The sequence below is a fragment of the Pseudomonas sp. ANT_J12 genome (assembly GCF_008370045.1).
Lineage (GTDB): Bacteria > Pseudomonadota > Gammaproteobacteria > Pseudomonadales > Pseudomonadaceae > Aquipseudomonas.
Genome location: NZ_VOBN01000019.1, coordinates 1 through 57,671 on the forward strand (window position 1 = coordinate 1; position 57,671 = coordinate 57,671).

41 protein-coding genes and 1 pseudogene (1 of these 42 running past the window's edge) are annotated in these 57,671 nt (G+C 61.7%); 28 read left to right on the plus strand and 14 right to left on the minus strand.

What is annotated here, in order from left to right; all coding sequences use genetic code 11:
• Positions 1-197: 197 nt before the first annotated feature.
• Positions 198-1,121 (minus strand): TIGR03571 family LLM class oxidoreductase, encoded by a 924-nt coding sequence (locus FQ192_RS27060; RefSeq protein WP_149661258.1) that lies wholly within the window; start codon positions 1,119-1,121, stop codon positions 198-200.
• A 277-nt stretch (positions 1,122-1,398) separates the two neighbouring features.
• On the opposite strand from FQ192_RS27060, the gene mrdA reads away from it, so the two are divergent.
• Positions 1,399-3,291 carry a penicillin-binding protein 2 gene (gene mrdA / locus FQ192_RS27065; protein ID WP_149661259.1) on the plus strand — a complete coding sequence of 631 codons (1,893 nt, stop codon included), beginning with the start codon at positions 1,399-1,401 and terminating at the stop codon, positions 3,289-3,291.
• Positions 3,292-3,302: 11 nt separating this feature from the next.
• Here the strand turns inward: mrdA and FQ192_RS27070 are convergent, their stop codons facing one another.
• A complete protein-coding gene (locus tag FQ192_RS27070) occupies positions 3,303-4,262 on the minus strand; it encodes a LysR family transcriptional regulator (protein WP_054053480.1) in 960 nt (319 codons plus the stop codon).
• Between the two features lie 156 nt (positions 4,263-4,418).
• Between FQ192_RS27070 and FQ192_RS27075 the strand changes: the two genes are divergently transcribed.
• From FQ192_RS27075 to FQ192_RS27100, 6 genes and pseudogenes are all read left to right on the plus strand, one after another.
• Positions 4,419-5,720, plus strand: coding sequence for an MFS transporter (locus FQ192_RS27075; RefSeq protein ID WP_123409845.1), 1,302 nt, complete (start codon positions 4,419-4,421; stop codon positions 5,718-5,720).
• Positions 5,717-6,472, plus strand: a complete 756-nt coding sequence (locus tag FQ192_RS27080; protein ID WP_123409846.1) for a class II aldolase/adducin family protein — start codon at positions 5,717-5,719, stop codon at positions 6,470-6,472. Before FQ192_RS27075 ends, FQ192_RS27080 begins: the two co-directional genes overlap by 4 nt.
• The gene (locus tag FQ192_RS27085) at positions 6,469-7,398 is read left to right on the plus strand and encodes a glyoxylate/hydroxypyruvate reductase A (protein WP_149661260.1); all 930 of its coding nucleotides are present in this window, start codon (positions 6,469-6,471) and stop codon (positions 7,396-7,398) included. The genes FQ192_RS27080 and FQ192_RS27085 overlap by 4 nt, the downstream gene beginning before the upstream one ends.
• A 105-nt stretch (positions 7,399-7,503) precedes the next feature.
• Positions 7,504-8,867 (plus strand): annotated as a pseudogene (locus tag FQ192_RS27090) (MFS transporter).
• Between the two features lie 18 nt (positions 8,868-8,885).
• Complete coding sequence (locus FQ192_RS27095; protein ID WP_149661261.1) at positions 8,886-9,278, plus strand: RidA family protein; 393 nt, start codon at positions 8,886-8,888, stop codon at positions 9,276-9,278.
• Positions 9,271-9,882, plus strand: a complete 612-nt coding sequence (locus FQ192_RS27100) for an RraA family protein (RefSeq protein WP_149661262.1) — start codon at positions 9,271-9,273, stop codon at positions 9,880-9,882. Before FQ192_RS27095 ends, FQ192_RS27100 begins: the two co-directional genes overlap by 8 nt.
• Here FQ192_RS27100 and FQ192_RS27105 read toward each other — a convergent pair.
• Positions 9,879-10,811: a LysR family transcriptional regulator gene (locus tag FQ192_RS27105; protein ID WP_123516118.1), complete on the minus strand. Its 933-nt coding sequence runs from the start codon at positions 10,809-10,811 to the stop codon at positions 9,879-9,881. The two genes, FQ192_RS27100 and FQ192_RS27105, sit on opposite strands and share 4 nt — an antisense overlap.
• 162 nt (positions 10,812-10,973) lie before the next feature.
• On the opposite strand from FQ192_RS27105, the gene FQ192_RS27110 reads away from it, so the two are divergent.
• The 7 genes from FQ192_RS27110 to FQ192_RS27140 all read left to right on the plus strand — a co-directional run bounded on the left by FQ192_RS27110 (position 10,974) and on the right by FQ192_RS27140 (position 20,502).
• Positions 10,974-12,284, plus strand: a complete 1,311-nt coding sequence (locus tag FQ192_RS27110; RefSeq protein WP_149661263.1) for an MFS transporter — start codon at positions 10,974-10,976, stop codon at positions 12,282-12,284.
• Positions 12,285-12,307: 23 nt separating this feature from the next.
• The gene (locus tag FQ192_RS27115; protein WP_149661264.1) at positions 12,308-13,537 is read left to right on the plus strand and encodes a Zn-dependent hydrolase; all 1,230 of its coding nucleotides are present in this window, start codon (positions 12,308-12,310) and stop codon (positions 13,535-13,537) included.
• Positions 13,538-13,677: 140 nt separating this feature from the next.
• Positions 13,678-14,703 carry a histone deacetylase family protein gene (locus FQ192_RS27120; protein WP_149661265.1) on the plus strand — a complete coding sequence of 342 codons (1,026 nt, stop codon included), beginning with the start codon at positions 13,678-13,680 and terminating at the stop codon, positions 14,701-14,703.
• Between the two features lie 223 nt (positions 14,704-14,926).
• The gene (locus FQ192_RS27125; protein ID WP_149661266.1) at positions 14,927-16,831 is read left to right on the plus strand and encodes a sigma-54-dependent Fis family transcriptional regulator; all 1,905 of its coding nucleotides are present in this window, start codon (positions 14,927-14,929) and stop codon (positions 16,829-16,831) included.
• Positions 16,831-18,549: an ABC transporter ATP-binding protein gene (locus tag FQ192_RS27130; RefSeq protein ID WP_149661267.1), complete on the plus strand. Its 1,719-nt coding sequence runs from the start codon at positions 16,831-16,833 to the stop codon at positions 18,547-18,549. Before FQ192_RS27125 ends, FQ192_RS27130 begins: the two co-directional genes overlap by 1 nt.
• Entirely contained in the window at positions 18,539-19,216 is a 678-nt protein-coding gene (locus FQ192_RS27135; protein ID WP_149661268.1) for a S8 family serine peptidase, read from the plus strand. Before FQ192_RS27130 ends, FQ192_RS27135 begins: the two co-directional genes overlap by 11 nt.
• The gene (locus FQ192_RS27140; RefSeq protein WP_149661269.1) at positions 19,213-20,502 is read left to right on the plus strand and encodes a tryptophan 7-halogenase; all 1,290 of its coding nucleotides are present in this window, start codon (positions 19,213-19,215) and stop codon (positions 20,500-20,502) included. Before FQ192_RS27135 ends, FQ192_RS27140 begins: the two co-directional genes overlap by 4 nt.
• 122 nt (positions 20,503-20,624) lie before the next feature.
• Here FQ192_RS27140 and FQ192_RS27145 read toward each other — a convergent pair whose 3' ends face one another.
• Positions 20,625-22,115: an aldehyde dehydrogenase gene (locus FQ192_RS27145; protein WP_149661270.1), complete on the minus strand. Its 1,491-nt coding sequence runs from the start codon at positions 22,113-22,115 to the stop codon at positions 20,625-20,627.
• A 274-nt stretch (positions 22,116-22,389) separates the two neighbouring features.
• Here FQ192_RS27145 and FQ192_RS27150 point away from each other — a divergent pair, with 274 nt between their 5' ends.
• On the plus strand, positions 22,390-22,644 hold the full coding sequence (locus FQ192_RS27150) for a DUF1652 domain-containing protein (protein ID WP_054053445.1): 255 nt from the start codon (positions 22,390-22,392) through the stop codon (positions 22,642-22,644).
• A 49-nt stretch (positions 22,645-22,693) separates the two neighbouring features.
• Here the strand turns inward: FQ192_RS27150 and FQ192_RS27155 are convergent, their stop codons facing one another.
• On the minus strand, positions 22,694-23,050 hold the full coding sequence (locus FQ192_RS27155) for a hypothetical protein (RefSeq protein WP_149661271.1): 357 nt from the start codon (positions 23,048-23,050) through the stop codon (positions 22,694-22,696).
• A gap of 345 nt (positions 23,051-23,395) precedes the next feature.
• Here FQ192_RS27155 and peaA point away from each other — a divergent pair, with 345 nt between their 5' ends.
• The 4 genes from peaA (at position 23,396) to peaD (ending at position 27,957) form a co-directional block, all read left to right on the plus strand.
• Positions 23,396-24,976 (plus strand): quinohemoprotein amine dehydrogenase subunit alpha, encoded by a 1,581-nt coding sequence (gene peaA / locus FQ192_RS27160; protein ID WP_149661272.1) that lies wholly within the window; start codon positions 23,396-23,398, stop codon positions 24,974-24,976.
• A gap of 82 nt (positions 24,977-25,058) precedes the next feature.
• Entirely contained in the window at positions 25,059-26,489 is a 1,431-nt protein-coding gene (gene peaB / locus FQ192_RS27165) for a quinohemoprotein amine dehydrogenase maturation protein (RefSeq protein WP_149661273.1), read from the plus strand.
• A gap of 1 nt (position 26,490) precedes the next feature.
• A complete protein-coding gene (qhpC, locus tag FQ192_RS27170; protein ID WP_105339546.1) occupies positions 26,491-26,814 on the plus strand; it encodes a quinohemoprotein amine dehydrogenase subunit gamma in 324 nt (107 codons plus the stop codon).
• Positions 26,815-26,838: 24 nt separating this feature from the next.
• Positions 26,839-27,957: a quinohemoprotein amine dehydrogenase subunit beta gene (peaD, locus tag FQ192_RS27175; protein ID WP_149661274.1), complete on the plus strand. Its 1,119-nt coding sequence runs from the start codon at positions 26,839-26,841 to the stop codon at positions 27,955-27,957.
• Between the two features lie 112 nt (positions 27,958-28,069).
• On the opposite strand, the gene FQ192_RS27180 is transcribed toward peaD, so the two are convergent.
• Positions 28,070-28,468, minus strand: coding sequence for a lysozyme inhibitor LprI family protein (locus FQ192_RS27180; protein ID WP_149661275.1), 399 nt, complete (start codon positions 28,466-28,468; stop codon positions 28,070-28,072).
• Positions 28,469-28,530: 62 nt separating this feature from the next.
• Positions 28,531-28,935, minus strand: a complete 405-nt coding sequence (locus FQ192_RS27185) for a GFA family protein (protein WP_149661276.1) — start codon at positions 28,933-28,935, stop codon at positions 28,531-28,533.
• A 168-nt stretch (positions 28,936-29,103) separates the two neighbouring features.
• Here FQ192_RS27185 and FQ192_RS27190 point away from each other — a divergent pair, with 168 nt between their 5' ends.
• Together FQ192_RS27190 and FQ192_RS27195 are read left to right on the plus strand one after the other, a co-directional pair.
• Complete coding sequence (locus tag FQ192_RS27190; protein WP_149661277.1) at positions 29,104-29,604, plus strand: SRPBCC family protein; 501 nt, start codon at positions 29,104-29,106, stop codon at positions 29,602-29,604.
• Entirely contained in the window at positions 29,605-30,405 is an 801-nt protein-coding gene (locus tag FQ192_RS27195; RefSeq protein ID WP_149661278.1) for an aminoglycoside phosphotransferase family protein, read from the plus strand. It abuts the gene before it with no gap.
• A gap of 494 nt (positions 30,406-30,899) precedes the next feature.
• On the opposite strand, the gene FQ192_RS27205 is transcribed toward FQ192_RS27195, so the two are convergent.
• Complete coding sequence (locus FQ192_RS27205) at positions 30,900-31,319, minus strand: hypothetical protein (RefSeq protein ID WP_149661280.1); 420 nt, start codon at positions 31,317-31,319, stop codon at positions 30,900-30,902.
• 33 nt (positions 31,320-31,352) lie between these two features.
• Positions 31,353-32,036 carry an isonitrile hydratase gene (inhA, locus tag FQ192_RS27210; protein ID WP_149661281.1) on the minus strand — a complete coding sequence of 228 codons (684 nt, stop codon included), beginning with the start codon at positions 32,034-32,036 and terminating at the stop codon, positions 31,353-31,355.
• Between the two features lie 92 nt (positions 32,037-32,128).
• On the opposite strand from inhA, the gene FQ192_RS27215 reads away from it, so the two are divergent.
• Positions 32,129-33,112: a GlxA family transcriptional regulator gene (locus FQ192_RS27215; RefSeq protein ID WP_149661282.1), complete on the plus strand. Its 984-nt coding sequence runs from the start codon at positions 32,129-32,131 to the stop codon at positions 33,110-33,112.
• Here the strand turns inward: FQ192_RS27215 and FQ192_RS27220 are convergent.
• The 5 genes from FQ192_RS27220 to FQ192_RS27240 all read right to left on the minus strand — a co-directional run bounded on the left by FQ192_RS27220 (position 33,081) and on the right by FQ192_RS27240 (position 38,504).
• A complete protein-coding gene (locus tag FQ192_RS27220) occupies positions 33,081-33,983 on the minus strand; it encodes an alpha/beta fold hydrolase (RefSeq protein WP_149661283.1) in 903 nt (300 codons plus the stop codon). The genes FQ192_RS27215 and FQ192_RS27220 overlap by 32 nt on opposite strands.
• A gap of 165 nt (positions 33,984-34,148) precedes the next feature.
• A complete protein-coding gene (locus tag FQ192_RS27225; RefSeq protein WP_149661284.1) occupies positions 34,149-34,538 on the minus strand; it encodes a hypothetical protein in 390 nt (129 codons plus the stop codon).
• 248 nt (positions 34,539-34,786) lie between these two features.
• Entirely contained in the window at positions 34,787-35,668 is an 882-nt protein-coding gene (locus FQ192_RS27230; RefSeq protein ID WP_149661285.1) for a phospholipase, read from the minus strand.
• 216 nt (positions 35,669-35,884) lie between these two features.
• Positions 35,885-37,711, minus strand: coding sequence for a glycoside hydrolase family 15 protein (locus FQ192_RS27235; RefSeq protein ID WP_149661286.1), 1,827 nt, complete (start codon positions 37,709-37,711; stop codon positions 35,885-35,887).
• Entirely contained in the window at positions 37,704-38,504 is an 801-nt protein-coding gene (locus FQ192_RS27240) for an SDR family oxidoreductase (protein WP_149661287.1), read from the minus strand. Before FQ192_RS27240 ends, FQ192_RS27235 begins: the two co-directional genes overlap by 8 nt.
• A gap of 186 nt (positions 38,505-38,690) precedes the next feature.
• Here FQ192_RS27240 and FQ192_RS27245 point away from each other — a divergent pair, with 186 nt between their 5' ends.
• The 6 genes from FQ192_RS27245 to FQ192_RS27270 form a co-directional block, all read left to right on the plus strand.
• Positions 38,691-39,863 (plus strand): MFS transporter, encoded by a 1,173-nt coding sequence (locus FQ192_RS27245; protein ID WP_149661288.1) that lies wholly within the window; start codon positions 38,691-38,693, stop codon positions 39,861-39,863.
• A gap of 99 nt (positions 39,864-39,962) precedes the next feature.
• The gene (locus FQ192_RS27250) at positions 39,963-40,703 is read left to right on the plus strand and encodes a thioesterase II family protein (RefSeq protein WP_149661289.1); all 741 of its coding nucleotides are present in this window, start codon (positions 39,963-39,965) and stop codon (positions 40,701-40,703) included.
• A 39-nt stretch (positions 40,704-40,742) separates the two neighbouring features.
• Positions 40,743-41,726, plus strand: coding sequence for a TauD/TfdA family dioxygenase (locus tag FQ192_RS27255; protein ID WP_149661290.1), 984 nt, complete (start codon positions 40,743-40,745; stop codon positions 41,724-41,726).
• A 142-nt stretch (positions 41,727-41,868) separates the two neighbouring features.
• The gene (locus tag FQ192_RS27260) at positions 41,869-45,270 is read left to right on the plus strand and encodes a non-ribosomal peptide synthetase (protein ID WP_149661291.1); all 3,402 of its coding nucleotides are present in this window, start codon (positions 41,869-41,871) and stop codon (positions 45,268-45,270) included.
• The gene (locus tag FQ192_RS27265) at positions 45,267-53,108 is read left to right on the plus strand and encodes a non-ribosomal peptide synthetase (protein ID WP_149661292.1); all 7,842 of its coding nucleotides are present in this window, start codon (positions 45,267-45,269) and stop codon (positions 53,106-53,108) included. The genes FQ192_RS27260 and FQ192_RS27265 overlap by 4 nt, the downstream gene beginning before the upstream one ends.
• Positions 53,109-53,121: 13 nt before the next feature.
• Positions 53,122-57,671 carry the 5' portion of a non-ribosomal peptide synthase/polyketide synthase gene (locus FQ192_RS27270; protein ID WP_149661293.1) on the plus strand. It continues 9,028 nt past the right edge of the window, so only the first 4,550 of its 13,578 coding nucleotides appear in the window; its start codon is at positions 53,122-53,124; its stop codon lies beyond the right edge, outside the window.

The window sequence follows — 57,671 nt, forward strand, 5'->3', positions numbered from 1 at the left end:
CCCGAACTCAGCAGTGAAACGATGCATCGCCGATGGTAGTGTGGGGTTTCCCCATGTGAGAGTAGGTCATCGTCAAGATTAAATTCCGAAACCCCTATCTGCGTATGCAGGTAGGGGTTTTGTTTTTTCCCTCGAAAAAGTGGCGCAAAGAAAAGGGACAGCTCAATGGCTATCCCTGAATACAACCAACCGCACCCTCAGTGAAACATTGGCAGTACGTGTTCAGCGATCTCCTCAATCACTTCCGCCACCGGTCGTTCGCTACGGCGCACGTGCAGGCCGACATGCTGCACACCGGTGTCACGCAAAGCCTGCAGCTCATCAATCAATGCCAGGCGTCCGCAACTGCCACCGAAGCGTACACGTCGCATCGGTGCATGCGGATTGGCCTCCAGATCCAGATGAACAAAGCTGATGTAAGGTTTATCGCCGCCGACCTCACGCCATAACCCTACGCGACGACGATGCTCATCCGGCGTGCCAGGGTAGGCGAGCCAACCGTCCATATGCTGACCTATCCATGCCGGTGACTGCTGACCAAGCCCCGCCACCAGCAACGGCACCGCCTGATCACGCTCTGGTAGCAACCGAGCGCCTTCAGGCAAGCGACCTTCACCCTGGCTACGCAACAGCTCAACCGTATCGCGAAAGATCTCGCCGCGCTGGCCGTAGTCCACACCAAACAACGGATACTCCATCGGCCGGTCACCGCTGGCGACGCCCAGAAGCAGCCGCCCATCACTCAGCTCATCGACACTATTGGCAGCCTTGAGCGTCAACCACGGCTGACGCAACGGCAATACCACCGCTGCCGTCCCCAACATGATGTTGTCAGTAATCCCCGCCAGATAACCCAAATACGAAAAGGCTTCGAATACCTGCGCGGCATCGCCGAAATTGGGGTCGTACACCGGTACATCGCGAACCCAAAGCGCAGCAAACCCAGCTTTGTCGGCCAAGCGTGCCATGGCGGCCTGCTGCTTCAGGTCAGGAACACCAAAAGGTCTGTCCTCGGCCATTCGCAACCGTTGCCCATCACTGGACCAATCGTTATCCAGCGGCAATTCAAGGCCAATGGAAAATCCATTCGAGCCCAGTAATCGTTGAAATCGTGAGTGCATGAAAAACTCCAGAGAGGGAATGACATGCACCCAGTATCTACAGGCGCATCTGCAAGAAAAATGCATGAATGGGAATATCAATCTTGAGTAAAACGCACGAGTTCACCCAAAAACCACACACGCCCGACCGTCGTTTTGGCCCTCAAGGACAACCGTTCGAGGAAATCGCGCTAAAGTGCCGGCGTCATTTTTGGTATGGTGCAGCTCGTTTTTTAATGGACTGATGACAACGCTGAGGATCGGCACCCCCCTTCATAGTCAAAGAGCTGCTGCAGAAATGCCCGAACCGATACCCATCAAGGATCACGAAAAAGAGACGCGCCTGGTCAATAAAAGACTGATGGCCTGCGCCTTGTTTGTGGTCGCTATCACCTGCGCACTGGTCGTGCGCATGTACGTGCTGCAAGTGGTCGAATTCGACTACCACTCGACCATCTCCGAAAACAACCGCGTCCACGTTTTGCCGATCACCCCGACACGCGGGCTGATCTATGACCGCAATGGGGTGGTCCTGGCGGACAATCGGCCCAGCTTCAACCTGACCATCACCCGCGAACGCGCCACAGACGTCAGAGAAGAACTGGATGAGGTGATCAATCTCCTGCACCTGCCGTCCGAAGACCGCGCGTTGTTCGACAAGGCGATGAAGCAGGCACGGCATCCATTTGTCCCGGTGACCTTATTCTATGAACTCACCGAAGAGCAGATCGCCGTCCTCGCGGTTAACGAATTCCGTCTGCCGGGTCTGGATGTCGAGCCGCAATTCGTCCGCCATTACCCGATGGGTGCGCACTTTGCCCACTCGATCGGTTACGTCGGTCGCATCAACGAAAAAGAATCCAAGGCGCTGGACGGGGTGGAATACCGCGGCACTCAGTCCATCGGCAAAACCGGCATCGAAAAATTCTACGAGTCCGAGTTGCACGGCCACGTCGGATACGAAGAAGTCGAGACTAACGCCCAGGGCCGCGTGCTGCGGGTGCTCAAGCACACCGATCCGACCCCCGGCAAAAACATCGTACTGAGCCTCGACGTCCACCTTCAGGAAGCCGCCGAGGATGCCTTGGGGGATCGCCGTGGTTCGGTGGTCGCCCTCGATCCATCGACCGGCGAAGTGCTGGCCATGGTCAGCAAGCCAAGTTTCGACCCGAACATGTTCGTGACCGGCATCAGCTTCAAGGAATACGCGGCGCTGCACGACTCCATCGACCGGCCGCTGTTCAACCGCGTCCTGCGCGGCCTCTATGCGCCGGGCTCGACCATCAAGCCGGAAGTGGCCATTGCCGGCCTCGACTCCGGTGTGGTCACCCCACAAACCCGCGTCTTCGATCCGGGTTACTACCAACTGCCGGACTTCGATCACAAATACCGCAACTGGAATCACAGCGGCGACGGGTGGGTGGACATGGACGCGGCGATCATGCGCTCCAACGACACCTACTTCTACGACCTGGCGCACAAGCTCGGCATTGATCGGCTGCACGACTACATGGCCATGTTCGGCCTCGGCGAGAAAGTCTCCCTGGACATGTTCGAAGAATCGGCCGGCCTGATGCCATCCCAAGCCTGGAAACGCGCCACGCGCCGTCAGCCATGGTTCCCGGGTGAAACGGTGATCCTCGGCATCGGCCAGGGCTACATGCAGGTCACGCCGCTGCAACTGGCCCAGGCCACGGCGCTGATTGCCAACAAAGGCGTGTGGAACCGACCGCACCTGGCCAAGACCGTCGATGGCGTTGCGCCGGTGGACGAGAACCCGATGCCGAACATCCTGCTCAAGGATCCGCGTGATTGGGAACAGGTCAACCATGGCATGCAAATGGTGATGCATGATGCACGCGGCATCGCCCGGGCAGCAGCGGTGGGCGCCCAGTACCGCATCGCCGGCAAGAGTGGTACCGCGCAAGTGGTGGCGATCAAGCAGGGCGAGCGTTACAACCGGGCGAAAACCCTGGAGCGTAACCGCGACAACGCCTTATTCGTCGGTTTCGCCCCGGCTGAACACCCGAAGATTGTCATCTCGGTCATGATCGAAAACGGCGAGGCCGGTGGTCGGGTGGCTGGTCCGGTGGTGCGGCAGATCATGGACGCCTGGCTACTCGACCAGGACGGCCATCTCAAGCCGCAATACGCCACGCCGGCCAAACCGCCGGGCGATCCTCACGTCTAGCGCTCAGAGCTTCACAGCACAGGCTCACGGATGCTGAGCATGTGCTGGAAGCTCTCCAGGAACACCGTTTCCGCCTGCGTCATCTTCTGCTCGCGATTCCACAGCAGTTGGATATCGAAATCCACCACCCCCTCTTCCGGCGGCAAACGCCAGAGCAAACCCTGCTCGACATCCCGTCGCACCAGGTGCACCGGCAAACACCCAATTCCAAACCCTGCGCAGATCAAGCGGTAAATCTCTTCGAAACTGGTGGAGGAGGCGACGATCTTGCCGGTAAACCCCTGTTCATCGCGAAACAGCGTCAACGGTGAAAGATTGCCGCCCAGTTGATCGCTGGTAAAGCTGACGAAGTTCTCCGCCGCCAGTTGCTCCAGGGTCAGGTTTTCCTGACCGAACAGACGATGACGCTGGCCGCAGAAGTACGCATAGCGCTCGCGAAACAACACCCGCTGCTCCAGCCGTGGCTGCGGTAATCGACACAGACCGACGCCAATGGTCGCGGTCTTTTGCAGCAACGAACTGATGATGTTCGAGCTGCCCATCACCTCGACTTCCAGCTCGATCTTCGGGTGGGTTTCATGGAAGTCCGCAAGAAACTCATCGTAGTGCCGCGCTTGCACGCCACTGACGGTGAGGATGCGGATCTTGCCCACCACATCGTCATGCCGACTTTCCACCACCGTGCCCAAGCGGGAAATATCGCCGTAGATATCCGCCGCAATGCGCAGGACTTCTTCCCCGGTTTCCGTCAGATCAAAGCGTCGCCCGCTACGGGCAATCAGCACACATTCCAATTGTTCTTCAAGACGTTTCAGGGCCTGGCTCACCGCCGACTGGGTGATGTGCAAACGCGCGGCAGCGCGGCTCATGCTGCCTTCCTGGCCGATCACCAGGTAAGTGCGCAGCAGGTTCCAATCGAGGCGGTCATTGAGAAATCGACGACCGACCCAAGGGTTCGAAGTGGAGGGCATAAATCATCCATGTAGTAGCAGGGCTAATAGTAAAGATAAGAATTTGAAAATTGACTAATCCTGGCATGGAAGCGATAAAGCCCACAAGCACCACAGAGTGCAACCGTAGCCAGCCTTCAGCACCTGCCCAAAACTATAAATACACAGGGTCCTTGCATGCACACCACCCCTCAACCGCGACGCGCCGCGGCCGCTGCCTTTATTGGCACGACCATCGAGTTCTACGACTTCTACATCTACGCCACTGCGGCGGCGCTGGTGCTCGGGCAAGTGTTCTTTCCTAGCAGCGACCCGGTGATGAGCACCTTGGCCGCGTTCGGCAGTTTCGCCGTCGGCTTCATTGCCCGCCCCATGGCCGGCATGGTGTTCGGTCATTTGGGTGATCGCCTCGGTCGCAAGAAAATGCTGCTGGTGACCATGGCGCTGATGGGCCTGGCGACCGCGGGCATCGGTCTGCTGCCCAGCTACGCCAGCGTTGGCATTTGGGCGCCGGTCGGTCTGATCGTGCTGCGTTTGATTCAGGGTATTTCCGTCGGCGGCGAGTGGGGCGGGGCAGTGCTGATGGCCAGCGAGCACGCACCGGCCAAGCGCAAAACTTTCTACGCTTCGTTCGCCCAACTCGGCAGCCCGGCAGGTTTGCTGCTGGCGTTGATCGCTTTTCGTTTGGTGACATCCCTTGAGCCAGCGGACTTCCTCGCCTGGGGCTGGCGCCTGCCGTTTCTCGCCAGCGGTGTGCTGATGATGGTGGGCCTGATGATCCGTTCCGGGGTCCACGAATCGCCGGAATTCGCCAAGGCCCGGGACAACAACGAAACCGCCCAATACCCGGTGAAGGATGTGATCCGCACCTGCTGGCGGCAGATCCTGTTCGCCGCAGCCGCCGTGACCATCGGTTCCGCCGGGTTCTTCTTCACCAATACGTTCATGATCACCTACGTCACCCAATACCAGGGCATCCCGCGCTCGACAATCCTCGATTGCCTGTTTCTGGTGACGGTCATTCAGTTGCTCTCGCAACCACTCTCCGCATTGCTCGCCGAGCGGATTGGCGAAGGTCGCTTCCTCAAACTCGTCGCGCTGTTGTGCATGGTCACGCCGTACCCGATGTTCCTGCTGGTCGGCACGCAAAATATTGTGCTGATGACCCTCGGCATTGCCTTGGCGGTGGTGATTCTCTCGGCGCTGTACGCGGTGATTGCCGGTTACATGACCCAGGCGTTCCCGGTGCACCTGCGCTACTCGGGCATTTCCATCGCTTACCAGTTGAGCTGCGCCCTGGCCGGCGGCACCACGCCGCTGATCGGCACGCTGCTGGCCAGCAAGTTTTCCGGGCAATGGTGGCCGCTGGCGGTGTTCTTCACCTTGCTCTCGGCCCTGTCCCTGATCGGTGTTTGCGGCCTGGCCCGCCTGCGCGCCAACCCGGTCGTCACCCACGCTGCTAAAGAGGTGTATTCGTGAGTAAACCCGCACACATCGACCCGATTGAATGGCAAGCCCGTTGCGAACTGGCGGCGCTGTATCGCTTGGTCGCGCACTTTCGCATGACCGACCTGATCGACACCCACATCACCCTGCGCATCCCGGGACCTGAGCATCATTTCCTGATCAACCGCTACGGGGTGATTTTCGACCGCATGCGCGCCTCGGACCTGGTGCGCATCGATCAGGACGGGCGCATCGTCGATCCCGAATACGCCGGTCACCGGGTCAACGCCGCAGGGTTTGTCATTCACTCGGCGATCCACATGGCGCGCCCGGACCTGAATTGCGTAATCCACACGCACACCGCCGCTGGCATGGCGGTCGCGGCGCAGAAACAAGGCTTGCTGCCGATCACTCAGCACGCGCTGAAGTTCTACGGAAAACTGGCTTATCACACCTACGAAGGTATCGCGTTGTCGCTGGATGAGCGCGAGCGTTTGATTGCCGATCTTGGACCGCACCGGGCGATGATTCTGCGCAATCACGGCTTGCTGGTCGGCGGCTCCGGCGTGGCCCAGGCGTTCCAGGAAATCCACTTCCTGGAGCGTGCCTGTCAGGCGCAAGTGGCGGCGCTGGCGGGTGGTTCGGCGTTGCATTACCCGTCGCCGGAAGTCTGCGCCCACACCGCCGAACAGTTTGACCGTGATGAACAGGACAACATCATCGACCTGGCCTGGGAGGCCGCTCTGACCCTGATCGAATCCCAGCGCGAGTCTTACCTTTCATGAACACCGTCGTTTTGCTGTCCCGCGACAGCCTGTTACTCAAGCAACTGCAAGCCGCGTTCGCCCGCAGCGCACCGCAACTCACCACGGTGCTGGCCGACGATCCGTTGGCCAAGAATGCGCAAATTGCGGCGTGCTGGTTTCCCTTGCCCGGCAGCCTCGCGGCATTGCCGAACCTGCAAGTGATTCACTCGGTCGCCGCCGGTATCGATCACCTGGAACACGACCCGTCGTGCCCGGATTTGCCAGTGTGTCGGGTGGTCGATCCAGGCCATCGCCAGGGCATGACCGAGTACGTGCGTTGGGCGGTGATTCACTACCACCGAGGCTTTGACCAAGTGCTGCAGCACCAGCGGCAACAGCATTGGGAGCGACCGCTGCAACGGGCGGCGGGGCAGTTCAAGGTCGGGGTGATGGGGCTGGGTTCGTTGGGCAGCGCCATCGCCCAGGATCTGACCGCCGCCGGTTACGACGTTCGGGGTTGGGCCCGTCGCAGCAAGGATCTAAGCGGTGTCCAGACCTTTGCTGGTGCGGAACAACTGAACCCGTTTCTCGATGGCGTGGAACTGCTGATCAACTTGTTGCCGCTGACTAGCGAAACCCGCGGCATTCTTGGCAACAAAACATTCGAACACCTGGCCAGCGGCGCCGCGCTAATCAATTGCGGTCGCGGCGCTCACCTGAATATCGATGATCTCGAACAATCCCTGCAAACCGGAAACCTGCGCGGCGCGTTGCTGGATGTATTCGAACAAGAACCGCTACCCGCCGATCATCGTCTCTGGAGCATGCCCGGCGTCACGATCACGCCACACATGGCCTCGGCCGCTTCCCATGACTGTATTGCCGAACAAGTCGCGGAGAACTTGCGCCGTTTAAACGCCGATGAACCGTTATTGAACTGTGCCGACCGAACACTCGGTTACTGACAACAAACTCGCCCACTGAGTTGGGCGAGGCATAACAACAATCCCTCACTCTCAAACGATTTACTGCCAGTAAAAAAATAATTAATCAAATTCCTGGAGTCAGTGATGAGCGATCTATCGTCCGCAGAAAAGTCCGGCGACCCGCCGATCAGCATGAAAAAAGTTGCTGTGGCCAGTGTCATCGGCACCACCGTTGAATGGTACGACCTGTTTGTTTTCGCTACGGCGTCCGCGCTGGTGTTCAACAAAGTGTTCTTTCCAGACTTCGTGCCCTTGATCGGTACGTTACTGGCCTTCGGTACTTTTGCTTCGGCCTACCTGGCGCGGATCGTCGGCGCCGCATTGTTCGGGCACTTCGGTGACAAGTTGGGCCGCAAGTCGATGTTGCTGATTTCACTGCTGACCATGGGCGCCGCCACGTTCGCCATCGGTTTGTTGCCCAACTACGCGGCTATCGGCATCTGGGCGCCGATCCTGCTGTTATTGCTCAGGGTGATTCAAGGTTTGGCGCTGGGTGGCGAGTGGGGCGGGGCGGTGTTGATGGCGGTGGAACATGCGCCGGCCAACAAGCGCGGCTTGTACGGTTCGTGGGTGCAAATCGGCGTCCCGGCCGGAACCATGATCGCCAACCTGGCCTTCCTGTTGATCGCGGCCTACCTGTCCCCGGAAGACCTGTTGGCCTGGGGCTGGCGCATTCCGTTCCTCGCCAGCGTGCTGCTGATCGCCGTGGGTTTGTACATCCGCTTGAACATCGCCGAAACCCCAGCCTTCAACAAGGTCAAGGAAGCCGAAGAGCAGGTGAAAATGCCCCTGGCCGAAGTGTTTCGCAAGTACTGGAAGCAAGTGGTGCTCGGCGGCATCGCGACGATGTCGACCGGTGCGTCATTCAACATCATCGTCGCGTTCGGCCTGACCTACGGCACGCAAAATCTTGGCTTCAGTCGCAGCACGATGCTCGGCGTGGTGTTGCTGTCCTGCGCCTGGTGCATCGTCATGTTGCCGGTGTTCGGCGCGCTGTCGGACCGCTACGGACGCAAGCCGATCATCGTGGCCGGCATCGTTGCTGAAGCCCTGGTGGCGTTCCCGATGTTCTGGTTGATGGACACCAAAGAGTTGCCGTTGGTGATCTTCGGTTACCTGATGTTGATGACCGCGTTCGCCGCCAACTACGGACCGATTGCGACGTTCCTCGCCGAATTGTTCGGCACGCGGGTGCGCTATTCGGGGTTGTCGATCAGCTACATGTTGTCCGGTTTGCTCGGCAGCGCGGCGACGCCGATTGTCACCACCGCTTATTGGCGGCGACTGGCAAAGGGTCTTCGGTGGCCTGGTACATGATCGGCGCGGCAGCGATTTCATTGCTGGCATTGTTGCTACTGACCGAGACCTTCAAGCGTGACATCAGCGAAGTCCCAATCGAGGCTCCGGCCGACCCGCAGCACAAACCCTTTAAATCGGCTGCGGCCTAAGCCCAGGAGTTCCAAAGCATGCGCAGAATCCAATCCGCCCCGGGTTTCATCGGCCCGGTCGGGCCTTACTCCCAGGCTGTGGTCAGCGGTCATCTGGTATTCACCGCCGGGCAGATTCCGGCTCAGAGTGGGCTCGACGATCAACCCGCCGAATTCCCCGAACAAGTGCGACAAACCTTGCGCAACCTGGAGGCGATCCTGATTGAAGCCGGCTCCGATTTCAGCCATGTGATCAAGGTCAACGCCTACCTCACCGATCCGGCGCAACTGGAGCCGTTCAATGCCGTGTATCGCGAATTCCTCGGCCATGCGCCGCCGGCACGCACCACGGTGTGCGTGACGTTGTGGGGTGTGTCGCTGGAAATCGAGTGTGTCGCCGAGTTGATAACGAAGGAGTTGCACAATGGATGAGTCGAAACTGATCGAGCAGCTCAAAGCAGTGAGCTTTCCAACCCTCGGCCATTTCCTGGAGGAGGGCTTCGCCGACTCACAACTGCGGGCGATGGTGCCCAATGTGAAAGTGGTCGGTCGCGCACTGACCCTGAAACTGGTCGGCGCCGATGCCATCGCGGTCAACCAGGCGTTGGCGCTGATCAAACCCGGTGATGTGCTGGTGATCGACACCGGGGGCGATTACCGGCACGCCCCGGTTGGCGCGGTGACCAGCTGCGCCGCACGTTGCGCCGGTGCCGTGGGGATTGTGGTGGACGGGGCGGTGACTGATCTGCTGGAACTGCGTGAGTCGGGTCTACCGGTGTTCGCTCGCGGCACTAGCTTGTTGACCACCAAGCTGCACGGGCGCGGCGACAGCCAGATCAATCAGCCGATCCAGTGTGCTGGCGTCACGGTAAACCCCGGGGATCTGGTGCTGGCGGACGATAACGGCGTGCTGTTTCTCGACTGGTCAACGGCGGCTTCTGTCATCGAACAAGCCTTGGCCTCCGATCGCGCCGAACCGCGCCTGCTTGAGCGATTGCGTTCAGGCGAGCCGGTTGCGCAGGTGTTAAAGGTCTAAGCCGTCAAGCACGCCTGCAAGCTCTCGATAAACAGTGTCTCCGCGCGGCTCATGCGCTGCTCGCGATTCCACAACAAATGAATGTCCACATCGGCAATCCCTTCGTGGGGCGGCAGGCGCCAGAGCAATCCGGCGTCGACGTCCGCCGCCACCACGTGCTCGGGCAGACAGCCGATGCCGAACCCGGCGATCACCAGTCGCCGGACTTCTTCCAGGCTCGGTGACGACGCCACAATGCGTCCGCTGAAACCCTGCTGATCACGAAAAATCGTCAGCGGCGACAGCATGCCGCCAATCTGATCGCTGGTGAAACTGACGAAATTCTCCCGCTGCAAATCCCCCTCAGCGACGTTCTGCTGGCCGAATAATGCATGGTGCTTGCCACAGAAAAACGCATAGCGCTGACGCAGGAACAGTCGCTGTTCCAGGCGTGGTTGTGGCCGACGATTGAGACTCAAACCGAGGGTCGCGGTTTTCTCCTGCAAAGCGCTGACGATGTCGGAACTGCGCATCACGTCCACTTCCAGATCCACCCGTGGGTGCTGGCGGTGAAAGTCGGCGAGGAAGTCATCGAAACGCTCAGAGAAGATCCGACTGATGATCAGCAACCGCACCTTGCCGATCACTTCGTCGGCCGGTTGCTCCAGCACGCTGCTGACTTGCGACATCTGCCCATAGATTTCCCCGGCCAGTTCGAAGATCTGCTCGCCGACCTCGGTCAGGGCAAATCGCGGTCCGCGCCGGGCGATCAGTTGTCGGCCCAGTTGTTCTTCCAGCCGCTTCAAGGCCTGGCTCACCGCCGGTTGCGTCAGGTGCAGGCGCGCGGCGGCGCGGCTGATGCTCAGCTCCTGGCCGATGACCCGAAAGGTGCGCAGCAGGTTCCAGTCGAGGCGGTCGTTGAGCAGGCGTTGCACGTCGCGTTCGGCCATGGTAGTTCTCGATTATAAGCTGGAGTAATAGTCCGCATAATAAATAGAAAATTGACTAATCATAGCCCCGAGACGATAAATCACCCCCAGACAGGCGCCGCCAGAGTGCCTTGATGCATCCGATTTCCTCCTGCCAAAAAAACAATCAAAGGAGCCCGACCCATGAAGCCCCAAGCTTCGTCCCAACCGCGCCGTGCGGCAGCCGCAGCCTTCATCGGCACCATGATCGAGTGGTATGACTTTTACATCTACGCCACCGCCGCCGCCCTGGTGTTCGGTGCGCTGTTCTTCCCCTCCGACGACAAACTGTTCAGCACCATGGCCGCGTTCGGCACCTTCGCCGTGGGCTTTTTTGCGCGACCGTTGGGCGGGATTATCTTTGGCCATATCGGCGACCGCATCGGGCGCAAGAAGTCGCTGATCATCACCTTGCTGATGATGGGTGTGGTCACGGTGTGCATCGGTTTGCTGCCGACTTACGCGCAAATCGGCGTTGCGGCGCCGGTGCTGTTGATTCTGTTGCGCATCGTCCAGGGCATCGCTGTCGGCGGCGAGTGGGGCGGGGCGGTGTTGATGGCCGGCGAGCATGCGCCCAAGGGCCGGCGCAACTTCTTCGCTTCCTTTGCACAACTGGGCAGCCCGGCGGGTTTGATCTTGTCGTTGCTGGCCTTCAGTGCAGTCACTCGCTTGCCGGAAGAAGACTTGATGAGTTGGGGCTGGCGCCTACCGTTCCTCGCCAGTTCGCTGTTGTTGCTGGTGGGTTTGGCGATTCGACTCGGTGTGAATGAATCGCCGGAATTCCTCGCCAGCCGCGAACTGGCCAGCAAAAGCACACGCAAGGAGCAGGCGCCAGTGATGGAAGTGCTGCGTACCGCGTGGCGCCCATTGCTGCTGTGCATCGGCGCCAACACCCTCGGGATCGCCGGGGTGTATTTCACCAACACTTTCATGATCGCCTACACCACCCAGCAACTTGAGTTGCCGCGCTCGCTGATCCTCGAGTGCCTGTTTGTGGTGGCGATTATTCAGTTCTGCATTCAGCCATTGGCGGCTTGGGTCGCCGAGAAAATCGGTGCGACGCGTTTCCTGTGCCTGATGTCGCTGCTGGCGATGGCCTCACCGTACCCGATGTTCGTGCTGGTCAGCTCGGCCCAACCGTCGCTGATCATCCTCGGCATCGCCCTGGCGGTGGTGTGCATGGCCTCGTTCTACGCGGTGATCGCCGGTTACGTCAGCGGCATGTTCGAGACCCGCGTGCGCTACACCGCGATCTCCCTGGCTTATCAGATTTGCGGTGCGCTGGCCGGTGGCCTGACGCCGCTGATCGGCACGCTGCTGGCGCACAAATTCGCCGGCCAATGGTGGCCGCTGGCGGTGTTCTACAGCCTGATCGCCGCCACTTCGCTGATCTGCGTCTTGTCCCTTGCTCGCCGCCATGCCAGTGCTGAACGTATCGAATTGGCCAACGCTTAATCCCGATTTTCGAGGAGTTACTTATGTTGAAGATTAATGGTGAACGCCTGTGGGCGAGCCTGATGGCCATGGCCGAAATCGGCGCCACGGCGCGAGGTGGCAGTTGCCGGTTGGCCCTCAGTGATGAAGACAAGGCTGGCCGCGAACTCTTCGCCCACTGGTGTCGCGAAGCCGGCATGACACTGAGCGTGGACGCCATCGGCAACCTGTTCGCCCGCCGCGAAGGCACCGACCCGGACGCTGCGCCGGTGATGATGGGCAGTCACCTCGACACCCAGCCTGAAGGTGGCCGCTTCGATGGCGTCTACGGTGTATTGGCTGGTCTGGAAGTGGTGCGTTGCCTAAACGATCTGGGCATTCAGACCCGCAAACCGCTGGAAGTCGCGGTGTGGACCAACGAAGAAGGTGCACGCTTCACCCCGGCGATGTTCGGCTCGGCGGTGTTCACCGGGATCATGAAACTGGACGCGGCGCTGGCAGTGCGTGACATCGATGGCATCAGCGTTGCCGAAGCCCTGCAACGCACCGGTTATGCCGGCGAGCGTCCGTTGGGTGGCGCGGTGGATGCGTATTTTGAAGCGCATATCGAGCAAGGGCCGATCCTTGAAGACAACGCCAAGAGCATCGGCGTGGTCACGGGCGGCCAGGCGATTCGCTGGCTCGACGTGCGGGTCGAAGGCATGGCCGCCCACGCTGGCACCACGCCGATGCCATTACGCAAGGATGCCCTGTACGGCGTGGCGCGGATGATCCAGGCCATCGAGGTTCTGGCTGCCGATTTCGCCCCAGAAGGCCTGACCACGGTGGGCGAGTTGAGCATTAACAAATCTTCGCGCAACACCATTCCGGGGTTGGTGAATTTCACGGTTGATCTGCGCCATCACCGGGACGAAGCCATCGAGGCGATGGAGCAGCAAGTCCGCGCGCGACTCCAGGCGATTGCCGAGGGTCGCGGGTTGAACCTGACGATCACGCCGCACTGGATCAGCCCGGCGACACCCTTCGATGCCGAGTGCGTGGCGGCGGTGCAGCACGCGGTGGATGCCCTGGGCTACGCTCAGCAATCGATTGTCAGTGGTGCCGGGCACGACGCGATTCACCTGGCGCGGTACTGCCCGACAGCGATGGTGTTTATCCCGTGCGTGGGTGGGTTGAGCCATAACGAAGCCGAGGATGTGTTGCCCGAGGATGTGCGCCAGGGCACCGACGTGCTGCTCAACGCCGTGCTGGCCCGCGCCGAAAGAACTGAATAACCCACAACCCCTGTAGGAGCGAGGCTTGCCCGCGAAGACGGTGTGTCAGTCAACATAGATGTTGAATGTGCTGACGCCTTCGCGGGCAAGCCTCGCTCCTACAGGGGAGCGCGCTCCGTTTCAGAACAGGAATTTATCCCATGCGCAGTTTTTTCCACCCCGAACAATTGCTCCATCACCCACGCAGCTACTACTCCCGCGGGCAGATGCGCACGCCGCAGGAAGTCCCGGAGCGTGTGCAACGTCTGGTGCAGGCCTCGCATTCCCTGGGTTTCAACGTCGAGCAACCGACCGACGCCGGACTCGCGCCATTACTGGCGGTCCACGGCGCGCCGTATTTGACGTTCCTCAAGGAAGCCCATCAACGCTGGAAGGAAATCCCCGAAGATTGGGGCGATGAAGTGATGTCGAACATCTTCGTCCGCGAGCCCAATGCCCTGCGCGGGATTCTCGCCCAAGCCGCTCGTTATCTGGCCGATGGCAGTTGCCCGGTGGGCGAGCAGACCTGGCGCTCGGCTTATTGGTCGGCGCAAAGCGCAATTGCGGGCGCCCAGGCTTTACTCGATGGCGAGCCGGCGGCGTATGCACTTTGCCGTCCGCCAGGTCACCATGCGCGGGCAGAAGCGGCCGGTGGTTTCTGCTACCTCAACAACGCGGCCGTAGCGGCGCAGGTCTTGCGCGCAGGGTTCGAGCGGGTGGCGGTGCTCGATACCGACATGCATCACGGTCAGGGCATTCAAGAGATTTTCTACGACCGCGACGACGTGCTGTACGTCTCGGTGCATGGCGATCCGACCAATTTCTATCCGGGCGTGGCCGGGTTTGCCGATGAGCGTGGCGTTGGCGCAGGGGAGGGGTTCAACCTGAATCTGCCGATGGCCCATGGCGCCAGTGAAGCGGATTTCCTCGGACAACTTGAGGCGGCGTTGGCGGCGGTGAAGGATTTCGGCGCCGAGGTGTTGGTGTTGTCCCTGGGTTTCGATATTTTTGAGCTCGATCCGCAGAGCAAAGTGGCGGTCACCCGGGAAGGGTTTGCGCAGTTGGGGGAGCGGATTCGTAGCCTGGGGTTGCCGTGTTTGATTGTGCAGGAGGGTGGGTATCACCTGGAGAGTCTTGAGGACAATGCGCGGGCGTTTTTTGTGAATGCCGAGGTGTGGCAACTCTGAGGTGTGAGGTGTCCAGAAGGCCGCCTTCGCGGGCAAGCCTCGCTCCTACAGGTGATCACATTCCCCTGTAGGAACAAGGCTTGCCCGCGAAGAACGCTAACGCGGTCCCCCAGATGCAACACAAACGCCCTACGGCACTTGCCATCGCCCTGACGTTAACGTAAAGATTGACGCCACGGCGCTGATCTCAAAAAGCGCAAAGCGGACCGCTGCGGAGCGCTTGATGACACTCATAAAAACAACACATCCCAAACCCCATCAGGAAGCCCGGCTGGCCCGGGAAAAGCTTCACCTCGAAGGCGAAGTCCCTGATGGCGTATTGCGTGCGGAAATCGATGCCTCATGGCGGCGCAGCCTCAGCCACGGCGTGCATTTCAATGGCAAGCACGAGCTGACACTGGAATCGAGCGCCAGCCTTGAAGTGCTGTTGGCCAGCAACCGTTTGCTGATCGACGCCGCGATGCCGGCCATCGATTACCTGGCCGAACGCCAAGGTAAAGAAGGCCTGATCATCCTCGCCAATTCCGACGCCACCATCCTCGCCGTCGAAGGCCGCGCCGACCGCCTCAAGGGCTCCGGCCTGCAAGACATCGCCCTCGGCGCCTGCTGGAGCGAAGCCGCTCGCGGCACCAACGCCCTCGGCACCGCTTTGGTGGAAGCCCGGCCAACCCTGATCGATTGCGGCGAACACTACCTGGATCGCCTGAGCGATTTCTCCTGCACTTCGGTGCCGATTCACTGCCCTCAAGGCGATATCCTCGGCGTCCTCGACCTGACCCGCGAAGGCCCTCTCGGCCGCGTCCACGACAGCACCGCGCTGCTGGCCATGGCGGTCAGCCAGATCGAAAGCCGGGTGTTCAACGCCAGTTATCCGGATCAAATCGTCCTCGCGTTCCATAGCCGTCGGCAGTACCTCGAATCCCCGTGGCAGGGCCTGTTGGCGGTGAGCCTCGGCGGACAGATTCTCGCGGTCAGCGCCCAGGCCTGTCAGCTGCTGCGGGCCGAGCGTTCGGCGCTGGTGGGGCATCGTTGCGAAGAGTTTCTCGGCGTCGATGGCCTGCAATTGCTGGCTCGTTTACAACAGGGCGGCATCGGCAGTCTGCAAACCGCCAAGGGCGAATTCTTCTACAAAACCCTGCGCGCACCCCAGCGGTCGATCAACGTTGGCACCACAACCCGCCCGGTGGCCAAATCCGCCAAACCGCAACCGGATCTTGAATCCCTGGCCGGCAGCAATGTGCGTTACGCCCGCGCCTTGCGCATGGCCCGCCAAGGGTTGGCCAATGAGTTGCCGGTGCTACTGCTCGGCGAAACCGGCACCGGCAAGGAAGTCATCGCCCGCGCCCTGCACATGGCCGGCACCCGTTGCGATAAACCCTTCGTCGCAGTGAATTGCGCGGCGATTCCCGAAGGCCTGATCGAGTCGGAACTGTTCGGCTACCGCGAAGGCGCGTTCACCGGTTCCCGGCGTGGCGGCATGGTCGGGCGCCTGCAACAGGCCCACGGCGGCACCTTGTTCCTCGATGAAATCGGCGACATGCCACTGGCCTTGCAGGCCCGGTTGTTGCGGGTGTTGCAGGACCGCAAAGTCGCGCCGTTGGGCGCTGGCGAAGAGCAAGACATCGACGTCGCCCTGATCTGCGCCACCCACCGCGACCTCAAGCGCCTGGTGGAAGACAAACACTTTCGCGAAGACCTGTTCTACCGGGTCAACGGCATCAGCGTGATGCTCCCGGCCCTGCGCGAGCGCGAGGATTTCAGCGGTCTGGTCGGTCGCCTGCTGGCCAAACTCGATGCCCCGGCCGTGACCTTGCACGATGACTTGAGCAAGTTGCTCGGCGGCTATCACTGGCCGGGCAATATTCGCCAATTGGAGATGGTGTTGCGCACCGCGTTGGCCATGCGCGAGGCGGGCGACACCGTGCTCACCCTCGACCACTTGCCCGACAGCATGCTCGACGACCTCACCGCCACCGAACGCCCCCAGGCCGGCAGCATTCGTGAAAACGAACTGGAGCTGATTCGCCAGTCCCTGGACGCGCACCAAGGCAACGTCTCGGCCGCCGCCGACGCCCTCGGCATCAGCCGCGCGACCCTGTATCGCAAACTCAAGCAGTTGCGCCTGTGATGCAGCGCCTGATCGTGCGGCTGATCGACAGCCGCGACCCGCAAGCCCTGCAAGCGGCGCTGCGCTGGCTCTACAGTTTTGTGCGGCCCCATCGGCTGGCGATTGCCGGGTTGCTCGGGTTGTCAGTCTGCGCTTCGTTGCTGGTGCTGGTGCAACCTTGGCTGACCAAGTTGCTGATCGATGATGGCCTGCTGGGGCGCAACTTCCCGATGCTGGTGCTGATTGCCGGTTTGATGATCGTCGCCGGTTTGCTTGGCACCGCGCTGTCGGGGATCAACCGTTACCTGCACACGCGGCTCTCCGGGCGGATTCTGTTTGCCCTGCGTGATGACTTGTATCGGCACTTGCAGACCTTGTCACCGAGCTTCTATGGCCAGCGGCGCATCGGCGATTTGATGTCGCGCCTGGATGGCGACGTCGCGGAGATCCAGCGCTTTGCCGTGGACTCGCTGTTTTCGGCGGTATCGAGCGTCATCGGCCTGTTCTTTTCCGTGGCGATGCTGCTGACCTTGTCGTGGAAACTGTCGCTGCTGGCGCTGGTGCTGATCCCCCTCGACGTGCTGTGGCTGCGCTGGATGCGGCGCAAGGTCGAGCGCGATGTACGGCAGTTGCGCGAGCGTTCGGCGGACATGTCTTCGTTTATGGTCGAGACCTTGCCGGTGATGAAATTCATCCAGTCTGCCGGCCAGCAACAGCGCGAAGCGCGACGGCTGGAGACCCTGGGCCAGGGCTATATGAGCCAGTTGCTGCGCCTGCAAGTCACCGAGTTTTTCACCCAGGCTGTGCCGGGCACTTTGACCTCATTGTCCCGTGCCTGTGCCTTCTTGATCGGCGGTTATTGGGTGGTGCAGGGCACGTGGCAGCTCGGTGCGCTGATCGCGTTTTCCACTTACCTCGGGATGGCGGTGGGGCCGGTGCAGAGCCTGCTCGGGCTCTACGTGGCGATCCAGCGCATGACCGTCAGCCTCGGGCGGGTCATGGAGTTGCGCGGCGAAGAACCGACCGTGCTCACCCCGGTCACGCCGCAGCCGATGCCGAGCTCTGGCGAGTTGCGTTTCGACAATGTGCATTTCAGTCATCCGGGGCGCCCGAGCACCTTGAGCGGGATCGATGCGCGCATCCCTTACGGCTTGAAAGTCGCCCTGAGCGGCGGCTCTGGCGTGGGTAAAACAACCCTGATCGACCTGCTGCAACGGCATCACGATCCACAGTCGGGCCAGGTGCTGCTCGGGGACGTAGACTTGCGGGATCTGGACCTGTTCCAGCTGCGGCGGCGCATTGCGGTGGTCAGTCAGGACATCGTGCTGTTTCGCGGCAGCCTCGCGGATAACCTGGCCTACGCGGTGCCGGACGCCAGTCGCGACGCCATCGCTGAAGTCGCACGGCTGGCGCAACTCGACAGCCTGATCGCATCCTTGCCCGAAGGCCTCGACAGTCCGTTGGGCGAGCGTGGCCAGCAGTTGTCCGGCGGGCAGAAACAACGGATCGCCATTGCCCGGGCGCTGTTGCAGGACCCGTTGATCCTGGTGCTCGACGAGGCCACTTCGGCGGTGGATGAAGCCACCGAGCGCGAAGTGATCGAAGCCATCGACCGTTTGTTTGCCGGACGCACGCGCATCCTCATCAGCCATCGCCCTTCGACGTTGGCTGACGCCGATCTGCGCTTTGAATTGCTCGACGGCGTGCTCACATCAAAAACGGTGCTGCATGAAGCCTGAACTGCGGATTGGCGTGGTGGACAGCGGTCACTCGGCGGCGCAGCGGGTGCAGGTGGTCGCGGGGCGCAGGTTTTCGTTGCTGGAGGATGGATTGGCGCAAGGGGATTTGCGCGACGATCCGCTCGGTCACGGCAGCGCGGTGATCGAGGCGATTGGGCGGCGGGCGCCGGCAGCGGTGTTCTGTGTGGCGCAGGTGTTCGACCAGCGTGGCGTGACCAGTGCCTTGCAGATTGCCTCGGCGATTGATTGGCTGGTGGCGCAGGACGTGCGGCTGATTAATCTGAGCCTCGGATTGCGTCAGGATCGCAGCCTGTTGCGCGAAGCGTGTGCGGCAGCCGTGGCGCGAGGCGTCTTGCTGTGTGCATCGAGTCCGGCCCAGGGCGAGGGCGTGTTTCCGGCGAAGTATCCGCAGGTGTTGCGGGTGACCGGCGATGCCCGTTGCGCGGAAAACGAATGGTCGTGGCTCAACAGCGCCCAGGCGGATTTCGCCGCGTGTGTGCATGGGACGTATCCGGGGCAGTCCGGCGCGAGTCTGGGGTGTGCGGCGTTGAGCGGGCATATCGCCGGGTTTCTGGTGGTGTATCCCGATGCGAGCAATCAGCAGGTCATCGAATGGTTGCGCGATCACGCCCGTTATCGCGGCCCTGAACGGCGCTTCGGACCGTGATTTGTATTCTAGGCGCAGGCCCGGCGGGCGCAGCGGTGGCTTTGGGTTTGCGCCGGCTCGGATACCCGGTGACGCTGGTCAGCGAATGGCGACGCTTTGCTGCGCTGGAAGGCGTTTCCGTACGGGTGCTGGAGGCGTTGCGTGGCGCGGGTCTGAACCACGCGTTGGCAGACGCGGCGCTGCCTTCACAACGGCAGGTGTGGTGGAACGGCCAGCAGCACGCGCAGAACATCGAATTTTTACTGGATCGCCCGAGTTTTGATCGCGGCCTGCGCGAGGATTTGCGTGGGGCTGGGGTCGAGTTGATCGAAGGCCGAGTGCTGACGGTGCAGACCTCAGCGGAGGGGCATCGGGTCGAGATCGAAGGACACGAAGTGCTGGTCGCGGATTTTCTGGTGGAAGCTCGGGGCCGTTCAACTCCGACCCTCGGTAAAGGCCTGCGCGGCCCGGAGACAGTCAGCCTGCTCAATCGCTGGCAGGCCACGGCGGGCGACACCGCCAGCGCCGTGGAAAGCCTTGAGGACGGCTGGGCCTGGATGGCGCGACGGGCCGACGGGCAGTGTTACTGGCAATGGACGGTGGACGTGGCCAGCGCTTCGTTACCGGGTAAGGCGATGTTGCTCGAGTACTGTCGCCAGCGGCGCCACGAATCGGCAGTGGCTCGGGCGTTTTTCGGTGATCAGCCGCAGAACGATCTGCAATTGCACGCCCGTAGCAGCACGGCGATTTTGTCTCCGCAGGTCTGTGGTGATAACTGGATTCGCGTAGGCGACGCAGCGATGGCGGTGGATCCGTTGTCGGGCAACGGGATTTTCCAGTCCCTGTCCTCCGCGTTGCAGGCGCCGACGGTGATCAACACGTTGTTGCGTAAACCCGAGCGAGCGGCGTTGGCCCAGCGCTTTCATCAGCAGCGGGTGGAGCAGTTGTTTTTGCGTTTTGCGCGCATTGGCCGGGATTTTTATGCCGATGAGCAGCGCTGGCGGGAGCAACCGTTCTGGCAGGCGCGGCGCTGTTGGCCGGATGCTGAAGTGGCCCACGCCGAGGCGGATTTTGCCTTGTTGCGAATTGAGCGGGCGCCCGTACTGCGCGATGGATTTGTGGATGAGGCCGAGGTGGTGATCACGGCGGATCAACCGTTGGGGATCTGGCATGTGCAGGGGGTTGAGCTGGCGCCGTTGGTGCGGCGGTTGTGGGCTGAACCGGCTGAGCAGGCGTTGGCCGGGTTGACGGTGGAGCAGGGCAGGGTTGTTCGTAGTTGGCTGTTGGCCCAAGGATTCAAACCCTGACACTGATCATTCCCACGCTCCGCGTGGGAATGCCGCCAGGGACGCTCCGCGTTCCGCGTCTGAAGGTGACGCAGGGCGTCACGGGATGCATTCCCACGCAGAGCGTGGGAACGATCAGTGTGTCAAAGCTTGATCAACACCGACTTCAACTCGGTGTAATGCTCAATCGCCGCATACCCCATCTCCCGCCCGACCCCGGACATTTTGTACCCGCCAAACGGCAGTGCCGGATCCAGCGCGCTGTGGCAATTGACCCACACCGACCCCGATTTGATCCGCGGAATCATCCGGTGCACCGCCGCCAGATCGTTGGACCAGATACTCGCGCCCAACCCATAAGGGCTGTCATTGGCCATGCGCAACGCATCGGCCTCGTCATCGAACGGAATCGCCACCAGCACCGGGCCGAAGATCTCCTCCTGCACCAACGAGTGCTTCTGATCGACATCGACAATCACTGTCGGCTTGACGAAAAATCCCGGCCCGAACTGCTCACCGCCGCAGGCGATGGTCGCTCCGCTTTCCCGGCCTTGTTCGATGTAGCCGTAGACCCGTTCCTGCTGACGTTTCGAGATCAACGGCCCCATGTCCACGGTCGGGTCCATACCGTTGCCGAGCTTCATGGCATTGGCGATGCTGGCGATGTCCGCTACCACGTTGTCGAAATGCTTGCGCTGCACATACAGCCTGGAACCGGCGCAACACACCTGGCCCTGGTTAAAGAAAATCGCGCTGGCGGCACCGGCGGCGGCAGTCTTCAGGTCGGCGTCGGCCATGACGATGGTCGGCGATTTGCCTCCCAGCTCCAGGGTCACACGGGTCATGGACTCCATGGCGATCTTGCCGATCTGCTTGCCCACGGCGGTGGAGCCGGTGAAGGTCAGCTTGTCCACCAACGGGTTGTGGGTCAGCGCGGAACCGGCGGTGATGCCGGTGCCGGTCACGACGTTGAACACGCCTTCGGGGTAGCCCGCTTCCAGCACCAGTTCGGCGAGTTTCAGTGCGCTCAGCGGGGTTTCATCCGCAGGCTTGAGCACCACGGTGCAACCGGTGGCCAGGGCCGGGCCGAGTTTCCAGCAGGCCAGCAGCAATGGGAAGTTCCAGGCCACGATGGCGCCGACCACGCCCACCGCTTCGCGGCGGATGAAGCTGTGGAATTGATCGTTGGGCATCAGCGGCAACGACACCTCGACGCTGGAACCTTCGATCTTGGTCGCCCAGCCGGCCATGTAGCGCAGGAAGTCGATGGACAGTTGCACGTCCATCACCTGCGCCACCGCCGCGCTCTTGCCGTTGTTCAGGCATTCCAGTTGCGCCAGCAGCTCGGCGTCGCGCTCCATCAGGTCGGCGAGTTTCCACAACAGGTTCTGCCGCTCCCGGGGGCGGGTGCGGGTCCAGGTTGAATCATCGAAGGCCCGGCGCGCGGCGAGCACGGCGCGGTCCATATCTTCGGGCGTGGCTCGCGGCACCACGCACAGCACGTCGCCAGTGGCCGGGTTATGCAGGGGCATGGTCTGGCCGTCGGCGGCCTCGACCCAGTCACCGCCGATCAACATGCGCGGGGCGCGCTGGATGAACGCCGAGGTGGCGGGAAGCAGATAAGGGAGGGACATGGCGCGATCTCTTTTTATTCATGAGATCCAGGCTTTCGCAATGGCTGTGCCAAGTGTCGACAAGCGCGGGACAACCCTTGATTGGCCGGGTTCTGCAGGCTTTCACGAAGGAGGCAACGCTGGATTTTTTCGCAAATTGCGACAGCGCCTGAGACGACGAGCAGCCGTGTTGCGTCCTTGAGGCACTCACTTTTGAGGACTAGAATTTTCAGGCTCGACGGGCGAAACGAGGGAGCCTTTGCCCGGCCACATATCTGGCGTGAGGGAGGTAACGATGTTCCTTTCAACCCTGGAAATTCAAAACATCATTGAACGCAGCTTTTTGCCCTCGGTCTGCACCTGCAACATGGAGGCAGACCAATCGCTGACGATTCGGGTCTGCGACTGCATGACCGGGAAAGTCGACATGGTGGCGACCCACGTCCCGCTCTGGACCCTGGACAGTCCCCATGCCATCGCCTCGCTGGTGGCTGACATGCGCCAGGAAATCGAGGTTCACAAAGGCGTTCACCCGACCTTCTACATCTGAACCGACGGCATGCCGCCCCCACGCGACGGGGCGGCATGACGCCGTAGGCTTATGACGCCATCTTGCGGTAAATATCCTCGAACGTGTGGCCATCCACCGCAGCCAGCAACTTTCGATCATCCTTGAGCGTGGCCAGGAAGGTCACTTCGGTTTCCTTCCCGGCCAGCATGAACCCGGCGATCGCGCCGATCGGGCCCAGCAGCATGGCCCCGGCCACGCCGAAGCCGATGGCGTCCTTGACGTCCTTGATCGAATCCTCGTTGGCCACTTCCAGATGCTTGAACGATGACAGTGGAAGGGTAATGCCGGGCCATGGATGAAGCGACGTTCGAAGGGTAAAAACGCCGTCCAGGTACTCTCCATCACCCTGCAGAAAGTCCCCCGCCAGGACAGTGATGCTTGCCATTGTGGTATCCCCTGCTTGGCAATCGGTGAACAGCCATTTCGCACCCGGGCCGATCAGCCGTCAATCGTCGGGCGATGAAGTGTTCGCGCCGGGGCAGCTACGCTTGTCTCAGGTTGCAACAGCTGTCGCGATATTAGACGCAGGCGATCCGGGTCGGGCCGGGCTTTCGGTAGGAATATTCAAGTAACTGATTGATTAATAAGGATATCGATAAGCTGGCACGCTCCGTGTATTGCTCATGGCAGACGTTTCTCTTGCCTCCGTCTGCGGTGCGCCGCCGGCGGTAGAAACCATAAAAACGATAAGCCACAACAATAAGAAAGCACCGTGCGAGGTTCGACGTTGATGAAGAGAAGACTCCGATCAGGCATAAGCGCCGGCCTGCTGGCCGTGGCCGCTTGTGTGGCGCTGCATTCGCCTGACAGCCTGGCAGCCCGTGATGCCCAGATCATCCTCAAGGAAACCTGTCAGGGCTGTCACACCCCCGAAGCCGATAACACCCTGAGCCGCATCAGCCACCAGCGCAAAACCCCCGAAGGCTGGCTGATGAGCATCGCCCGGATGCAGACCATGCACGGTTTGCAGATCAGCGATGACGACCGCCGCACCCTGGTCAAATACCTGGCCGACACCCAGGGCCTGGCGCCGAGCGAAACCGACGGCGTGCGCTATGCGCTGGAACGGCGGCTCAACACCGTCGAAAAATTCGACGACCAGACCAGCCAGATGTGCGGCCGCTGCCACTCCGGTGCGCGGGTCGCCCTGCAACGGCGTCCCGCCCAGGAATGGGAACGCCTGGTCAACTTCCACCTCGGCCAATGGCCGTCCCTGGAGTACCAGGCGTTGGCCCGGGATCGCGACTGGTTCGACATCGCCCGCAAGGACATGGTGCCGCTGTTGGCCAAGCGATATCCACTGGACAACCCGGCCTGGAAAAAGTGGCTGAGCACCGCGCCGAAAAGCGATGCGCTGGTGGGCGACTGGAGCTTCAGCGGTCACTTGCCGGGCAAGGGTGAATTGGCCGGCGTGATGAGCGTCAGCGCCGATGCCGGCGACACCTTCAAGGTCAGCGTCAAAGGCCAGTACGCCGATGGCAGCCCGTTCAACGGCGACGGCAGCGCGATTCTCTACAGCGGCTACGAATGGCGCGGCAACGTGACCGTCGATGGCGTGACCATGCGCCAGGTATTCGCCGCCCAGGGCAACGCGATGCAAGGCCGGATGTTCGAGGCCGAGCACGATGAGCGTGGCCTGGACTTCGTCGCAGCGAAGCAGGGCAGCAGTCGTTTGCTGGCGGTGCAGCCGGGCTATCTGAAGGCGGGCGCTGAAACTGAAGTGACGTTGATCGGCAGCGGGCTCAGCGGCAAACCGAACTTCGGCAAAGGCGTGGAAGTGGTATCTGTCATCGAGCAAAGTCCTGAGCGGATGCGCGTCAAACTCAAGGCTGCGGCCAATGCCCAACCGGGGCTGCGTAACGTCACCGTCGGCACGCTGAAAGGCCCGACCCTGTCGGTCTACAGCTCGATTGCCAGCGTCAAAGTCGTGCCGCAATTCTCCGTGGCGCGGATCGGCGAGGGGGGCGGTTCGACGCCGAAAGTCCAGGGCCGTTTCGATGCGGAAGCGTGGGGCAAAGGTGCTGACGGCAAGCCGTACCGCATCGGCGTGTTCCCGGCGCAATGGAAAGTCGAAGCGTTCGACGACCGCGCCAAGGAAGACGAAGACGTCAAGTTCGCCGGCACCATGCAGGCCGACAGCGGCGTGTTCACCCCAGGCGATGCCGGGCCGAACCCGCAGCGCAAGATGTCCACCAACAATGCCGGCAACCTCAAGGTGATCGCCGCCGTCGACGACGCAGGGAAATCCCTGACCGGCGAAGGCCACATGATCGTCACGGTACAACGCTGGAACAATCCACCCATTCCATGAGTTGGCTGATCGTTAACGGTTTCAGACACTTTTTTGGAATGACCGCATGCCCCGCCAACCGGGGTTTGCACAGGAGGTTGCAATGGGCGCTATTTTGAATCTGGTCGAACGGAATCTGCACGAAGTGCACGTCGATGCCGACCGCATGCTGTTTCATATCCCTAGCAGTTCGCTGTTCGCCAGCGATGAACTGACCGGCACCATCATCGATACCTTGCGCGGTCCCGGCTGCTCGTCGGATGACCTGATCGAGCGCTTGGCCGCGCGCTTCAACGGCGAAGAAATCACCGAAACCCTGCGCGAGCTGATGGCCCTGGAACTGGTCAGCGACGGCTCGCCACTGACCCCGGACATCGGCACCAAACGGGTCGAACGCACGGCGATCAACACCGTGGTGCTCAACGTCAACACCGGTTGCAACCTGAGCTGCACCTACTGCTACAAGGAAGACCTCGACAAGCCGTCGGCGGGCAAGAAAATGGATATCGACACGGCGGTCGCTTCGGTGGAAATGCTGCTGCGTGAATCCCCGGATGAAGAACGGTTCACCGTGGTGTTTTTTGGCGGCGAACCACTGAGCAATCGCAAGCTGATCGAGTACATGGTCGATTACTGTGAGAAGCGGTTTTCGGAAGCCGGCAAGTTCGTCGAATTCGTCATGACCACCAACGCCACGCTGCTCACCGAAGACACCGTGGACTACCTCAACGCACACCGCTTCGGGCTGTCGGTGAGTATCGACGGGCCGAAAACCGTGCACGATCGCAACCGTATCACCGTAGGCGGGCAGGGCACGTACGACGTGGTGCGGCGCAAAGCCGAGATGCTGCTGTCGCGCTACAACAGCCGACCGGTGGGCGCGCGGGTGACCCTGACCACTGGGGTTACTGACGTCGAAACCATCTGGGATCACCTGTTCAACGAACTGGGGTTTGCCGAAGTCGGGTTTGCCCCGGTGACTTCGGGCGATATCAGCACGTTCAACCTGTCCAGCGATGAGCTGATCGAAGTCTTCGCCAACATGAAGAAGCTCGGTCGGCGGTATCTGGAAGCGGCGCTGGAGCACCGCAACATCGGTTTCTCCAACCTGCACCAGTTGATCACCGACATCCACGAAGGCCACAAAAAAGCCCTGCCATGCGGCGCCGGTTTGAAGATGCTGGCGGTGGATCACAAGGGCGAGCTGAACCTGTGCCATCGCTTCACTGGTTCGTCATTGCCGACCTTCGGCAATGTCCACAGCGGCGTGAAACAGGTGGAATTGAACGACTTCCTGTCCCAACGCCTGGACCGCACCAACACCGGGTGCGAGGACTGTCAGATCCGCAACCTGTGCTCCGGCGGCTGCTACCACGAAAGCTATGCGCGTTACGGCGACCCGACCCACCCGACCTATCACTACTGCGAACTGATGCGTGACTGGGTCGACTTCGGCATCGAGGTCTACACCCGGATCATGGCCCACAACCCTGCGTTTATCAGCAGCTACATCACTCCGCGCAAGGCTCACTGATATGAAACATCTCAAGGCAATCAATAACAAAGCGCTGAAGCTCGACCAGGCCGCCGCCGAAAACCGCATTGAAGAAGTGGTGGCGATGAGTTCCGTTGCCGGCTGCGCCTCGACCACCGACCCGGGTTGGGAAATCGATGCGTTTGGCGGGGTGTCGTCGCTGTGCCAGCCGATGGAAGCCGACTTGTATGGCTGCTCCGACCCGTGCTGGTGGCCGGCCCAGGTGCCCGACATGATGAGCACCTACCCGGACTGGAACAAGGACGCCCAGGCGTCCAACGAAAACTGGCGCAACCTCGGGACTGTCTTTCCAAAAGACAAGTGATCGGTCAGATAAAAGGATTCCAGCATGCCTAGCATCAAAGCCTGCGGCCTGGCCGCGTTCGCCGTCCTGAGCGTTTGTTCGCTCAACGTTCTGGCCGATGAAAACACTGCACTGCAAGACGGTCACGAGTACATGTTGACCACCAATTACCCGAACAACCTGCACGTGATCGACCTCGCCACCGACACCCTGTTCAAGACCTGCAAGCTGCCGGACGCCTTCGGCCCGGGCACCGTGCAGTTGGCGCCGGATCGCAAGACCGCCTACGTGTTGAACAACCACTACGCGGACATCTACGGCGTCGAACTCGACAGCTGCAAACAGGTGTTCCACGCCAGCATCACTCAGAAACCGGGTGAGAAAGCCAAGTCGATGTTCGCCTTCACCCTCAGCCACGATGGCAAGGAACTGTTTGCCATCGCCAACCCGACGTTGATGCTTAACGACCGCTACGAAGTGCAACAGCCTCGGCTCGACGTGTACGCCACCGACGCCGGCATGGACGCCAAACCTGTGCGCAGCTTCCCGGCGCCACGGCAGTTGACCATCATGCAAAGTGGCGACGATGGCACGCTGTATGTGGCGGGGGCGGATGTCTACAAGGTCGATGTAAAAACCGGCAAGTTCGACGTGCTGATCCCGAGCCGGCACTGGAAACGCGAGAACTACAGTGCGCCGGACGTGCTCTACGTGTGGAACCAGCAGACGTATCGCCATGACTTCTCGCTGCTCTACACCGCGGCGAAATTCAAGGACAAGAAGCAGGATCCTTTAACCGCCGAGTACCTCTACGGGCTGTTCAGCATCGACCTGAAAACGGGCAAGACTGAAACCACCGACTTCGGCCCGCTGACGGAAATCTACTTCAGCGGCATGCGCTCGCCCAAGGACCCGAACCTGATGTTCGGCGTACTCAATCGCCTGGCCAAGTACGACATCAAGCAGAAGAAGATGCTCCAGGCGGCGACGCTGGATCATTCCTACTACTGCATTTCCTTCAACAAGGACGGCAGCAAGATCTACCTGGCCGGGACGTTCAATGATGTGGCGATTTTTGATGCCGACAGTTTGAAACAGGTGGGGAGTATCAAGTTGCCGGGTGGGGATATGGCGATTACTACGGCGCAGATATTTGTTCGGTAATTGTGGCGGTTGGACGGACGCCTTCGCGGGCAAGCCTCGCTCCTACAGATGATCACATTCCCCTGTAGGCGCGAGGCTTGCCCGCGATGAGCCCCTCACAGACACACAATCATCAAGCCCCAGGCACCGGGCAACTCAAATCCCCTTCCTCACACTTCAAATAGTTCTTGAACGCCTCGACCCGCGACTTCGTCAGACTGGTCGTGCAGTTGCTGTAAATCAACGGATAAACACTGCCGCCATCCACCCCGGAAGCGGAGAACTTGCACTCGGCATCCCTGAAGGCCACCCAATTGCGCTGGGCGCTGACCAGCAGCTTCTTGGCATCGGGACTGTCCTTCAACCTTTTGGTGATCTGCTGATACAGCGTATTCAGCTCTTTATCAGCAGCCTTGAACTGCTGGCCGGCGCACTGATTCATATCGCCCTGGGTGGTGTTGTCACAGTCCACGGCGTGAGCGGCGGTGATGAACAGCAGCGGCGTCAGGGCCAGGAGAAAGCGTGGGTGCATGGGGGATTCTCGTGGTGAAGTGGGGAAGTGAAGGGCAGTGTAGCGAATCTGCGACTCACCATTCATGTCTGCCATTCAGGGGATTTTTCAACGCCTTCATCGTCAAGCCAAGGCACATCATGAGATGTCCAGATATGCGCCTGCGGCAACATTCCCGGATCATCATCCAGCGTCGCCACCCGCACGATCACATGCGGCTGAGCCAGCCGTTGCGCCATCAAATGCGAACCACACACCGAGCAAAAATGGCGAAGTTTGCCCGGCGACGATTCAAAGGTACTCAACCGATCCTGCCCCCTGGTCCAACGGAAATGCTCTCGCAAGACTCCGGCGGTCGAGGCGAACGCCGCGGCGTGGGCCTTGCGGCAAGTCTGGCAGTGGCAATGAACGATCGGCATGTCGAGGCCGTCGAGCTGATATTCGATGGTTTTGCACAGGCAGCTGCCGCGCAGGGTGGGGAGTGGCATGGATCGTCCTTGGCCTGAAATTCACACGTTGCGCACTTTAACATGCACCTTCGCGCACTTTTCGAGGCGTAACCAAGATCCCGAGAGCGACGATCGAACCCGCTTGATACAACTTTAGGGTTGGTCTTGTGGTCTTACAGGCCTACTGTTCAGTACAGGAGGTGACTTATGAACCCAGCATCAGATCGCATCGAAAGGAAGATTGTGCTCAAGGCGCCGCGTTCGCATGTATGGCGCGTGTTGGCCAATGCCGAGGCGTTTGGCCAGTGGTTTGGCGTGGCGCTGGAGGGCAAGCGCTTTGTCGCCGGTGAATGGACCCAGGGGCAGATTACCTACCCCGGTTATGAGCACTTGCTGTGGAATGTCCTGGTGGAGCGGGTCGAGCCGGAGCGGGTGTTTTCGTTTCGCTGGCACCCGTATGCCGTGGAGCCGCACATCGACTATTCCCAGGAGCCCACCACCCTGGTGCTGTTCGAACTTGAAGACATGGATGACGGCACCTTGCTGAAGGTGACCGAATCCGGTTTCGATCACATTCCCCAAGAGCGCAGGCTCAAGGCCTTCCGCATGGACAGCCGCGGTTGGGATGAGCAGATGAACAATATCGAAGAGTTTCTGAAAACCAGCGCCAAGGCCCGCGAACATCATCGCGAGCATCATGGAGAGTGAATGTTTGAACCCTGGTTGAAGCGCTGGTTACTGGAGCCGGACGGCCAGCCGATCATCACCCCTGGCAGTCGCTTGTTGCCGGTACGCAGGGCCGAGGTGCCGGCGATGTTGAAGGTGGCGGTGGATGCCGAGGAAAAATTCGGCAATCTGCTGATGACCTGGTGGGACGGCGAGGGCGCGGCCCAGGTGTTCGCCCAGCACGGCGACGGGTTGCTGATGGAGCGTGCCATGGGCGAGCGTTCGCTGATGCACATGGCGCTCAACGGGCAGGACGACGAAGCCAGCCGGATCATGTGTGCGGCGGTGGCGCGCTTGCATGCGCCGCGTCCATCGCCTTTGCCGCCGCTGGTGCCGCTGGTGCAATGGTTTGAATCGTTACGCCTGGCCGCCGAACGACACGGTGGCCGCTATTCCCTCTGCCTGACCACGGCCGAAGCCTTGCTCGCCGAGCCGCAAGACGTGGTGGTGCTGCACGGCGATATCCATCACGACAATATTCTCGATTTTGGCCCCCGCGGCTGGCTGGCCATCGACCCGAAACGGGTGACCGGCGAGCGCGGCTACGACTACGCCAACCTGATCTGCAACCCCGAACTGCCTACGGCGACAGATCCTCTACGCTTTGAACGGCAAGTCGGGGTTGTTTGCGCAGCGGCGGGACTTGAACGTCGGCGCTTGCTGCAATGGGTGTTCGCCTTTGCCGGATTGTCGGCGGCGTGGTTTTTGGAAGACGGCGACACCCTGGCGGCCGAAGGTCAGCTGCAGGTCGCTGAACTCGCGGCTTGCAGGCTGAATGCCTGATGCGTCTAAGGGTTTTCGGAAGGGGCGCTATGGCGAATGTCTTACACGCTGTAGTAGCTATGTCGTCTATTGCACATTGGATCCGAAGCGTAATCTAGCCTCATCAACTGAAGCACAGGGAGTGCTCAGGATCACGGATGATCGACCATAAGCAAGGACACGCTGCCGACAGGGAGTCGTAATGGTCTTGGGAAAAACCCGCTTCGGCGGGTTTTTTTTGGCCTGTCGAAAAGCATCCGTCGGACCACGTTTTTTGTAGGAGCGAGGCTTGCCCGCGAAAGCGGTCTTTCAGTGATATCGATGCTGGATATGCCGCCGCCTTCGCGGGCAAGCCTCGCTCCTACAGAGTGGACGAGCATGGATTTTGGCCACCAATGGTCAATCGCTTACACGCACTCGCGGATATGTCGTCTGTTTAAGCTTCGTTGAAGCGCCTATTCTTGGATCCATCAACTGAAGCACAGGAAGTGCTCAGGATCACGGATGATCGACCATTAGCCAGGATGGCTGCCGACAGGATGTCGCAATGGTCTTGAGAAACCCGCTTCGGCGGGTTTTTTTTCGTCTGCCGAAAAGCATCGGCAACACCACACTTTTGCTTGTGTAGGAGCAAGGCTTGCCCGCGAAGACGGCGGCACATCCAGCATCGTAATCACTGACAGTCCGCCTTCGCGGGCAAGCCTCGCTCCTACAGCACAGGAAGTGCTCAGGATCACGGATGATCGACCATTAGCCAGGATGGCTGCCGACAGGAAGTCGCAATGGTCTTGAGAAACCCGCTTCGGCGGGTTTTTTTTCGTCTGTCGAAAAGCATCGGCAACACCACGCTTTTGCTTGTGTAGGAGCGAGGCTTGCCCGCGAAGAAGCTGACGCGGTGGTCCAGATAGAACCGCGTCATCGTTCATCGCGGGCAAGCCTTGCTCCTACGGATTACGTTGCGTTCAGGATCAAAGGCCGAGCCTGGCCGCCGCCCGCTCGGTGATCAGCTTGCGTTGCACGAATGAGGGGGCCGCTCGCCGTTGCGCCTCTTCGACAATGCCCTGCGGCGCGGTTTCCGGGCTGCCGGACTGGAACGGTGGCGCCGGCGCGTATTCCAGTTGCAGCTGAATCACTTGCGCGGTGTCCTTGTCGAACAACTCGGCGGCCAGGGTCAGGGCGAAGTCGATGCCCGCGGTGATCCCGCCACCGGTCAGCAGGTTGCCGTCGCGCACCACCCGATCCTTCACCGGGATCGCGCCCAAAGTGGCGAGCAGATCGTGGTAAGCCCAATGCGTGGTGGCGCGCTTGCCCTTGAGCAGACCCGCCGCACCGAGCACCAGTGAGCCGGTGCACACCGATGTCACATAACGGGCGTTGGCCGCCTGCGCCTTGATGAACTCCAGGGTGACTTCATCTTCCATCAACGGTCCGACGCCACTGCCGCCGGGAATGCAGATCACGTCCAGCGCCGGGCAATCGTCGAACGTGGTGGTCGGCTTCAGCACCAGGCCAGTGCTGGCGGTGACGGGCACCAGATCCTTCCAGATCAAATGCACTTTCACGTCCGGCAGCGAGGCCAGCACGTCGTAGGGGCCGGTCAGGTCCAGTTGTTGAACCTGGGGAAACAACAGAAAACCGATCTGCAACGTCATGGCGTTTTTCTCCGGGTTGGGGGGTGGACGGCTTCACTGTAGGCTCGTAGGCTTTGGCGTATCCGCCAATAACCCCACGAATTACGCCAATCATGCCCAAAGCCATTCATGTGCTCGCGTTCACCAACGTACAACTGCTGGACGTCACCGGGCCGTTGCAGGTGTTCGCCTCGGCCAATGATATTGCCCGTCAACGGGGCATGCCGGCGCCCTATGCGCCGTCGGTGATTGCCAGTGGTGGCGGGGCGGTGATGTCGTCGGCGGGGTTGGCGCTGCTGGCTGAACCGCTGCCCTCGGGCGGCAGCGACACGTTGATCATCGCTGGCGGTTGGGGCGTTTACGCGGCTGCGGAGGATCAGTCTCTGGTGACGTGGGTGCGTGAACACGCGATGGGTTGTCGGCGGATCTCTTCGGTGTGCACCGGGGCGTTTTTGCTGGCAGCCAGTGGTTGGCTCGATGGCCGGCGTGTGGTGACCCACTGGACCCGTTGCGAAGAGCTGGCGCAACAGCATCCGCGCCTGCAAGTCGAACCCAACCCGATCTTCATCAACGACGGTCCGGTCTGGACCTCGGCCGGGGTTACCGCCGGCATCGACCTGGCGCTGGCCATGGTCGAAGCAGACCTCGGTCGCGCCATGGCCCTGGACGTCGCCCGGCAACTGGTGGTGTTCCTCAAGCGCCCGGGCGGCCAGTCGCAGTTCAGCGTGACCCTGTCCCTGCAACAGGAAGGCAACCGCTTCGACGAACTTCACGCCTGGATCAGCGAAAATCTCACCAAGGACCTCGGCGTCCCGACCCTGGCCCAGCAGGCCTGCATGAGCGAACGCAGCTTTATCCGCCACTACCGCGCCGACACTGGCCAGACCCCCGCCCGGGCCATCGAATTGATTCGCGTTGAAACCGCGCGCCGGCTGCTCAGCGACACTGGCGTGCCGATCAAGCGGGTCGCGGTGCAATGCGGCTTCGGCAGCGAAGAAACCCTGCGCCGCAGTTTCCTGCGGGCCATGGGCGTGACGCCGCAGGCCTATCGCGAGCGCTTCAGCGTCAGCCTTTCAGTAGATCCAGTAATGCCTTGATCGTCGCTTCGGGGGCTTCTTCGGGAATGTTATGCCCGACGCCCGCCAACACGCGGCGCTCGTAATGGCCGGTGAAGTGCTCGACGTCTTCGTCGACCTCCGTCGCAGGTCCCACGCCATCATCGGCGCCGCACAGGGAAATCGTTGGCACGTTGATGGGCGGTTGCCTGGCCAGCGCTTCCTCCATCCACTCCAGCGCCGGATCGCACGCAACGTACATAAAGCGATGCCGATACGAGTGAATCACCACCTCGATGAAATCCGGGTTATCGAAGGCCGGCGCACTCAAGGGGTATCGCTCGGCATTCCTGGCCCAGGTCGGTGACCACAGACGCCACAGCAGTTCGCAAAAGGCCCGGCGATTTTGGGTCAAGCCATCAACACCGCGCGGGGTATGGAAGTAGAACTGATACCAGAGGCGATGTTCGGTCTCCGGGGTCTGTGGCTGGGTTGAGCCGGGAATGTCCTGCAAGTTGTAGCCATCACCCGTGACCAGGCAGCGAACCCGCTCCGGCCACAGCGCCGCCACGATACACGCCGCGCGGCCGCCCCAGTCATAGCCGCAGAGCGCGGCTTGCGCGATGGCGAGGGCGTCCATCAGGTCCAGCAGATCCTGGGCGAGGGCCGCTTGTTGGCCGGAGCGCAGGGTGTCAGGGCTGTTGAAACGGGTCGGGCCGTAGCCGCGCAGGTATGGGACGATGACGCGATAGCCTTGTGCCGCCAGGGCTGGAGCGATTTCGTCGAAGGCGCGGGGGGAGTAGGGGAAGCCGTGGAGCAGGATGATTGGCTCGCCAGTGGTGGGGCCGTGGTGTTCGTAGGCGATAGTCAGGCTGGGCGTTTCAATGTGCTGAATGACGGGCGACGGGTTCATGATCGAACTCCTGAGCATTGGCATCCGGGAACACTACATCATCTTGTGGGGAGGGGCTGTGGCGAGGGAGCTTGCTCCCGCTGGGGTGCGAAGCGCCCCCAATATCTTTGCGACTGCTGAGCAGCCAAGCAGGAGCAAGCCCCCTCGCCACAGAACGTGAGCGTCTCAGGTTTCTGTTTCAGCCACCTGATTGAAATATTTCGACCGATCCGGCGTAAACGTCACCACCATTTTCGTCCGGGAACAGGTCAACACTCGCTCCGTGGCCAAATCAATATCCAGATCCTCCCCACGCAAACCCTGCCATTGCGCGAGGTATTTGAGGGATCCGTATTTTTCGAGTTTTTTCAGGCTGCGACTGACGCCACCCTTCCAGCCCAGCACCGGGAGTTCGCCGGCGAGGCACTGTTGGGCCATGTCGGGGAAGCGGGTGGCGCGTTGGCGGCCGATTTCCCAGCATTTGATCAGGCCCTTGTCATGGGCTTCCCACAGTTCGTCCCGGTTCAGGCCGGAACGCAGTGGCGCGTCGATGCTGCGGTGGATGCGCTGGATCATTCTGTTTCCTTGAATTCGGGTTTTGTTGGACAGCTCCGCTGTACCCGTTGACGGTGGATGTTAGGGGCGGATGTAACAGCTGGCAACAAGGTATTTCCGAGTGTCGGACGGACGTTGCGTGCAGTGAATCCCAAGGTGCTGTTTAACGGCTGTAGGGAACGATCTAAAGAACCGCTCCTACAGAGCCTGATCAAAAAAAAGACATTTGCGACAACGTTTGCTGGTTAGGTATGACCTTCACGATCGGTTTAAACGCTTAATCGGTAAGGTCGTTTCAAATCGGGATCCCGGACCAGGCGGCTGTTGACGGCGATGCAGTATTCAACGAGTTTAGTTTCTTCAAAGAAGTCGACACTGACAATGCTGGAGCGGTAAAGCAGGTAACTGTCCAAATCAAACCAGGTGTTGATTTCTTTGGTCAGCTTGGTCGGGCCGCGTAATAGTGTGTATTGAGTCATGGATAACCGCCATGGGTAGCTGGACGTCGGTGGATTTTGCATGACGTTAACGACGTACTTCGCGAGGTCTTGGGTTGAAACGAATGTATCCCCTTGCCAGCGATTCTCAAATTCAGGCCAGAACAGGTCGGAATAGAACATTTGATAATAGGCAACGGACAGAATGATTCGCTGTTTTTGGCTGGCGTTTTTTAGTTGTGCGAAAGTGAGGTGCCTGTTGTGACGGGGAATCAGCCGTTCTTTTAGCCCCTGCAGCAGTTCTTTTTCGAACGCCTGAAAATCAAACCGGTTATCGACTTCGCTTTGCAATGTATTGAAGTCGAGAATAATGAACTCATCAGGATTTTCATCAAGGAAGGTATTGGCCGAGGCGATGATTTCCCTGAGTCGCCGGCCACGGATGGATCCGTGAAAAGTCATGAATTCATTGTTGCGCTTCATGATGCGCAGATCAAACGAGCGTGCACCATTCCTCATTTGCCACAGTAAGTCATGGTTCTGACAAAGTGCCCAGTTGGCGGTTGTCGATTCCGGGAACGGATGACCGATGTCCCAGTCCATGCCGGCATTGTGGCAACCAGGCCATACAAACAGTCCAATGTTTAAATGATCAATGTCTGGTGTGGTGCTCATCCAGTTGGCGTAGTTGTTGCGGGTGATTGAATTGCTCATGCTAAATAGTTCTATTGAATGGTTTATAAAAGTAGTAAGCCTTACTTCTGATGTGTTGTGCAGGTCTCGGGCTTGAGCACTTTATAATCGGACGGGCGGATGGAAAGAAAGTTGGAAAGTGTCGCAATAAGATTCAATAGAATGGCGGCTGTTATTTTATTGAGTTGAACTAATTAATCGCCGGCATTACACCAGGGTAATAACCGGCGACGTCTCTCATGGTTGCCAGAAGTTCTTCTCGCCGCTCAACTTTCGATCGAGGAAACTGGCTGCACTAATTAACGCAAGGTGCGTCAATGCCTGCGGCGTATTCCCCAAATGCCGCGCATGGCTGTCGAATTCTTCGGCATACAACCCCAACGGGTTGGCATAGCGCAGCAACTGTTCAAACTCCAGGTGCGCCTTTTCCACCTGACCGGCCCGGGCCAGGCATTCGACGTACCAGAACGAACACGCGGCGAAGGCGCCTTCGGTGCCGGACAAACCGTCGATCTGGCTGTCGTCGTTGCGGTAGCGGTAGACCATGCCGTCGCGCACCAGGGTTTTCTGGATCGCTTCCAGGGTCGAGAGCCAGCGCGGGTCCTTGGCGCTGACGAAGCGCACCAGCGGCATCAGCAGCATCGAGCCATCCAGGGCGGTACCGCCGATGTGCTGCACGAAGTGCCCGCGTTCTTCGTTCCAGAAGTTTTCCCAGATGTCGGCGTAGATCGCCTGGCGCGTCTGGTCCCAGCGGGCGAACGGGGCGGGCAGGGAGCGTTTGGAGGCCAGGCGAATGGCGCGGTCCAGCGCCACCCAGCACATCAGGCGCGAGTGCAGGAAGTGATGCTGCTCGCCGCGCATCTCCCAGATGCCGACGTCTTCGCTCTGCCAGGTTTCACAGACCTGATCCACCACTTCGACCGTGTGCTTCCAGCCTTCATGGGAAATCGCTTCGCCGTATTTATTGACCAGGTACACCGCGTCCATCAACTCGCCGAAGATGTCGAGCTGGATCTGATCGTAAGCCTGGTTGCCGATGCGCACCGGTGTTGCGCCACCGTGGCCGCTCAGGTGGGTGAGTTCGGTTTCCGGCAGTTCCTGGCGGCCGTCGATGGCGTAGAGGATGTTGATTTTCATCGGCTGGCCGTGGCAATCGCTGACCCGGCCGCGCATCCATTTCATGTAGGCGTTGGCTTCATCGACAAAGCCCAGGCGCATAAAGGCGTAGACAGTGAACGAGGCGTCGCGGATCCAGGTGTAGCGGTAATCCCAGTTGCGTTCGCCGCCGGGAGTTTCCGGCAGTCCGAAGGTCGCGGCGGCGAGGATCGCGCCGTGTTTGCGCGAGGTCAGCAGCTTGAGCGCCAGGGCAGAGCGGTTGACCATTTCCCGCCAGCGCCCGCGGTAGTTGGACTGCCCGATCCAGTCGCGCCAGAACTTCAGGGTGCGTTCCACACACAGTGCGGCGGCGCCTTCCTGGAAGCGCGGGTCGTCGCTGGCACCCAGCAGAAATTCGGCGCTTTGGCCTTGTTCAAGGGTGAATACGGCGATGGCGGCGTTGCCGTCGAGGCTCAAGGCCTGGTCCGACGTCAGGCGCAGGGACGGCTGGTCGGCGGCGTCAAACAGCACATCCTTTGCGTCCATGCGGCCACGGGTGTTCGCCCGGGCGTAGTCGTGCCGCACCGCGCAACGCATGTGCATCGTCGCGCTGCCGCTAACCACCCGCACCCGGCGCATCAGCATCGGCAAGTCATCCTCGCTGTCGCCGATGGGCAGCAGGTCGGTGACTTCAACCACGGCGCGATCGCTCAGCCAGCGGCTTTGCAGGACGTTGGTGTCCGGCAGGTAGATTTGCTCGCGGCGGGCGTCGGGCAGGTCCGGCGCCAACTGGAAAATCCCGGCCTCGGGGGTGTCCAGCAACGAGCAGAAGATCGACGGGCTGTCGAACTCCGGCCAGCAGAAGAAATCCACGCTACCCTTGTCGTTGACCAGTGCCGCGCTGCGCATGTCACCAATGATGCCGTGGGCGTCGATGGCGCTTTGTCGTTCGGGATGATGATCAGCCATTGCCACGGAACTCCGGATAGAGGCTCATGCCGCCGTCGATAAACAGGGTGGTGCCGACGATGTAGTCGGAGGCATCAGATGCGAGAAACACCACGGCGCTGGCGATGTCGTCGACGTCGCCGATGCGGCCATAGGGAATAAGTTTGAGCAGTTCTTGCGCGGCGTCGCCCTCGGTGGCGGCGCGGTTGATCGCCGTGCGAATCGCCCCGGGCGCGATGCCGTTGATGCGGATCTTCTGGTGGCTGACTTCCTGGGCCAGGGTCTGCATCAGCATGTCGACGCCGCCCTTGGACGCCGCGTAATTCACATGCCCGGCCCATGGAATGCGCTGGTGCACCGAACTCATGTGGATGATCTTGCCGGCCGCCCGGGACACGCCCTGGCGAATGCCTTGCCGGTTGAAAATCCGCAGGGCGGCGCGGGCGCAGAGGAATTGGCCGGTGAGGTTGACACCAATCACCTGGTTCCAGTCGGCCAGGGTCATGTCCACGGCGTTGGCGTCTTTCTGCATCCCGGAATTGGCCACCAGAATGTCGAGGAAACCGAAAGCGTCCAGGGTCTGGGCGAACAGGCGTTCAACGTCTTCTTCTTTCGAGACATCGGCGCCGATGGCGATGGCCCGGCCGCCGCTGTCGTTGATCTGTTTGGCCAGTGCCTGGGCGGGGGCGGCTTCGGAGTTGTAGTTGAGCACCACGGCCGCACCGGCGGCGGCCAGGGCTTTGGCGGCGCCGGCACCGATGCCGGAACTGGCGCCGGTGACCAGGGCGACTTGTTGATCGAGGGAAATCTGCATGAAGGTTAGTGCCTTGCGGTGAGGGCCTAAGTAGCTGACTGGTTTGGGAGGGCGAGAGTTCATTTGCGGGTCGACTGTGAAGAACTCTTCATGAGCGGGCCCCTTCACATTCCGCCAACAATTCCCCGCTTTCCCCTCAACCCGCCTTTATGGCAACTTGCAGGCCCGAAACGAGGCCCGCAACCCATGGCAAACCCCTACCGCGAACTGTTCAACGCCCCTGGCGCCCGGGCCTTCGTGCTGGCCGGGATGATCGCGCGCATGCCGATTTCCATGACCGGCATCGGCCTGATCACCATGCTTTCGCAATTGCAGGGCGGCTACGGCCTGGCCGGCGCGGTGGCGGCGACCTTCGCTCTGGCCACGGCGTTTTGTGCACCGCAGGTCTCGCGTCTGGTGGATCGTTATGGCCAGGGGCGAATCCTGCCATGGGCGGCGCTGCTGGGCGGTGGTTCGCTGTTGCTGCTGTTGGTGTGCACTCGCTTGCAGGCGCCGCACTGGACACTGTTCGTGTTCGCCGCGCTGGCCGGGTGCATGCCGAGTATGTCGGCGATGGTCCGGGCGCGCTGGACCGAGCTCTACCGTGGCCAGCCACAATTGCAAACCGCGTATGCCCTGGAATCGGTGCTGGACGAGGTCTGCTTTATTGTCGGGCCGCCGCTGTCGGTGGGGCTGAGCGTGGTGGCGTTCCCCGAGGCCGGTCCCTTGGTGGCGCTGCTGGCGCTGGCCATCGGGGTGCCGGCCTTCGTGCTGCAGCGCGCCACCGAACCGCCCGTGCATCTCCATGAAATTCATCATCAAGGCTCGATCATCCGCTCCGGGAAAATCCAGTTGCTGATGCTGTTGATGACCGCCATGGGCGTCATTGTCGGCGTGGTGGACGTGGTCAGCGTCGCCTTCGCCGAACAACAGGGCCAGCCGGCGGCGGCGAGTATCGTGCTGTCGGTGTACGCCATCGGTTCGTGCCTGGCCGGGTTGGCATTCGGCGCGTTGCGCTCGAAAGCGCCGCTGCCGCGATTGTTCCTGTATGGCGGTGTGATGACCGCCGTGACCACCTTACCGCTGTTATTGGCGACGAACATTCTCGGCTTGGCCCTGGCGATGTTCGTCGCGGGGCTGTTCTTTGCGCCGACGCTGATTGTGGCGATGGCCCTTGTGGAACGCATCGTGACCCCGGCCAAACTGACCGAAGGCCTGACGTGGCTGATCACCGGGTTGAGCATCGGTGTGGCGATTGGTGCGGCGAGTTCGGGTTGGCTGGTGGATGCGTTCGGCGCGCGCAGCGGGTTTTGGGTGGCGATCGCGGCAGGGGCCGTAGTGCTGGGCTCGGCGGTGCAGGGCTTGCGCCATCTGAAATGATGTCAAACGTCGGCGGCGGGTGCTTGCACGCGCTCACCGACTAATTCGCACCGCCCCTCATCCGTTCTCTTTTACAGATAACCCATTGAGGTAAATGCGGTGACAAAACTGACACTGCTGTGCCTGCCCTATTCGGGCGCCAGCGCCATGGTCTACAGCCGCTGGCGGCGTCAACTGCCGCCGTGGCTGCACCTGCAACCGGTAGAACTGCCGGGGCGGGGTGCCCGTTACGACGAACCCTTGCAAACCGATATGCGCGCCCTGGCCCTGCAATTGGCCCGGGAACATCTGCCGGGCTTGCAGGCGCCCTATGCCCTGTTTGGGCACAGCCTGGGCGCGTTGCTCGCGTGCGAGATGGGCCATGCATTTCGCGCCCTCGGCGCGCCTGAACCCGTGGCACTTTTTGCCTCGGGCACGGCTGCGCCCAGCATGCGCAGCGACTACGACCGCGGCTTTGCCGAGGCCCAGAGCGACGAGCAGTTGATCGACCAGTTGCGCACCTTCCAGGGCACCAGCGAAGAGGTGTTGGGCAATCAGGAGCTGATGAGCCTGACGCTGCCGATCCTGCGCGCCGATTTCATGTTGTGCGGACGGTTCCGCCCGATGGAGCGGCCCTTGCTCAAATGCCCGGTGCACGTGCTAGGTGGCAAGGAAGACAAGGCCACCACCGAGCAATTGATCGGTTGGAGCAAAGAAACCCTCGGCAGTTTCTCGGTGGACATGATGACCGGCGGGCACTTTTTTATTCACGAGCATGAGGCCAAGGTCATCCGGATTATCAAGAATCATCTGGAAGTCCATCACCGGCGACATGCGCAGTTGGCGGCGCCGGCTTATTAGCGCGCGAATCACTTTTCGAGTGTTTACGGGAGGCCCGTCATGGGTGTTGCTGTGGGATTTGCCGTCCGGCCATTGATGCCGGCGCGGGGTCGCTTGCCGTTGCTGGTGGAAGCGACCCAGCCGGACACGAGCCTGTTGGCGGTGTTCGACGAATTGAAAGAATTAGTGGATGAGCACCTGCTGCGTGACGGCGGGATTCTGTTTCGCGGCTTCAAGCTGGACGGTGCCGAGCCGTTCCGGCAGTTCGCCGCCGGTTTCGGTCACCCGTTGCTGAACTACGAGTTCGGCTCTACGCCGCGCACCAGCGTGACGCAGGGGGTTTACACCTCCACCGAATACCCGGCGCATCAAAGTATTCCGCTGCATAACGAGCAGGCCTACTCCCGCGACTGGCCGATGAAGATCTGGTTCTACAGCATGATCGCGGCCAGGTCCGGCGGTGAGACGCCGATTGCCGATAGTCGGGAAGTTTATCGGCGCATCCCGGTGGCGATCCGCGAGCGCTTTGTCAGCAAAGGCCTGATGTACGTGCGCAACTTCGGCAATGGGCTCGATGTCTCCTGGGAAGACGTGTTCAACACCGAAGACCGCGAAGTGGCGCAAGCCTATTGCAAGGCCCACGGCATCCTCTGCGAGTGGAAGGAGGACGGTGAGTTACGTACCCGCCAGACCTGCCAGGCCGTCGTCCGCCACCCGGTGACCGGTGAGAGGGTCTGGTTCAACCAGGCGCATCTGTTCCATATCTCCAACCTGCAAGCGGAAGTGCGTGAGAGCCTGCTGGACATCGTCGATGAAGAAGACCTGCCGCGTAACGTCTACTACGGCGACGGCTCGCCGATCGAAGACGATGTGCTCAGCGAGATCCGTGCGGTTCTCGATGACTGCGCCATCAGCTTCCCGTGGCAGGAAGGCGATGTACTGATGCTCGACAACATGCTTTCGGCCCATGCCCGCTCGCCCTTCGAAGGGCCGCGCAAAGTCATCGTCGCCATGGCCCAGGGGCACTCGCAGGACGAGTTCTAACTCTGCGCCCTGTGGGAGCGGGTTTGCCCGCTCCTGCATGAGGTTCTTCGTCGCCCTTCGCTAAATCATCACGTTTGTCATTCGTTCTTGTTGATACGACCGGGCCTCCTGGTCACGCCGCCGATCAGCAAGGACCCCACGCATGAATGCCGCAGATGCACAGAAACTAGCCCGCCGTTTTATCGAGTTGCCACAGGACAAGCGCCGCTTGTTCCTCGCCGGCATGGCCCGCGAAGGCATCGATTTTGCTCAGCTTCCCATGACGGCCTGTGTCGGCGCCGCCGAGCGCGACGGTCTTTCCTATGCCCAGCAGCGCATGTGGTTTCTTTGGCAACTGGACCCCCACAGCGCGGCCTACAACCTGCCGATGGCGGTGCGCCTCGATGGCCCGTTGCAGCCCCAGGCGCTGGAGCGTGCGTTCAGTCTTCTGGTGGCGCGGCATGAGTGCCTGCGCACGACCTTCGGTCAGGAGGGCGAGCGTGCCTTCCAGCACGTGGCTGAACCCAAGGAGCTGACCCTGGCGGTCACCGACCTGAGTGCGGTCCCCGAAGAACAGCGCTGGTCCCGTGCGCAACAGCACATGATGGCCGAAGCCACCCAGGCGTTCGACCTGCAACAAGGCCCGTTGCTGAGCCTGCGCCTGTTGCGCCTGGCCGAACAGCAGCACGTGCTGCTGTTGACGCTGCATCACATCATTGCCGATGGCTGGTCGATGAACATCCTCATCGACGAGTTCATGAAGACCTACGACGCTCTCGTCGCCGGCCAGCAGCCGACATTGCCGGCGCTGACCGTGCACTATCGCGACTACGCCCTGTGGCAGCGCAGTTGGCTGGAGGTCGGCGAGCGTGAGCGCCAGCTCGACTATTGGCGCACACAGTTGGGCGCCGAACACCCGATCCTCGAATTGCCGACGGATCGCGCCTATCCGGCCCAGTCCAGCCACCAGGGCGCACGCCTGGAAAAAGTCATCGACGCGGCGTTGCGCCAGGACTTGAAAAACCTCGCGCAGCGCCAGGGTGTCACGCTGTTCGTGGTCCTGCTGGCAGCGTTCAAGACCTTGCTGCACCGCTACAGCGGCCAGACCGACATCCGCGTCGGCGGCCTGATCGCCAACCGCACCCGCAGTGAAACCGAAGGCCTGATCGGCTTCTTCGTCAACACCCAGATCCTGCGCAGCGAGGTCACGGCGCAAACCCGTTTTACCGACTTGCTGCAGAGCCTGCGCCAGTCGGCCCTCGGCGCCCAGGCCCATCAGGAATTGCCGTTCGACGCGTTGATCGAGGCCCTGCAACCGGCCCGCAGCCAGAGCCATAACCCACTGTTCCAGGTGATGTTCAATCACCAACCGCTGGTCACCGATTTACAGGATGTGCGACTCGACTGCGGTTTGCAGGTCGGTTACCTGAGCGAAGCGCAACTGGCGGGCTGCGGTCGTCAGCATGCGGCGACCAGCGACCTGATGCTCGATACCCGGGAGGAGGGCGAGCAGTTGTTTGCGGCGTTTACCTACGCCACCGACATCTTCGACCCATCGACCATCGCCGCGCTGGCCGGGCATTGGCACAACCTGTTGGCGGCGGTGTGCCGCGACCCGCAGCAGCCGCTGGGCGAATTGTCGATGCTGGCCGAAGCCGAGCACGACGGCTTGTTCCAGGCCAGCGAGGCCCCGGCCCGCATCGCCTGCTTCCAACAGGTGTTCGAAGCGCACGTCGCGCGTACCCCGGACGCGGCGGCGTTGATCCTTGCGCACGATCATGCGCCCTCGCTCAACTACGCCGAACTCAATACCCGCAGCAATCGCCTGGCCCATCAGTTGTGCGCCCAGGGTGTCGGCCCCGACGTCTTGGTTGGCGTGGCGCTCGGTCGTTCGCTGGAGCTGGCCGTCGCGCTGCTGGCGGTGCTCAAGGCCGGCGGCGCCTACGTGCCGCTGGACCCGCAGACCCCGGCCGAGCGCCTGCGCCATGTGCTCGACGACAGCGGGCTGAAACTGCTGCTGACCGACAGCGAATGGCTGCCGAGCCTGCCGCCGCTCAATGGCATCGAGTGCCTGTGCGTGGACCGTTTGCCGACCAACGCGGCCCAGGACAATCTGAACGTGGCGGTTGATCCGCAGAACCTTGCCTACGTGATCTACACCTCCGGCTCCACCGGGCGCCCGAAAGGCGTGGCGATCAGTCATGGTGCGCTGAGCGAGTTCATCGAGCGGGCCATCGACTACAGCGACCTGCGCGAAGGTGACCGGGTGTTGCAGTTCGCAACCAGCAGCTTCGACGGTTTCGTCGAGCAATTCTTCCCGGCGCTGTGCCATGGCGCTTGCGTGGTCTTGCGCGACTCACGGTTGTGGGACAGCGCGACGTTGCATCAGGTCATTCTCGAACACGGCGTGACCCTGGCCGACTTGCCTGCGGCGTACTGGCATTGGCTGGTGCAGGACTACGCAGCCAATCCGCCAGCGCACTTCGGTGCCTTGCGCCAGATCCATGTCGGCGGCGAAGCCATGGCGGTGGACGGCCTGCGCCTGTGGCAACTGGCCGGGCTGGGCCATGTGCGCTTGCTCAATACCTACGGCCCGACCGAGGCCACGGTGGTCTCGACCATTCACGATTGCACCGCGCTGACGCCGCAAGCCGTGTCGTGGCGCGGGATTCCGATTGGCCACGGTCTGGCGCAACGTCGGGTGTACGTGCTCGACGACGATTTGAATCTGCTGCCTCAAGGCGCGGTGGGCGAGTTGTACATCGGCGGCCCAGGGCTGGCGCGCGGTTATCATCGGCAGCCGACCCTCAGCGCCGAGCGCTTTATCGCCGACCCGTTCGCCACCGGCGAGCGCCTGTACCGCACCGGCGACCGCGCTCGCCTGCGGGTGGATGGCGCGCTGGAATACATCGGACGGGTGGACCACCAAGTGAAGATTCGCGGCTTCCGCATTGAGCTGGGCGAGATCGAATCGCGCCTGCAGCAATGTCCGGGGGTTCGCGAGGCGGTGGTGCTGGCGTTGCCGCTGACCGGAGGCCTGCAACTGGTGGCCTATCTGGTTCCCGAGGAATCGGTGCTCGACAGCGTGGCCGAGCAGGCGCTGTTCCGTCAGCAAACCCGCACTGCGTTGCAAGCCAGCCTGCCGGACTACATGGTCCCCGGCCATCTGCTGCTGTTGCCGCATTTGCCCCTGACCCCCAGCGGCAAGCTGGATCGCAAGGCCTTGCCGGCGCCGCACGCCAGTCAATTGCAGGTCGCCTATCGCGCCCCGCAAACCGACACCGAGGTGTGCCTGGCGAACATCTGGATGGACGTGCTGCAAGTACCCCAGGTCGGGGTCGACGATCACTTTTTTGAGTTGGGCGGTCATTCGCTGCTGGCCGCGCAAGTGATCGGCCGGATCAAAAACCAGTTGGGCGTGATTCTGCCGCTGCGCAACCTGTTCGAAAAACCCGTGCTGGGTGATCTGGCCCTGACCGTGGCGCAGTTGGCGGGCAGTGCGGCGGATAACGACTGGTCGGACATGGACCAGTTCATGAGTTCTTTGGAAGGAGTAGAAGCATGAGCGGCACTATGGCGGAACGCATCGCTAAAAGGTTCGTCGGTTTGCCGCTGGAGCAGCGTCGACAGTTTCTGGCCAAATTGCGTGAGGACGGCAAGGATTTCAGCCTGCTGCCGCTGCCGGTCAGCCGTCACGACAACCCGCTGATCCCGCTGTCGTTCGCCCAGCAACGCTTGCTGTTTCTCTGGCAACTGGAGCCCCACAGCGCTGCTTACAACATGGCTGCCGGCCTGCGCTTGCGCGGGCAATTGAATGAGCCGGCGTTGCTGCGTTCGTTCGATCACCTGGTGGCGCGGCATGAAGTGCTGCGTACGGTGTTCCATACCGACGGTGATCAGCCGCGTCAGGTGATCCTTGATCAGCAACAGGTGCCGCTGGAACGCATCGACCTCTCGGGTATTGCCCCGCAAGAGCGCGAAGCCGAACTGGCGCTACGGGTGCGCACGGTCACGGCGCAGCCGTTCGATTTGCGCCACGGCCCCTTGCTGCGCGCGAGCCTGTTTTGCCTGGCCGAGGACGAGTGGGTGCTGGTGGTGAGCATGCATCACATCGTCTCCGATGGCTGGTCGATGGACGTGATGGTCAAGGAGTTCGTGCAGTGCTATCAGGCGTTCTGCCTGGAGCGCGAGCCGCAACTGCCGGCGCTGACCCTGCAGTACGCCGACTACGCCATCTGGCAACGTCGCTGGCTGGAGGCCGGCGAAGGCGAGCGTCAACTCGATTACTGGCGCCAGCAGTTGGGTGAAGAGCATCCGTTGTTGGCGGTGGCGGCGGACTTCGACCGGCCACTGACCCAAAGCTTTGAGGGTCAGACCCTGAGCTTTGATTTCGGCACTGGGCTGTCGCGCCAGCTCAATGCGTTCGCCCGGGCTCGGGGCACCAGTCTGTTCATGCTGGTGCTGGCCGGGTTTTCGCTGTTTCTGTCGCGTCAGGCCGGGGAGCGCGATATCCGCGTCGGCGTGCCCAACGCCAACCGCGGTCGCGCCGAAGTCGAAGGGCTGATCGGCTTCTTCGTCAACACCCAGGTACTGCGTTGCCAGGTGGATGAGCGTGGCAGTTTCAATGATCTGCTGGCACAGGTGCGCGAGGCTTCGTTCGGTGCCCAGGCGCATCAGGAGCTGCCGTTCGAGCAGTTGGTCGACGAGTTGGTGGCCGAGCGCACCCTCGGCCACAATCCGTTGTTCCAGGCCAAGTTCAACCAGAACGTCGGCATGCAGAAACAACGCTCGATGGACCTGCCGGGCCTGAGCGTTGCCGAATACACGCTGGACAAGCAAGGCACGCATTTCGACCTGGCGTTGGACATCACCGACGATGGCGCGCTGATCCACGGGCAAATGACCTACGCCAGCGACCTCTACCAGCGCTCGACCATTGAAGGCTTTATACCGGCGCTGCTCAGCCTGTTCGACGAACTGTTGAAGGCCCCGCAAGCGCCGCTGCACAGCATTGCGACTGGCGCATTGGCGCTGGCCGAACCGTCGCAGACGTCGGCATTGCAAGTGTTGCAGCACTGGGAGCGCGAAGTGGCGCGGCAACCCGAGGCGCTGGCCGCACGGGATTTGCAGCAGGCCCTGAGTTTTCAGGCGCTGGATCAAGCGGCCAATCGCCTCGCGCATTATTTGCGCGCACAAGGCGTGCGCGATGCTCAACCGGTGGCGGTGCTGATGGAGCGCTCGCTGGACTGGCTGATCAGCGTCCTCGCCATTTTCAAGGCGGGGGCGGTGTACATGCCGCTGGACATCAAGGCCCCGGCGGCGCGTTTGAAGCAGATGCTGGAAGGCGCGCAGGCATCGGTGCTGTTGTGCGCAGACGGTGATGAACGCGTCACCCGCCTGGCGGTCGCCGGTTGCCAGGGCCTGGCCTTTGCCCCGTCGCACTGGCAGGACCAGCCTGCATCGAGCCCTGCGTTGACGCTGTCGGCGGAGTCGCCGGCCTATGTGATTCACACGTCCGGCTCCACCGGGCAACCGAAAGGCGTGCTGGTCAGTCACGGTGCGCTCGCCAGTTATGTGCGTGGCGCGCTGGAACGGCTGGCCCTGGCGCCGGACGCGAGCATGGCGTTGGTCTCCACCATCGCCGCTGACCTGGGCTTTACCGTGCTGTTCGGCGCCTTGTGTTCGGGGCGCCTGCTGCATGTGTTGCCGGAAGAACTGGGCTTTGATCCGGACCGCTTTGCCGAGTACATGAGCGAACACCGCGTGGGCGTGCTGAAAATCGTGCCGGGGCATTTGGCGGCGCTGTTGCAGGCTTCGCGGCCAGCCGATGTCTTGCCCGAACATGCGCTGATCGTAGGCGGCGAAGCCTGCTCGCCAGCGTTGCTGGAGCGGGTGCGCCAACTCAAGCCGCAATGCCGTTTCATCAACCACTACGGCCCCAGCGAAACCACGGTCGGGGTGTTGACTCACGAAGTCATCGACCTCGACCCGAGCGCCCGGGGCGTGCCGGTCGGCCGGCCATTGCCGGGCGCTCAGGCCTACGTGCTGGACGACGTGTTGAATGCTGTCGCCGACAAGGTCGCGGGCGAGTTGTACATCGGTGGCGACAGCGTGGCTCTGGGTTACCTCGGGCAGCCAGGCCTGACCGCTGAACGCTTCGTGCCGGACCCCTTTGGCCCGGCCGGTGCGCGGGTGTATCGCAGCGGTGACCGGGTGCGCCGTAATCGCCAGCAGGCGATGGAATTCATCGGCCGCGCCGACGATCAGGTCAAGGTCCGTGGCTACCGTGTGGAACCCGCCGAAGTCGCCCGGGTGTTGCTCGGGCTGGCCGGCGTCAGCGAGGCGGCGGTGCTGGCCTTGCCGCTGGACGGCGATGAATCGCGGCTGCAACTGGTCGCCTATTGCGTCGCTGCGGCGGGTATGACCCTGCAAATCGATGGCCTGCGTCAGCAGTTGCAAGCTTGCCTGCCGGACTACCTGCTGCCGGCGCAGATGGTGCTTCTGGAGCACCTGCCCCTCACGGCCAACGGCAAGCTCGACAAGCGTGCCTTGCCGGTGCCCGGGGTGGTCACGCAGCACTTTGTGGCGCCGGTGGGTGAAATCGAAGAGAAACTGGCCGCGATCTGGGCCGAGGTGCTCAAGCTTGAGCGCGTCGGCAGCACCGACAATTTCTTCGAACTGGGCGGTGACTCGATCCTGAGCCTGCAAATCATTGCCCGGGCCAAGCGCCAGGGAATCAAGTTGAGCCCCAAGCAGTTGTTCGAAAAGCAGACGATTGGCCTGTTGGCGGCGGTGGCCAAGCTGATCGAAACCAAGCCGGCGCTGACCACCTCGCAACAGATCAGTGGCACGTTGGCCTTGCTGCCGATCCAGGCGCGATTCTTCGAGATGGACATTGCCAAGCGACATCACTGGAACCAGTCCGTGATGTTGCAACCACAAGCGCCCCTCAATGCCGGCCATCTGCACAAGGCGTTACTGGCCGTGATCGAACATCACGATGCCTTGACCCTCAACTTCCAGGCCTGTGGCGATCGCTGGCAAGCGATGTTCCAGACCGAGCGCGACCCTGAGGTCTTGTGGGTGCGCGAGCTGAGTGACCTGGCGCAGTTGCCGGCGCTGGCGGACGAAGCCCAGCGCAGTCTCAATCTGCAACAGGGCCGTCTGGTGCGAGCGGTGCTGGTGAACCTGCCGGACGGTGCGCAGCGTTTGCTGCTGGTTATCCATCACCTGGTGGTGGACGGCGTGTCCTGGCGGGTCCTGCTGGAAGATGTGCAGCAGGCGTATACCGCGCTGGCGGCGGGCAGGGCGCCGGCCCTGCCGGGCAAGAGCAGTTCGCTGCAGCGCTGGGCCGAACACCTGCATCAGTTCGGCCGCAGTGAAACCCTGGCTGGCGAACGTGATTACTGGATCAAGACCCTGGACGGCGTCGAGGCGCAACTGCCTCGGGACTTCCCGCTGACTGCGCAGGCTCAGGTTCAGCGTCAGGCGGCCAGGGCGACTTCGCGACTGAGCAAGGCCCTGACCCACAAACTGCTCAAAGTCGCGCCCGCCGCCTACCGCACGCAGATCAACGACTTGTTGCTCACGGCCCTGGCGCGGGTGCTGTGTGACTGGAGCGAGCAGTCCTCGGTGCTGATCCAGCTTGAAGGACATGGTCGTGAAGACCTGTTCGACGATCTGGACTTGAGTCGCACGGTCGGCTGGTTCAGCAGCCTGTTCCCGGTGCGGTTGACGCCAGAGGCCGAGCCCGGTGCGTCGCTGTGTGCGATCAAGGAACAACTGCGCGCCGTGCCGGGCAAAGGCATTGGCTACGGCGTGCTGCGTTACCTGACTCCGGATCAGCCGCTGACCCCGTGGGTGCAACCACGGGTGACTTTCAACTACCTGGGCCAGTTCGACGGTTCGTTCAGTGCCGCTGATGGCGCGTTGTTCCTCCCGAGCGGGGAGAGCACCGGGGCCAATCAGGACCCGGATGCGCCGCTGGCCAACTGGCTGAGCATCGACGGTCAGGTGTATGGCGCCGAGCTGGAACTGACCTGGACGTTCGGCGAGGGCATGTTCCGCCCGCAAACCATTCAAGCCCTGGCTGATGCCTATCGCCTTGAGCTGGAGCGGCTGATCGAGCATTGCTGCGACACCGAACAGGCCGGCGTCACGCCGTCGGACTTCAGCCTGGTAACCCTGACCCCGGCGCAACTCTCGGCCTTGCCGATACCGGCGCGGGAGATCATTGATCTCTATCCGTTGTCGCCGATGCAGCAGGGCATCCTGTTCCACAGCATCAACGAACCGGACGGCCCGGCGTACACCAATCAGTTGCGGGTCGATGTGCGGCGGCTGGACGCCGGGCGCTTTCAGCAGGCCTGGCAGCAGACCGTCGACGCCCACGAGATTCTGCGCACAGTGTTTGTCTGGCCAGAAGACGCCGCCGCAGCCGTGCAGGTGGTTTGCCAAACGGTGCAGATGCCGTGGCGCGTGCAAGACTGGCGCGCGCGTACCGACCTCGACACCGCGCTGGACGCCTTGGCACAGGAAGACCTGGCGCGCGGTTTCGACCTGAGCAAGGCGCCGCTGTTGCGCGTGCAATTGGTGCAGACCGGTGAGTCGGTGCATCACCTGATCTACACCAGCCATCACATTCTGATGGACGGCTGGAGCACCTCGCAGCTGTTCGGCGAAGTGCTGCAACGCTATGCCGGCATGACCCCGACCGCTAGCGCCGGGCGTTATCGCGACTACATCGAATGGCTGGGGCAACGCGACCAACAGGCCAGCCGCGACTTCTGGCGCACGGCGCTGGCCAGCCTCGAAGAGCCGACCCGACTGGCCAGCGCCATGCCGCCGCGTCAGGAGCCGGGCAGCGGCTATGCCGAACATCAGCATGTGTTCGGCGAACAACTGACGGTTGAGCTGAACCGCTTTGCCCGTGAGCAGAAAGTCACGCTCAACACGCTGATGCAAGCGGCCTGGCTGGTGCTGTTGCAACGCTACACCGGGCAGAACACCGTGGCCTTCGGCGCGACCGTGGCCGGTCGCCCGACCGATTTGCCCGGGGTCGAGCAACAGATCGGCTTGTTCATCAATACCTTGCCGGTGGTGGCCGCACCGTCCGCCGAGTTGTCGGTAGGTCAATGGTTGCAGCAGGTGCAAAGCCTCAACCTGGCCCTGCGCGAGCACGAACATACGCCGCTCTATGAAATCCAGCGCCGGGCTGGCTTGGGCGCGGGCTCACTGTTCGACAGCATCCTGGTGTTCGAGAACTACCCGATGGCCGAAGCCCTGGAGCAGGCGCCGGCCTCGGGCCTGGTGTTCTCGGCCATCCAGCGTCAGGAGCAGACCCACTACCCGCTGACTTTGGTGGCCGTCACCGGCCGTGAGCTGAGCCTGGGGTTGAGTTTCGACCAGGCCTGTTTCGATCAGGCCAGCATCGTCGGCCTGACCGCGCAACTCGAAAGCCTGATGACGCAGTTCCTCGCCGATGCCACGCAGCCGCTGGGTGCCTTGCACCTGCTGGATGAAGCGCAACGGCAGGCCGCGCTCGAATGGGGTCGGGCTGACACCACGGCGCTGGATTCGCGCACGGTGCTTGAGCGGATCGACGCGCAGGTTCAACGGCAACCGCAAGCGACGGCGATTCTGTTTGCCGAGCAGCAGATCGATTATCAGCAGCTCGATGCCCGGGCCAATCGCCTGGCGCACAAGCTGCAAGCGCTGGGTGTCGGACCGGAAGTGCGGGTCGGCGTGTGCATGCGCCGTACGCCGGACATGCTGGTCGGCTTGCTCGCGATCCTCAAGGCCGGTGGCGCTTATGTGCCGCTGGACCCGGAGTACCCGCAGGAGCGCTTGCTGCACATGCTCGACGACAGTTGCGCGGCCGTGCTGCTGACCGAGGCGGTGGCCCAGGCGCTGTTGCCCGCGGCGTTGAGCGCGCAGGTACTGGTGGTCGAAGAACGCAGCGACTGGCTCGGCGACTACCCGTCCACCGCGCCGTCGATCAGCCTTTCGGCGCACAACCTCGCCTATGTGATCTACACCTCCGGTTCCACCGGCAAGCCCAAGGGCGTGGCGATTACCCACGGCAACCTGGGGGCGCTGATCCAGTGGTCTGCGGGTGTGTACCGCGATGAGCAATTGCTCGGCGTGCTGGCCTCGACCTCGATTTGCTTCGACCTGTCGGTCTGGGAAATCTTTGTCACCCTGGCGTGCGGCGGTTGCATGGTGCTGGCTGACAATGCCCTGGCGCTGGCGGATTTGCCGGCCCGCGAACGGGTCACGCTGATCAACACTGTGCCGTCGGCGATCGCCGCGTTGCAGCGCTCCGGGCAGATCCCGGCCTCGGTCGGCACCATCAATCTGGCGGGTGAACCGCTCAAGCAAACGCTGGTGGACACGCTGTACGCGACCACGTCGGTCAAGCAAGTCTACGACTTGTATGGGCCTTCCGAGGACACCACTTACTCGACCTTCACCCTGCGCAGACCCCAGGGCCAGGCGAACATCGGCCGGCCGCTGGAAAACACCGTGGCCTACCTGCTCGACAGTCAGTTGCACGTGCTGCCGGCCGGGGTCGCCGCCGAGTTGTACCTGGCCGGTGCCGGCGTGACCCGAGGCTACCTGATGCGGGCGGGGCTGACCGCTGAACGCTTCGTGCCAGACCCGTTCTCCAGTAACGGCGAGCGCCTGTACCGCACCGGCGATCTGGTGCGCCAGGGGGCGGACGGGCAGATCGAGTACATCGGCCGTGCCGACCATCAGGTGAAGATCCGCGGCTTCCGCATCGAGTTGAGTGAAATCGAAGCGCGACTGCTGGAGCTGGCAGAGGTTCGCGAAGCGGTGGTCCTGGCCGAGGACGGCGTTGCCGGCAAACACTTGCACGCCTATGTCGTGGCGGTGCCACCGGTCGCGGATTCGCACTGGCTGGCAGAGCGCTTGCGGGCGGCGTTGATCAGTCGTTTGCCGGCGCACATGGTGCCAGCACATCTGCACATTATCGACGCCGTGCCGCTGACCCCCAATGGCAAGCTGGACCGCAAGGTCCTGATGGCGCTTGGCGGCAGCCCGGCCCGGCAACGCTACGAACCGCCGCACACGCAGCTGCAATGGGAAGTGGCAACGATCTGGCAGGAAGTCCTTGAAGTCGAGCAGGTCGGGTTGACAGACAACTTCTTCCAGTTGGGCGGGCATTCGTTGCTGGCGACCCTGGTGGTCACCCGGATCAAGGAACGCCTGGGCGACAAAGTGGCGCTCAAGGAACTGTTCGAAGCGGACACGCTGCACGCGTTCTGCAACCGTATCGAGGCATTGCGCGTCGATTTATCGCCGGTTCAGGACGAATTGGCTAAATCCCTGGAGGCCCTCAAACGTCTATCCCTCGATGATCTGGAAAAACTGATTTCTTGAGAGGGAACAACGCGTGCAAGAGTTAATCGAGTCGGTAGGACAACTTTCGGCTAAGCAAAGAAAGGCCCTGGCGGTTCTGCTCAAGCAGAAAGGCGTCAACCTCTTTGACATTGCCCCGGTTTTCAAGCGCACGGCCGAAGAGCCGCTGCTGCTGTCCTACGCTCAACAGCGCCAGTGGTTCCTCTGGCAATGGGCGCCGCACAGCGCCGCCTACAACATCCCGACGGCCCTGCGTTTGCAGGGGCCGCTGGATGTGGCCGCGCTGCAAAGCAGCATCCAGGCATTGATTGAACGACACGAAACCTTGCGCACGGTGTTCACCCAGGAAGCCGAGCAACCTTTGCAAGTGATCCTGCCCGCAGGACCCTTTGCCCTTGATACCCATCAACTGAGCCCTGCGCAGGCGAAAGCCCCGGATGAACCCATCCAGGCGTTCGTCCAGGCCCAGAGCCAGAAGACTTTCGATTTGCAGCACGGCCCGCTGTTGCGCGCAGCCCTGCTGCAAGTTACCCCCGATGACCACGTGTTGGTGCTGACCCTGCACCACATCGTTTCCGACGGCTGGTCGCTGCAAGTCATGATCGAGGAGCTGGTGCAGCTGTACGCCGGTTTCAACCTCGGCCACGCCGCCGGATTGCCCGCCTTGCCGATTCAATACGCCGACTATGCCCTGTGGCAGCGGCAGTGGATGGAGGCCGGCGAGCAAGCGCGTCAGTTGGCTTACTGGCAACAAAAGCTCGGTGGCGAACAACCGGTGCTGGAGCTGCCCACCGACCGCGCGCGTTCGGTGGATCAAAGCTTTGCCGGTGCCAGCCACAATTTGATTCTCGACCCGGCACTGAGCAATGGCCTCAAGGCATTCGCCCGCCAGGAAAACGTCACCCTGTTCGTGGTGTTGCTGGCGGCTTTCCAGGCGCTGTTGCACCGTTACAGCGGTCAAGCCGACATTCGCGTCGGCGTGCCGGTGGCCAACCGTGGCCGGGTGGAAATCGAGCGTCTGATCGGTTTCTTCGTCAACACCCAGGTGCTCAAGGCTGACGTCGATGGGCAAAGCCGTTTTGTCGATTTGCTGCGTCAGGTCAAGCTCACCGCGCAAGAAGCCCAGGCGCATCAGGATCTGCCGTTCGAGCAGTTGGTGGAAGCCCTGGAGCCGGGCCGCAGCCTGAGTCACAGTCCGTTGTTCCAGGTGATGTTCAACCACACCGCAGAACGTCGGGCGAGTGTGCACACTCGTCTGAACGGGTTGCACATCGAGCCGCTGCAATGGCAGAGCCAGACCGCGCAGTTCGACCTGGTGCTCAACACCACCGAGCAGGCCCATGGCATCGAAGCGGTGCTCAAATACGCCACTGACCTGTTCGATGCGGCCACCATTGAACGCCTGGCCGAGGATTGGTCTGAGCTGTTGCGGGCGATTGTCCAGGACCCGAGCCAGCGTATCGCCCAATTGCCGATGCTCGGCGCCGCCCGGCAGCAGCAATTGCTTGCGCAATGGAACCCGGCACGGGTTGCCCACCCGGTCAGCCAGTGTCTTCATCAAGCCATCGAGACGCAGGCCGAGCGTTATCCCGAGGCGGTCGCCGTGGTGTGTGGCGAACAGCGCCTGAGCTACGCCGAACTCAACCGACGCGCCAACCAATGGGCGCATCACCTGATCGCGCGGGGCGTTGGCCCGGACGTGCGGGTAGGGGTGTCGGTCGAGCGTTCGCTGGACATGATCGTCGCCATCATCGCGGTGCTGAAGGCGGGTGGGGCCTATGTGCCGCTAGACCCGAGTTACCCGCACGATCGCTTGAGCTACATGATCGAAGACAGCGGCATCGAATTATTGCTGGCCCAGGGGCATCTGCTGGCGCAACTGCCGATCCCGCAGAGGCTCGACTGCCTCGACCTGAATCAGCCGCCGGAGCAGGACAACAGCAGCAACCCGGTCTGCCTGACCACGCCGGACAACCTGGCCTATGTCATTTACACCTCGGGCTCCACCGGCAAACCGAAAGGCGCCTTGCTGCCCCATAGCAATGTGATGCGCCTGTTCAGCGCCACCGACCACTGGTTCGGTTTCGGCCCTCATGACAGCTGGACGCTGTTCCATTCCTACGCCTTCGATTTTTCGGTCTGGGAAATTTTCGGCGCGCTGCTGCACGGCGGCAAACTGGTGGTTGTGCCCCACGACGTCAGCCGTTCCCCGGACGATTTCTACACCTTGCTCTGCGATGAACAGATCACCGTGTTGAACCAGACACCGTCGGCGTTCAAGCCGTTGGTGCAAGTGGCCAGCGCCTCGTCGCGCCACCACGCGCTGCGTTATGTGGTGTTCGGTGGCGAAGCCCTGGAAGTACAAAGCCTGCGCCCCTGGTTCGAGCGCTTCGGCGACCGCGCGCCGCGGCTGGTCAACATGTACGGCATTACCGAAACCACGGTGCACGTGACGTATCGCCCGTTGTCCCTGGCGGATTTGCAACAAAGCCACGCCAGCCCGATCGGCGAACCGATTGTCGACCTGTCTTGGTACTTGCTCGATGGCGCGCTGAACCTGGTGCCCCAAGGCTGTATCGGCGAGTTGTACATTACCGGCGATGGCCTGGCCCGGGGTTACCTGAACCAGCCGGGCATGACCGCCACGCGTTTTGTGCCTGACCCGTTCAACCCGCAAAGCGGGGCGCGCCTGTACCGCACCGGCGACCTGGCGCGGCTGCGCGGCGACGGGGTGATCGAGTACATCGGTCGTATCGACCATCAAGTGAAGATCCGTGGTTTCCGCATCGAGTTGGGGGAAATCGAAACCCAACTGCTCAAGCACCCGGGCGTGCGCGAAGCGGTGGTGCTGGCGATCGAAGGGCTGAGCGGTCCTCAACTGGCGGCCTGGATCGTGCCGAACGAGGCGCTGCCGGATGATGCCCACGCCGCGCTGCGCGACGGGATCAAGGCGCACCTGCGCGAGACGTTGCCGGACTACATGGTGCCGTTCAACTGGGCGTTCCTGGAGCGTCTGCCGCTGACGGCCAACGGCAAGTTGGACCGCAAGCAATTGCCGCACCCGGACGTGATTCAGGTGCAGGAGGTTTACGCCGCGCCGCGCAATGAGCTGGAACAACGTCTGGCCGAGATCTGGCAGGACGTGTTGAAGGTCGAGCGTGTCGGGCTCAACGACAACTTCTTCGAGCTGGGCGGTGACTCGATCATCTCGATTCAGGTGGTCAGCCGGGCGCGTCAGGCGGGTATCCGTTTTTCGCCCAAGGACATCTTCCAGCACCAGACCGTGCGGCGTCTGGCCACCGTCGCGCAACAGAGCGATGCGGTGCTGGCGATGCAAGGGGATGTCGTCGGCGAGGCCGTGCTGACACCGATCCAGCAGTACTTTTTCGGCACCGGGATTCCCCAGCGTCAACACTGGAACCAGTCGATCCTGCTGACCCCGGCCGAGCCGCTGAACGCGGCGCCGCTGGAACAGGCGCTGCTGCACCTGCAACGGCATCACGATGCCTTGCGCCTGCGCTACCGTGAAACCGCCGGTGCCTGGCGCCAGGTGCATGCCGCGGTCGATCAGCCCACCGCGTTGCTGCGCACGGTCACCCTGCACGACAGCGACGCCTTGCCGGCGCTGTGCCTGGAGCTGCAACGCAGCCTGGACCTGAGCGACGGCCCGTTGATCCGCGCGGTGTTGGTGGACTTGCCGGATGCCAGCCAACGCCTGTTGCTGGTGATTCATCACCTGGTGGTCGATGGCGTGTCGTGGCGTATTTTGCTCGAAGACTTGCAAAGCGCTTACCAGCAGATCAGCGCCGGCCAGGCCTTGAAGCTACCGGCCAAGACCACCGCGTTCAAGGATTGGGGCGAACGCCTGCAAGGGCATGCCCGCAGTGCCAGGCTGGAGGCCGAACTGGCTTACTGGCGCGAGCAACTGGCCGCCGCCCCGGTCGATTTGCCGCTGGACCGTCCCCACGGCCAGTTGCAAAACCGCTTCGAGCGCAGCGTCGACACTCGCCTTGATGCCGAGCGCACCCGGCAATTGCTGCAACAGGCGCCGGCGGTCTATCGCACTCAGGTCAATGACCTGCTGCTGACCGCACTGGCTCAGGTCCTGTGTGCCTGGACCGCTTCCGACAGCGCCCTGGTGCAACTCGAAGGCCATGGTCGTGAAGACCTGTTCGACGACCTCGACCTCAGCCGCACCGTCGGCTGGTTTACCAGCATGTTCCCGGTGCGCCTCAAACCCCAGGCCAGTGTCGAAGCGTCGATCAAGGGCATCAAGGAACAACTGCGGGCGGTCCCGAACAAGGGCATCGGCTTCGGGCTGTTGCGTTACCTGGGCAGCGCCGAATCGCAAGCGGCTTTGCGCGATCTGGTGCAACCGAAGGTCACGTTCAACTACCTTGGCCAGTTCGACAACAACTTCGATGAGGCCGCGCTGTGGGTGCCGGCCACCGAAAACAAAGGCGCCGGGCAAGATGAACAGGCGCCGATGAGTAACTGGCTGACCATCGATGGCCGGGTTTACCAAGGGCAGTTGAGCCTGACCTGGACCTATAGCGGTGATGTCTTTGAAGAAAGCACCATCAA

Coding starts and splice junctions, on each gene's coding strand:
- FQ192_RS27195 (WP_149661278.1), top strand. CDS start 29,605: ATGTTTGAACCCTGGTTGAAGCGCTGGTTACTGGAGCCGGACGGCCAG.
- peaD (WP_149661274.1), top strand. CDS start 26,839: ATGCCTAGCATCAAAGCCTGCGGCCTGGCCGCGTTCGCCGTCCTGAGC.
- FQ192_RS27060 (WP_149661258.1), bottom strand. CDS start 1,121: ATGCACTCACGATTTCAACGATTACTGGGCTCGAATGGATTTTCCATT.
- FQ192_RS27235 (WP_149661286.1), bottom strand. CDS start 37,711: ATGGCTGATCATCATCCCGAACGACAAAGCGCCATCGACGCCCACGGC.
- FQ192_RS27255 (WP_149661290.1), top strand. CDS start 40,743: ATGGGTGTTGCTGTGGGATTTGCCGTCCGGCCATTGATGCCGGCGCGG.
- FQ192_RS27220 (WP_149661283.1), bottom strand. CDS start 33,983: ATGAACCCGTCGCCCGTCATTCAGCACATTGAAACGCCCAGCCTGACT.
- FQ192_RS27115 (WP_149661264.1), top strand. CDS start 12,308: ATGTTGAAGATTAATGGTGAACGCCTGTGGGCGAGCCTGATGGCCATG.
- FQ192_RS27155 (WP_149661271.1), bottom strand. CDS start 23,050: ATGGCAAGCATCACTGTCCTGGCGGGGGACTTTCTGCAGGGTGATGGA.
- qhpC (WP_105339546.1), top strand. CDS start 26,491: ATGAAACATCTCAAGGCAATCAATAACAAAGCGCTGAAGCTCGACCAG.
- FQ192_RS27215 (WP_149661282.1), top strand. CDS start 32,129: ATGCCCAAAGCCATTCATGTGCTCGCGTTCACCAACGTACAACTGCTG.
- peaB (WP_149661273.1), top strand. CDS start 25,059: ATGGGCGCTATTTTGAATCTGGTCGAACGGAATCTGCACGAAGTGCAC.
- FQ192_RS27135 (WP_149661268.1), top strand. CDS start 18,539: ATGAAGCCTGAACTGCGGATTGGCGTGGTGGACAGCGGTCACTCGGCG.
- FQ192_RS27225 (WP_149661284.1), bottom strand. CDS start 34,538: ATGATCCAGCGCATCCACCGCAGCATCGACGCGCCACTGCGTTCCGGC.
- FQ192_RS27125 (WP_149661266.1), top strand. CDS start 14,927: ATGACACTCATAAAAACAACACATCCCAAACCCCATCAGGAAGCCCGG.
- FQ192_RS27100 (WP_149661262.1), top strand. CDS start 9,271: ATGGATGAGTCGAAACTGATCGAGCAGCTCAAAGCAGTGAGCTTTCCA.
- inhA (WP_149661281.1), bottom strand. CDS start 32,036: ATGACGTTGCAGATCGGTTTTCTGTTGTTTCCCCAGGTTCAACAACTG.
- FQ192_RS27110 (WP_149661263.1), top strand. CDS start 10,974: ATGAAGCCCCAAGCTTCGTCCCAACCGCGCCGTGCGGCAGCCGCAGCC.
- mrdA (WP_149661259.1), top strand. CDS start 1,399: ATGCCCGAACCGATACCCATCAAGGATCACGAAAAAGAGACGCGCCTG.
- FQ192_RS27105 (WP_123516118.1), bottom strand. CDS start 10,811: ATGGCCGAACGCGACGTGCAACGCCTGCTCAACGACCGCCTCGACTGG.
- FQ192_RS27085 (WP_149661260.1), top strand. CDS start 6,469: ATGAACACCGTCGTTTTGCTGTCCCGCGACAGCCTGTTACTCAAGCAA.
- FQ192_RS27145 (WP_149661270.1), bottom strand. CDS start 22,115: ATGTCCCTCCCTTATCTGCTTCCCGCCACCTCGGCGTTCATCCAGCGC.
- FQ192_RS27130 (WP_149661267.1), top strand. CDS start 16,831: ATGCAGCGCCTGATCGTGCGGCTGATCGACAGCCGCGACCCGCAAGCC.
- FQ192_RS27075 (WP_123409845.1), top strand. CDS start 4,419: ATGCACACCACCCCTCAACCGCGACGCGCCGCGGCCGCTGCCTTTATT.
- FQ192_RS27240 (WP_149661287.1), bottom strand. CDS start 38,504: ATGCAGATTTCCCTCGATCAACAAGTCGCCCTGGTCACCGGCGCCAGT.
- FQ192_RS27150 (WP_054053445.1), top strand. CDS start 22,390: ATGTTCCTTTCAACCCTGGAAATTCAAAACATCATTGAACGCAGCTTT.
- peaA (WP_149661272.1), top strand. CDS start 23,396: ATGAAGAGAAGACTCCGATCAGGCATAAGCGCCGGCCTGCTGGCCGTG.
- FQ192_RS27120 (WP_149661265.1), top strand. CDS start 13,678: ATGCGCAGTTTTTTCCACCCCGAACAATTGCTCCATCACCCACGCAGC.
- FQ192_RS27070 (WP_054053480.1), bottom strand. CDS start 4,262: ATGCCCTCCACTTCGAACCCTTGGGTCGGTCGTCGATTTCTCAATGAC.
- FQ192_RS27095 (WP_149661261.1), top strand. CDS start 8,886: ATGCGCAGAATCCAATCCGCCCCGGGTTTCATCGGCCCGGTCGGGCCT.
- FQ192_RS27265 (WP_149661292.1), top strand. CDS start 45,267: ATGAGCGGCACTATGGCGGAACGCATCGCTAAAAGGTTCGTCGGTTTG.
- FQ192_RS27260 (WP_149661291.1), top strand. CDS start 41,869: ATGAATGCCGCAGATGCACAGAAACTAGCCCGCCGTTTTATCGAGTTG.
- FQ192_RS27245 (WP_149661288.1), top strand. CDS start 38,691: ATGGCAAACCCCTACCGCGAACTGTTCAACGCCCCTGGCGCCCGGGCC.
- FQ192_RS27230 (WP_149661285.1), bottom strand. CDS start 35,668: ATGAGCAATTCAATCACCCGCAACAACTACGCCAACTGGATGAGCACC.
- FQ192_RS27180 (WP_149661275.1), bottom strand. CDS start 28,468: ATGCACCCACGCTTTCTCCTGGCCCTGACGCCGCTGCTGTTCATCACC.
- FQ192_RS27185 (WP_149661276.1), bottom strand. CDS start 28,935: ATGCCACTCCCCACCCTGCGCGGCAGCTGCCTGTGCAAAACCATCGAA.
- FQ192_RS27190 (WP_149661277.1), top strand. CDS start 29,104: ATGAACCCAGCATCAGATCGCATCGAAAGGAAGATTGTGCTCAAGGCG.